Source organism: Chitinophaga filiformis, assembly GCF_023100805.1.
GTDB lineage: Bacteria > Bacteroidota > Bacteroidia > Chitinophagales > Chitinophagaceae > Chitinophaga > Chitinophaga filiformis_B.
Genome location: NZ_CP095855.1, coordinates 230,687 through 288,357 on the forward strand (window position 1 = coordinate 230,687; position 57,671 = coordinate 288,357).

Here is a 57,671-nt window from a genome sequence, read left to right on the forward strand (position 1 = left end):
GTTCCAGTCATATCCCTGATCTGTTTGGAACAGCATATGAAAGTTAAGATTGGAACCTATTGAATTCCATTCATACAATGCCCTGTTCAAAGCAGCATAGTAGGTACTATTAGACCACCACGGCTGCGATGTATAGATCCTGATGTTGTTAAACGACAACAACTGGTCAGTGTAAGCATGGCGATCGTTGGGCTTGAAGACAGGAACAGAGAAGGTGTCAAGGAACTTTTTTGAAATTGCAATATCGCCTTCCACAACAAAGATCGAATCATAGCATTTTACGGAAGACACATCAAGTCCCAGCTTTGCAATCTTGTCGAGATATTTCTGATCAATATGCTCCTGATTACCATTGGCAGATGCCGGATTAGAGATGTCGTTTTTCTTACAGGCAACAAAACAAAACAAAAGCAATAGCGCTACCGTGAGTAGCGAAGATGTGATTCTCATTTGAGGGCTCAATTAAAAGTTAACAAAATAATAAGGGTATATCGATGGATAAGTTAGCGTATCTCTGTTAAAGGGAATATTAAGAAATCGTTAAGGAGGCCCCTATTGAAAAGGGGCCGTATCGGGAAGCAACACATAAAAAAAACAAAAGAGGGACAGACGCAAAGTCTATCCCTCCTGACAAGCAGTTATATACAAAGATTACTCTTTTACGTATACGGTTTCGTTTGGAGACCAGTTGATCCAGGATTGTTTAGTCCATGGGTTAGCAGGATCTACCGCACCAACATAATTAACTTTATCAAAGAAAGCATCGAACTCGGCGCCCCATACTGCAGCTTTTGCAGTTTTCAGCGCAAATTCAGTGTTGCTGGCTTTGTAAGCAGCAGCAGCAGGGACCTTGGCAAATACATCACCAAGCGTTTTCAGTGTGTCATTCTTGCTTGCTACAGTCATCACCAGGTTCAGGATAGCAGCACCGTTCAGGTAGCTGGCATCTTTGGTGTCAGCATCAAAGTATACAGGACCGATAGCAGTAGCACCTGCACCACGGGCGCTGGACACAGGGCTCACACCACCAACCTGGAAGATAGAGTTAACGATTTTAGAGTTGCCAGCAGCCACAGAGTCCTGAGCAACTTTACTCTCAACATCAATAGCAACCGGATCTCCAGAGAATACAGAGTTAGCTACAGTGAAAGTAGCGCCTCTTCTCCATCTTGCACCAGCGTAGAAATAATCGCCATTACCGGTAGCAGCACCAGGACCAACGATGGTCAGGTTAGAAATGATCGGGTGAGTGAAAGGAGTGCTGGCGTTTGCACCGCTCAGGTTATCAACTTCAAGACCGTTTGACAGACTTACTACGTCAGAAGCCGCAGGATCCTGTAAAGCTACGCAGTACTGCAGCTTACCTTTGAAACCGCTGTCCATATCGAAGTTGTCGTCCAGTGTACCGTAAGCAACCAGGTATTTACAGTTTACATTACCGCCAAACCATTCGAAAGCATCGTCGCCGGAGTAGCTAACCTGTACGTGGTCAACTGTAGTACCGGCACCAACAGCGTAGAAAGTAACACCGTTCACTTCACTATCAGGAGTGCTGGACAGTGCAATACCACCAAATTCCACCCTTACATACTGGAGAATACCAGAGTTGTCCATATCATCACCCTGAGCAGCACCGGTAGGATTACCATAAGACAGGCTAACAGTTGCATCAACTTCCTGTAAACCTTCTACGTTTCTTTTGTCAGCAGCCCTGTTTGTGCTTGCCTTCCCTAACAGGATGATACCACCCCAGTCACCTTTCTTACGTGCACCAGGAGCTTTGGAGGAAGTGAATACGATCGGTGCATCTGCAGTGCCCTTAGCGATCAGCTTAGCACCTGCAGTGATGATCAGTGTACCACCGGTAGTAGTGGTAACAGTTCCACCGAGAATTGTTGTACCTGGTTCGATGGTCAGTGTAGCGTTGTTAACAACGTACACATATTCCTTCATGAGGTAGATAGTATCTTTTGAAAGCGTTCTATTTGCAGCAATTTTACCTTTCAGCTCAACGGTTGCTTTTGGTTTATCAGGTGTTGGCGTTACCTTATCATCGTCCTTACAAGCTACAAATGTGGCAGCCAGTGCAGTAGCCATAAGCAAAACCGATGTTTTCATTTTTGTCATAGAATTAGAAATTAATTTTTACCAAAAAAATAGATTAAATGTTATAGGAATATTAGCTGTATGTTATGAAATGATCAACTTATTAATGGAATGTATAAGAGAAGCTCAACGAGAAGTTTGTACCATATTTGTACGTGTAGAACAGGTAATCTGTCCCCTTTGAATAGCTCTTCTTATTGTCTTTGTTCTGGTATAATACGTATGGGTTGTTTAAAATATCAGAGATATTCAGTTTTATCTCTGCATTCTTCTTAAACAGGCGTTTGCTGAGTTGCAGGTCGAGCAGGTTCCTTGAATTTTCAAAGATATCCAGCTTGTTGCTGCTGTCATCTCCAACGATATTGATCCTTGGGCCAATCCTGTTATACAGGACGGTTACGCCCATATCATTATTAGGGTTATTGATCTGCAAGCCCGCATTGATCAGGTACGGCGACTGGCCAGGCATGCGTCTTGTTTCACCATTGATGTTACGCACGGTCTGGTTAGGATTTTTGATAGAAGAATGGATATATGCTCCGTTGGCGAAAACATAGGAGTTCTTTCCCCAGTTACCCATTGCAAACTCCAGGTTCTTACGCACTTCCAGTTCTGCACCGAAAGTATTAGCGTCATCCAGGTTGATATAAGTACGGTCATTATTGTCAAGGCTGTACCAGGACTCAGAAATCGGATTCTTGAATTTCTTGTAGAAAACAGCCACTGCAAAAGTCTCTCCGGCGCCGGGATACAGCTCATAACGAAGGTCGATATTGCTGATACGTGTCTGCTTTAACTTGGGATTACCAAAAACGGCAGCAGTGTTCTGGAAATCGAAGAAGCTGAAAGATGCTATTTCCCGGAATTCCGGTCTTGCAACAGTGTTGGAATATGACAATCGCAGATTGGTTTTATCTGTCAGCGCGTATACGAAGTTAGCAGATGGCAGGAAGCTGCTGTAGGTAGTATCTGTGGTATAAGATCCGGATCCTACGTTGGTTTTCGGCTTCAGTTGTTGTCTGTAAGATTCATAACGAAGGCCCCATATTACTCTCAGCTTTTTCGTAATGAAATTATCAAACATGAAATAACCAGCAGTCAGGTTAGATGAAGCATCATAGATACCGGAAGGTGAGGTATTGTCTAACAGATAGATACCATTGCTACCCAGGTTCTCATTTGAGAACAATTCATAAGGGCTGGCTGTCAGTTTATCGTATGGAAATCCGGGTGCGGATTGATATGATAATGGCCTGTAGCTAGAGAAGCGTTTTCTGTACTGTTCAAATCCACCGATCTTCAGAGAATGGTCTTTGCTGTCTTTTACCAGTGGGAACTGGTAAGAAGCACCACCATTGAAAATATTATCGTTCACTTTGAAGTAGCCACGGGAAGAACCTCCATTTACAGGCTGATTGATGATAGCATGGCTATCTGTATAGTTGGAAATACGGATATCCGGCTCCTGGCGGTTAGTGTTGGAATAGTTTACCATCCATTCTATTCTCCTGTTATTGCCAAGTCCATGTTCACCCTGTAAAGTAGAAGACAGGATATAACGCTGTACCAGGTTAAGCAGGTAAGATTGTGACAAATAATGGAAGGGAGGATTAGGATCAGTAGCCACCTGGCGCAGCACAGTATTATTATCAAGAATACGATTATAGATATTCTTGAAAGATATCTTGTTGTTTTTGTAACTGTAAGCAAAGTTTGCTACAGCACCCAAGGCACTTGAATACTTGTTGCTGGTATCAATATTATGGCGTTTATACACCTTGTTGTCTATATCAAAATCATTACGCTCTGCAAACTCATTACGTTCACTATGGCTGTGTGTGAGTGAGAATACATAACCCAGTTTACGCTCACCGTAATACTTCGTATTACCAGCAGTCAATTGTAAACTTGTACCTGGCGCAACAGTCGTTTTGGATATTTTCCAGTTATTTTTGAAAGACCTGTTCAGATCATCCTGAGCTTTTCCGGATACATTATTAAAATCTTCGGCCGTAGCAGGAACACCTGAAGGCAGCTTCCTTGAACCATTGTCAAATGTCCAGTAATCAGTACTACCACGCATACCTGACTTGGCATCTTTGAAGGTAGACAATGTATTTACAGACATACCCACAGAAGCAGTCACAAATTTCTCATCTGGGAAATCTTTTGTGCTTACCTGGATCAGACCACCTGCGAAGTCGCCCGGTTTATCGGGAGTAGCAGTTTTGTTGATCACCATATTATCGATCAAACCGGAAGGGATGATATCGAAAGAGAATGATTTCCTGTCAGGCTCTGTACTTGGCAACAGCACATTGTTCATAGTGGCGTTGTTGTAACGGTCAGTCAGACCACGCACTACTACGAATTTATTATCCTGTATACTTGCGCCGCTCACACGTTTTAATACTTCACCTGTATTCTTATCAGGGGATGCTTTGATCTGTTCTGCAGAGATGCCGCTGGATACAGCTACGTTATTCTTCTGTGCAGTATATAAAGCATTGATCGTCTCCTGTTTGAAAGAACCCCTGATCACGACCTCCTTCAGGTCCTTGGATTTAGGTTCATCCATGATCACAGGTAACTGTGTAGGAGCGCCGGGTTTCACCACCACTTCGCTTACCGCTTTGGTCTGGTACCCCATGTATTTAAACTCCAGCGTATAGGTACCGGGAGCGAGATTTAAAGTATAGCGGCCTTCAACATCAGTAACCGCACCGGTACTTGTACCTTGTACTATAACAGTAACGCCTATGAGGGCTTCACCTGTTTTCTGGTCAGTTACTTTACCTGTTACTTTCCCATTATCTATTACAGCAAACGCGGAAAGGAAGGAGCTCAAAAGAAGGCATACACATAACAGTGCGGACACAAAAGAATGTTTCACGATATAAGCTGATTCTGTGAGTTGATAGAATTTCTGCCGCAAAAGTATCGTGGGTGTGTTACCGCAGTGTTACAGCAAGGTTACGAGAATGTTAATTGTTAAGGAATGATTAAAAAATAGTTAACACGGTCAGGGATAGTTAAGGCTCACAGGATAGTAATAACAAATAAGTCAGGCGTGGTAATGCTAAGTGCACCGGGTATCAGCAGGCAATTTGCTGCGGTCCCTGATGGTTATTGTTCAACAACCTCTCAAGCGTAATATCAAGCTGCGCATTGTATTCGTTATTATGTTTTTTCCCATCCGATAATGAAGCAATTAACTGGAACAGATGCATGCTTTTATTTGTAAACGGCTTGTTATCCTTATTACAAAGCTCCAGTGTAAAATTGAATTTATCTTCCAGCTCTTCTTCAAACTCTCTCAGGCTTAAAGTTTCATCGATAGGAAATTCGATCAGCATTTCTTCGGGGAAACCGGCTTCTCCTAATGTATCAAATGCATTGGCCGGTGAATTGCGCAGGTAAACTGCTATGTTACACGAAAGCAGTCGCTGAAACTGCATTTGTAACAGGGAAACTGTCATTAGAGGATGTAACTTCAATACTTTCATCTTACTATTTATGTTAGCATTACCAGTCGGATCACTGAATATAATATCACAAACTTAACAGCCCTGTATTAAATGAATATTAAGCAGTTGTTATTATATCATAAATAAATGTTAAATAACAATGGTTTATATATGAGCTATTGTTGCGGGAAGCTGATCACCTTGGAAATATCACCCCAGGGCACGATGGAGGCATCTTCTTCCTCTTCCGGTAATACAACACGGGTTTTGGATACGGGGTATTGGTAAAGGGTCCATTGTCCATTGGTATATTCCAGCGAGGTCAGGCTTTCCACCCAATCTCCGGAATTCAGATAAGTAACGGTTTTACCGTTATGCTGCATTTCTTTGATAATAGGTTGGTGGATGTGCCCACAGCACACCACATCAAATTCTTTATCGATCGCTATTTCGGCTACTACCTGTTCAAAATCGGAAATGAACTTAACCGCCTGTTTCACACCATGTTTCACTTTTTTGGAAAAGCTCATTTTCTCCTTTCCCATCCGCTCTAACATATTATTAACCAGCCTGTTAATAATTATCAGCAGGTCATATCCCTTTCCTCCCAGCTTAGCCAGCCATTTTGAGTTCTTCATGGTAACATCGTACACATCACCATGGAAGAACCAATGTCTTTTCCCATCTACCTCCAGGATCAGTTTATTATCAATGACCAGGTTCCCCAATCCGAACCCGGCAAATTTCCGCAGGGCCTCATCGTGGTTACCTGTCAGGTAATATACCTCTGTTCCCTTTCCGGTCATTTTTAGGATCCTGCGGATCACTTTGGTATGTGCTTTCGGGAAATAACGTTTGCTAAACTGCCAGATATCAATAATATCCCCGTTCAGTACCAATATCTTAGGATCAATGCTATCCAGGTACTGTACCAGTTCCTTGGCATGGCAACCGTAAATTCCGAGATGTACGTCAGATATCACAACAATATCGAGAGGGCGCTTTTCAGACATTTTTAATGAGGATTGAACCGAAAAAACCGGGCAGTTGTTAGGTTTGGTTAAAAATAGTTTAGTCCGTCAAAAACGGCCACAGGTGTAGGGATAACCTCATCACACGCAGCCTTTTTTCACAATACAAAGAAAAAATTGCTATATTACTTTTATATTAATCCAGTGTTAAGGAATCATTAAGGATAATATTTTCTTGGAGGTATTGCCGGCGGAAAGCTATTTTTGCGCCAAATTTTCAAACAAAGAGTATGGGAGGCTTCAATTCTTTTGTAAAGTTATTTATACCAAAAGACAGGGTTTTTTATTCATTATTCGAAGATGTGTCTGCCAACCTGGTAGAAATGGGGAAGGTGCTGGTTGAACTGGTTTCCGCTACAGACATGGCAGTGCGTAAGGACAAAACCCATCTGATTGAGCGGCTCGAGCACAAGAATGATGATTTTACTCATCGCATCTTTGTGGAACTGGGCCAGAACTTCATTACTCCATTTGACCGTGAAGACATCCACCACCTGGCGGCTACCCTGGACGATGTAGCTGACTATATCCACGGTTCCGCAAAAAGACTGGACCTGTATAAAGTACAGGAAATCAATGAAAGTGTTCGTAAACTGGCTGACCTGATCTACCAGGGTACCCTGGAGCTGCACAAAGCGATCCCCGAACTGCGTACCATGTCCAACATGCGTAACATTACGGATGCCTGTGTAAGGATCAATAGCCTGGAGAACCATGCGGATGACATCTATGACATGGCCATTGCAGATCTGTTCGAGAAAGAAGCCAACAATGCAGGGGAACTGCTGAAAATGCGTGAACTGTACCAGGCACTGGAAATCGCTACGGATAAATGCGAAGATTGCGCCAATGTGATAGAGTCCATCATCATAAAATATGCATAATCAAAAGATTATGTATCTCCGGTATGCCTATTTAATGCAAACTACTTTCTAATGACCTTACTTGTCTCCATCATTATACTGGCGTTCATATTCGATTATATCAACGGTTTTCATGATGCGGCTAATTCTATAGCTACCATCGTATCCACCAAGGTGCTGACTCCCTTCCAGGCAGTACTATGGGCTGCCGTATTCAACTTTGCGGCTTTCTTTATTTCCAAGTACGTTTACGGGGAGTTCAAAGTGGGAAACACGATCGCTAAATCGGTTTTTGAACAATTTATTACCCTGAAGGTGATCCTTTGCGGTCTGATAGCTGCCATTACCTGGAACCTGCTGACCTGGTGGTATGGTATACCTTCCAGTTCTTCACATACCCTTATCGGTGGTTTCATAGGCGCTGCCATAGCAGCAGCACATGGCTCTTTTGACGTGATCAACTATGCCAAGGTAATGCCTATTATTTACTTCATCGCCCTGGCGCCTTTCATAGGGATGATCGTAGCTTTTGTGATCACTATTATTATTATGAACGTATGCCGTAAGGCAAATCCTTACAGGGCGGAAAACTGGTTCAAGCGCTTACAGCTGGTATCTTCAGGAGCCCTGAGCCTTGCGCACGGTGGTAACGATGCCCAGAAGGTAATGGGTATCATTGCTGCAGCACTGGTAGCCCATGGCACTATTGACGATGTTACCAAAGTTCCGAACTGGGTGCCATTATCCTGCTTCGTTGCCATAGCCCTCGGTACCATGAGCGGTGGCTGGAAGATCGTTAAAACCATGGGATCCCGTATCACCAAGGTAACACCACTGGAAGGTGTGGCTGCGGAAACTGCGGGTGCCGTTACGCTTTACCTCACAGAAACACTGGGTATTCCTGTGAGTACCACCCACACCATTACCGGTTCTATTATCGGGGTGGGCGCTACAAAACGTCTCTCTGCGGTACGCTGGGGGGTAACCGTAAGCCTGCTCTGGGCATGGATACTGACCATTCCTATCAGTGCATTACTGGCTGCTGCTGTGTACTTTGTAGTCAATCTATTCCTCTGATAAGCAGTATAACTACTTATTATAATAAGCCCTCCGGCATCGCCCATTGCAAATGGAATGACCGGAGGGCTTTCTCTTTTAATACCCCTGCTTTTTGAGTTTTTCCTTTTTTTTATCACAGAGCCCCCTATTTTTGTAGGGCTTTTGAAGAACCTGTTTTCATTATTCATTCTTATAATAAATGCTATGAAAGGTATCATACTGGCCGGAGGTTCCGGGACTCGTTTACACCCCATTACCTATGCCATCAGCAAACAAATCATGCCGGTTTATGATAAACCAATGATTTATTATCCGCTTTCCACTTTGATGCTGGCCGGTATAAAAGAGATCCTGATCATATCTACACCACACGACCTGCCCGCTTTCAAAAGGTTATTCGGCAACGGTGAGCAACTTGGGTTGAAGCTGAACTATGCGGAACAGCCCCTCCCAAATGGTCTCGCACAGGCATTTGTAATAGGCCGTGACTTTATTGGAGATGATAATGTAGCATTGGTACTGGGTGATAATATCTTTTACGGCGCCGGCCTGGGTACACAGCTGGCCAACAACGTAAAACCAGAGGGAGGTATCGTATACGCCTACCAGGTATCTGACCCTGAACGCTATGGGGTAGTAGAGTTTGATGAAAAGATGCAGGCCGTGTCCATAGAGGAAAAACCTCAACAGCCCAAGAGCAGCTATGCTGTGCCAGGATTATATTTCTACGATAATGACGTTATTAAAATAGCCGCAGATCTGAAGCCCAGCCCACGCGGGGAATATGAGATCACCGATGTGAACAGGGAATACCTGCGCCGCGGAAAACTGAAAGTGTCTATCCTGCCCCGTGGTACGGCCTGGCTGGACACCGGCACCTTTGACTCACTCATGCAGGCCTCACAGTTCGTCCAGGTCATCGAACAACGACAGGGCATCAAGATTGCCTGCATAGAGGAAATTGCTTACAGGCAGGGCTTTATTTCCCGTGAACAATTACAGACGCTTGCACAGCCATTACTGAAAAGCGGCTATGGACAATATCTGGAAAAGATCCTTGAACAGAAAATCTGAACATTAAAAATTAAGAATTAAGGATTAGGAAACGTACATTCGTAACTCAATTATTTAAATCAGCATTTGCGGGCATAAATTCCCGTCCTTAATTCCAGGTTCATTTGCACATCTGATTGTAATTAATCCTAAAACATTCAAAAAAAATAAAGACATATGAAGGTTCTTGTTACCGGTGGTTGCGGTTATATCGGTGCGCACACTATCGTAGATCTGATTAACAATGGCTTTGACGTAGTTTCAGTAGACAGCAACATCCGCAGCAGTACACAACTGCTGGACGGCATCGAAAAAATCACAGGCAAAAAGATCCGTAACTACAAGGTAGACCTCTGCAACCTGGAAGATACACACGCCGTGTTCCATGAAAACCGTGATATCGTAGGCGTGATCCACTTTGCAGCGCTTAAAACAGTTCCAGAATCAGTAGCTGATCCATTATTTTACTTCCATAATAATCTCGCTTCCCTGGTGAACGTACTGAAGTGTGTGAAAGAGTTCAATATCCCTAACCTGGTATTCTCTTCCTCCTGCTCCGTATATGGCAATACCACGGAACTGCCTGTAGTAGAGGCCACTCCGCTGGGAGAAGCACAATCTCCTTACGCCCGCACCAAACAAATGGGCGAACAGATGATCCAGGATTATAGTAAGGTCAATGATACCCAGTCCATCCTGCTCCGTTACTTTAATCCCGTTGGCGCCCATCCTTCCGCACTGATCGGAGAACTGCCGCTGGGCCGCCCGGACAACCTGGTACCGGTTATTACGCAGACAGCCATCGGCAAAATTCCAAAGCTGACGGTGTTTGGTCATGACTACGATACCCGCGATGGTTCCTGCATCCGCGATTATATCCATGTAATGGATATAGCCAACGCCCATACAAAGGCCCTGCAATACCTGCTGGATCAGAAGAATACAGACAATTGCGAGATCTTCAACCTCGGTACCGGCAACGGCGTGACCGTACTGGAAGCTATCAAGGCCTTTGAAAAGATCTCCGGCGTAAAACTGAACTATGAACTGGGGCCACGCCGTCCGGGCGATGTGATCGCCATATATGCCAATAATAACAAGGCCAAGCAGTTGCTGGGCTGGGAACCGAATATCGGCATAGAAGATATGATGCGCACGGCCTGGCAGTGGGAAGTGGCTTTAAGAGACAGGGTTCTTAGTAATTAAAAAGTTTATTTCTTACATTTACGACACAATTCTTAATATAAGGCTATGGTAAAAGATATTAAACCGTTAAATGAGAAAGAGACACGCGCAGGCTTTGGAGAAGGTATATTGGAAGCTGGGCGTAAAAATCCTAATGTAGTAGCACTGACTGCTGACCTGTTGGGTTCGATGAAACTGAATGCCTTTATTAAGGAGTTTCCTGACCGCTTTGTACAGGTAGGTATCGCTGAAGCAAATATGATAGGTATAGCTGCCGGTATGACCATCGGTGGTAAGATCCCATATACTACTACATTTGCTAACTTTTCCACAGGCCGTGTATACGACCAGATCCGCCAGTCCGTTGCCTATTCCGGCAAGAACGTAAAGATCTGTGCATCTCATGCCGGTTTAACACTTGGTGAAGATGGTGCTACCCACCAGATCCTGGAAGATATCGGTATGATGAAAATGCTCCCGGGCATGACCGTGATCGTTCCATGCGATTTCAACCAGACAAAAGCAGCTACTATCGCCGTAGCCGACTACGAAGGACCAGTTTATCTCCGTTTCGGCCGTCCGAAATGGCCTAACTTCACTCCGGAAGACCAGAAATTCGAAGTAGGTAAAGCCCAGATACTGCACGAAGGAACAGACATCACCCTGTTCGCCTGCGGTCACATGGTATGGTTATCTGTCGAAGCAGGTAAGATCCTGGAAGAAAGAGGTTACAGTGTTGAGATCATCAATATCCACACTATTAAACCACTGGACGAAGAAGCAGTACTGCGTTCCATCTCTAAGACCGGTTGCGCAGTAACCGCTGAAGAGCATAACGTACTGGGAGGTCTGGGCGACAGCATCGCACAGGTAGCGGCCCGCCACAATCCAATTCCTATCGAATACGTAGGTACCAATGATACTTTCGGTGAAAGTGGTAAACCACTGGATCTGCTGAAGAAATATGGCCTGGATACAGATCATATCGTTGCTGCTGCTGAAAAAGCAATAGCCAGAAAGAAGAAATAATCTGTACCGGATTAAACTTTACATAAAAAAAACCATCTTACAGGTGGTTTTTTTTATGTAAACCATTTAACCTAAGAATGAGCATACATCAGGATGATAAAACACTATTAGCAACGTACAGGGACCCTGCTACCAAGGAGAAAGGATTTACCGCTATCATCCGGAAATACCAGGAAAGACTCTACTGGCACATCAGAAGGCTGGTACTCGACCATGATGATGCCAATGATGTATTGCAGAATGTGTTTGTGAAGGTCTGGAAAAACCTGGAAGGATTCCGTGAAGATGCCCAGTTATACACCTGGCTGTATAAGATAGCCACCAATGAATGCCTCACCTTCCTGGAAAAACAAAAGAAAAACAATTCAATATCACTGTCAGACGTAGAAACAGGCCTTAGCAATACCCTGAAAGCAGATGCGCAATTTGATCCCAACAAACTTGAATGGAAACTGCAAAAGGCTATTCTGGCACTGCCTGAAAAACAAAGAATTGTTTTTAACCTGAGGTACTATGATGAAATGCCCTACGAAGAAATGAGCCGCGTACTGGACACCTCGGAAGGTGCACTCAAAGCCTCCTATCACCATGCAGTGAAAAAGATTGAAGAGTTCATCCGTAATACCTGAAAATGCGACATCTTCGTACTTTTATGAGGTGAATTGCATTTTTTTAGAGACGAAACTACGACCTGTTTAAACTATTGCTATCTTCCACTGTCTAAAGACTGTATGATATCCAGAGACAACGATATTGCGAACGAACTGCGGGAAATCATCCCTGATGCTCAATGGACTACGCTGAAGCCCTCCTGTGGAGAAGTTCCTGCCGGTTATTTTGAGCAACTGCCGGACCGGATCCTGCAGGAAGTACGTACAGCAGAGGTACAGGAAGAACTGGAAACCCTCTCTCCAATGCTGGCAAGCGTACCGAAGTTCCTTCCTTTATCAGTTCCTCCGGACTATTTTGAGCAACTGCCACAACAGGTTCTCCAAAACATTGCTGCAGCACAGCAGGCACAGCCGGAAGAAGAAGTTCCATCCTTCCTGGCAGGTATACCGAAGGTATTCCCTCTGTCTGCACCTGCCGGTTATTTTGACGAGCTGGACGCTGTAATAATGGCCCGCATAGCAGAAACAGAAGGAACGAAGGCGGCCAGGCCTGCTACAGGGGTGCAGGAAGAACTGGAGGCCATATCGCCGTTCCTGGCTGGCATACCTAAAACGATGCCGCTGTCAGTGCCACCCGGTTATTTTGACCAGCTGGACACTAACATACGGGCTGGTATTACAGCTGTGCCTGATCGTGCACCGCTTATCCGGAGGATGAATGCCGGCAGATATTTAAAATGGGCCGTGGCGGCCTGCCTGGTGGCACTGGTAAGCGTGAGTTCCCTGTTCTTTATCAGGGGCAACCATTACCATACCAATGTATTAGAAAATACCCTGGCAAATGTGAGCGACCAGGAGATCATGGAATACCTGCAGACCCATTCAGACGCTTTTGACAAAGAAGAGCTAACCAATTATACACCCTTAGCAGAAGAAGGTAACGCTATTTCGGAAGTAGAGGAATTACCAGCAGAAGCCATACAACACTATTTAGACAACACTGGTTTGTTAAACGAAAGCCTAACAGACAACTGAGATGAAAAAACTTTACACATTAGTTATACTTATCACACTCTCATTGTTTTGCCACCCTCCTGTTAGTCAGGCACAGCAGGGTAGCGACGCTGAGATCAGGGATCGCATCCGCGCAGCGGAAATAGCGTACCTGTCCCAAAAGCTGGACCTCACCCCCGATGAAGCACAAAAATTCTGGCCTTTATATAATCAATATACCAAGGAAGTAGAGATACTTATTGCAGAACGCCGCAAGCGGAATAAGGTACCACAAGCCGACCTTCAGCCTGCCGACGATAAGGAACTGGGATATGAACGCCGTATGCTGGACATTAAAACACATTACAGCCAGGAATTCCAGAAAGTGTTACCGCCCTCAAAAGCAGGGGTTGTATTCCGTTCGGAACGGGAATTCCGTAATCAGCTGATCCGGGCTATGAAAGACAGGCAGGCCAGAAATCTTGGCGGGCCGGGAGCAAGAAGATTCAGACAATAATATTAAAGGATAAATAAAGAAGGAGCACCGACCGGTGCTCCTTCTTTATTTTATAACGGACGCTTGCTCTCACACTTTCCGTTTACTGTTCAACAAGATCATTTCTGCCGCCAGCCCCTCTTAAGCAGTGTAAACATCGGGATGGAATCAACGCCCTCCATCGCATGATCAGGATCATTTCTGCGGGCAGGCTCAGAGTTTCCCGAAGGGTAGTTTCGTATCATGATAATACAGGAAAGTCCATCCCTCACGGGCGCCGCGCAGCTTAAACTGTTCGCGCAATTCCATACTCCGCTTTCCGTCGTAATCATACTTTGCCGCAAAACGGCGTTTCATATAGGAAACCTGGGGTGCTTCATCCCCTCCGAAAAATATTTTGTCGTCGCCTGTATCTATAAGAAAGGCCTGATGATAAGGGCAATGGCCCCCGGTCATTTCATAAGTAATGTAATCATCAATGGTGCCATCCCCCTCTGTGAAGATGACATTATCCCGTTCATTCAGAATGCGGACGTCTTCTGCTAGATAGGATTTCCCGTCATGCGCCAGGGCATAATCCATTTCATGCCTGTTCACATAATAGGTGGCCTGGGGAAAACTCAGGCTACGCTGCCCTGTTACGGGATCTATAATGGAAATACCGCCGGAATGATCTTTATGCAAATGACTCATCAGTACTTTGGTGATATCCATCGGATTAACACCGTTGTCGATCAGGTGCTGATGTATCTGTAAAACGCCATCGGCATTACGATAGCCCAGGCCGGCGTCCAGCAGGATGTAATCCTGGTCCGTGATCACTAAAAATGGTTGGATCTCCACCAGCAGCGAGCCGCCGGAGCGCTGCTGCATTGAATCCGTCTCAGGATTATAAGGAATAAACTTCTTTGTTCCGTCTACTGTAAAAGCCCCTTCTGATAATGGTATAATACGTGCCATTCCCCAAAGATATGCAACTATCGTAATACCATTTGCCTGTCGGCATCCAGGCGGAGCATGATAAAAATTAACATGGTGAATGTCATCAGGGAGGAACCTCCATAACTAACCAATGGCAGCGGGATCCCGATCACCGGCGCCAGACCGATGGTCATGGAAATATTGATGGCCATGTGGAAAAAGATGATACTGGCTACCCCATAGGCATATACACGGCTGAATGTCGATCGTTGTCGCTCTGCCACAAAAATGATCCGTAAGAGCAATGCCACATAAAGACCTATAAACAGGATAGAGCCCAGGAAACCAAAGTCCTCTCCGATAGTACAGAAGATAAAGTCAGTACTCTGCTCGGGCACGAAATCGTAACGGGTCTGGGTGCCTTTCAGATACCCTTTTCCGATGAAACCGCCGGAACCGATCGCGATCATACTCTGGCGGGTATTATAGGTCGCCTTCGGATCGTTCTCTTTACCCAGCATTACCTCAATACGGCGTACCTGGTAGTCTTTCAGCACTTTGGTGAATGCAAAAGGCACTACGAACATCACGAATACGGAACAGAATGCCCAGATACCCAGTATCAGGGCCAACCGGGAACGGTTACGTTTTATTTCCCGGCGACTGAAATAGATCACCAGTACGGTGATGACCGAGAAGATGATAAAGAGGATATTTTTATCTACCAGCAAGGCCGACAATACCAGCACGATCCCCGAGAAGGCGATCACCAGCAGTACGCCCGGCAAACCTTCCCTGTACATCACCAGGAAGAAGGAGAAATACACCAGTGCCAGCCCTGTTTCTGACTGCAGGATGATGATAACACAGGGGATCAGCGCCAGGGCTACGGCTATCAGCCTGGAACGCAGTTTGGTAAAATCAGTTTCTATGGAAGAGAGATACTTGGCCAGGGCCAGGTTGGTACAGAGCTTCGTCAGCTCCGCCGGCTGAAACTGGAAACCACCGATTACCAGCCAGGAGCTCGAACCTTTTACATCCTTACCGATGCCCAGTACCAGCAACAACAACAGTAAACCACCGGCGTACATCAGGTTGGCCGTAGCGGTAAAGAACTTACTGTCGGTGAGCCAGATGATGGTAGCCAACACTGCTGATACACCCAGCCACATGAGCTGGCGGGAATAGTTCTTGTTCAGGTGGAGGATGTCATTCCAGATGTTATCACCCTCCCTGTATTCAGCGGCGAAGATAGATAACAACCCCACAAACACGATCCCCAGGTAGAGGCCCATAATAGGCCAGTCAATACCTTCTGTCAATTTTATTTGCTGCCGACGGTTCATAACTGATTAATCCCGGAAATAAAGTTTAAGTATCTCATCTGATGTCATTTTGGCGCTGGCTCCATTCAGGGAGTCAAGCTTGGATTTTTCCCTTACAACAGGATCCAGCGTGTTGTATTCCAGCAATGTTTTCATCTGTGGCTTACGCTTCACAGAAATGGTATCATGCAGGTATTTCTCCATGATCAGGCTGGCGATAGGCGCCGCATAAGTGGAACCGAAACCAGCGTTCTCCACGACCACCGCAATAGCGATCTTTGGATTATCTCTTGGAGCAAAGGCCACAAATACGGAGTGGTTCTTCAGTTTTGTCAGCTTACCGTTCACGATAGCATTATTTTCAGCCGTACCTGTTTTACCACACACGATCTCCCCTTCTATTTTGGCAGACACACCCGTACCTCTTTCCACCACATCCTCCATACCATATATCACCGGCATATATACAGAATCTGATACGTGCGCCACAGTATGTTTCTCTCTGAATTTTGTCAGCAGTTCGGTGTTATCATTATCAATCTTGTCCACGAAATGCGGCAGGTAGTAATAACCTTTATTGGCAATGATACACATCGCGTTCGCCATCTGCATAGGGGTAGCCACGACCTGTCCCTGTCCCATACCTACATACAGCTCGGAGCAGGAGTTCCACTGACCGCGGTACAGTTTATTCATACCGGCGGTATCAATCGCCTTACCGGGCGATTCACCCGGAATATCCACGCCCAGTCTGTGCCCGAGACCGAAAGAGGAAATATAGTCATGCCATTTCTGGTGTCCTTTTTTCACACCGCCCCATTTGGCGGCATCCACTTCCATGCGGTACAGGTGTACGAAGTAAGCGTTACAGGAGTTGGCAATGGCCAGCCTGAGGTTGGCAGCGTGACCTGCATTGTGGTGCGTACAGGCAATAGGACGACCACAGTAGGTATAAGCGCCAAAGCATGGAAAACCAAAGCTGGGAGTGATCACCCCTTCATCTAACGCGATCAGGGCGGTAAGTGGTTTCATGGATGATCCTGGTGGATATCCTGCCTGTATTGCGCGGTTAAAGAGCGGCTTGGTAGTGTCAGCAAATAACCGGCTGAAATTACGGGCACGGTAGGAGCCCGTCAGCAGGTTCGGGTCGAAGGTAGGCGCACTCACCATAGTGAGGATACCTCCTGTGCGGGGATCGATAGCCACAATACTGCCGATCTTATTACGCATCAGGTGTTCACCCAGTACCTGCAGGTCAACATCAAGTGCCAGACGGAGGTTCTTACCGGCAATAGCGGCCGTATCGAATTCCCCTTTTTCATAAGGGCCCTGCGGGCGGTTCAGGTTATCTTTTACGAGATATTGTATACCACGTTGCCCCATCAGCACACTTTCATATGTTCTTTCCAGCCCGGTCATACCCAGGTAATCGCCCTGGTTATATGCGCTGTAAGCTGGTTTCTGCAACATCTGGGGAGATACTTCACCGATATAACCGAGTATGTTGGCGGCAGCATTGAAGGGGTAGGAGCGGATCTGGCGTTGTACCAGCTCGAAGCCGGGCTGGAACATATACATACTTTCCTGCAGGCGGCCGAACATTTCGGGCGGCAGCAGGGAAGCAAATACGGATACACGACGGCTACCATTTTTAATGATAGCGCTGGTGATGCGTCTTCTGAATTCTTCCTTATCGATCCGGAGGATCTCACACATGTAAGCCGTATCAATGTTCTTCACATTGATCGGTGTTACCACGAGGTCATACATCGCATCATTACTGAGGATACTTCTGCCTTTGCGGTCAAAAATAATTCCTCTGCTGGGATATACCACTTTGCGGAGCACCGCGTTGGCATCCGCCAGCTTGGAATATTTCTTTTCCACTACCTGCAAAAAGAACAACCTGGTAATAATCAATATTACCATTCCAAGCATGATGAACTGTATTACTCTTTTCCTGGGCTGATTATAGACAGACATTTACGCTGAAATAATGTGGCCACTTCACGGCCTCCCCCACCGTCTGGCAGAAAGATGAAGCAAGCGACCTGTTGCTTTATAATATGACTTTCAATTTTTTCTAAAGTTAGATATTACGTTCTGTGGTATCTGTTGTTAATCTTTAATTTAACAAAACATAATCATCTCTTAAAATATGGTCTCTGGACTAATTCTCTGCTTATTTCCTGGAAAAGAACAGTAACTCGTACAACACGATCAGTACGATACTGGCCGCTGTTGATAAAAGGATTTTCAAAAGCAGATAGAAGAAATCAGCAAAGCTGAATACTTCCAGCGGGAAATACACAAGATTGTGCAGGAATACCAGGATCGCGATATAGGTCAGGAATTGGGATACTCCCATGCTGGTCATGGAAGGTGTTTTCTGGGTCGTTTCAAAACCACCCTGTGGAGACAGTATGTTAATGATGAACGGGCGGAGGTATGCAATGAATACACAGGCGGCGGCATGCATGCCCATGGTGTTCATAAACATGTCCAGGCCGAGGCCCATCATCAGCGCCAGCAGCATCAGTGCAGGACGTGGCATATTAAACGGCAGCAACAATACGAACAACATGTACAGGTTAAGACCTACCAGCTGGTGTAACAGGATATGCTGCAGTACAAATACCTGCAGAAGCAGTAAGAGCACGAAACGAATAATATTTCTTAACAGTATACTCATTTAATCAGCCTGTAGGTTGAATCTTCCAAAGATTGTTGTTCTTCTTTCAGCAGGTTGTCTATGACATAGACATACTGAAGGTTATAAAAGTTGGTAGCCAGTTTTATCCTGATGGTATAGGCGGTGCTGGATTTATCTGCCAGGGAATAAGATTCCACGTAGCCAATAGGGATATTTTCCGGAAATAATGCAGAATAACCGCTTGTTACTACGGTGTCTCCTCTGATCAGTCTCACGCTTTTAGGTACATCTTCCATCACCGCATACCCGGCCTCTCCACCGTACCAGCGTACAGTTCCCATTTCCTTACTGTAACTGAGGCGGGCACTGAAACCGAAGTTGCGGCCTTTTGACAGCAGGGAAAGCACTACAGCGTAGTTGTCGTTCACGCTGCGTACCACACCAACCACCCCACTTGGGCCTACAACACCCATATTAGGTTTGATACCGTCTTTCCGGCCCCTTCTGATCGTAATATAGTTAATGGGATTATTGATACTGTTGTTCACCACTTTTGCCTCCTTATATAAGTAACGGCGTACTTCAGTGCCGATCACTTTACGGGTGGTGTCGGTGCTGTAATGGCGGATGGTATCTACTTTAACGATATTGTTGATGGAAACGCTGTCAAAGCTGGTGCGCAACATATTATGGAGGCGGGCATTTTCTTTCACCAGGCTATCATTGGTAGCTTTCAGGTGAAAGTAATACTCCACATTGTTGTAACGTTCGTATAACCTGGCGCTGAGACTATTGGCGGAGTTGAGGTAGGCTGATTTCTGAAGATCGTTGTTCCGGAATACCAGCACAATGCAAATCACTTCCAGCAGCAGAAACAGAAAAAAATTAAAATAGCGCCTAAAGAAAATGATGAGATTACGCACAGGATATAATTTCTTGGTAGAAAGTGTACAAGGCAGTTATGTGCTGCCTTGTACATTTCCTGATATTATTGCATTAGGAACGGATATTTACCTACGTGTTTCAGTGCAATTCCGGTACCTCTTACCACGGCACGTAACGGATCGTCCGCAACATGCACAGGCAATTTGATCTTCTGAGTAAGACGTTTATCCAATCCGCGGAGCAGCGCACCACCACCGGTCAGGTAAAGACCTCTGCGGTAGATATCTGCAGCCAGTTCCGGCGGCGTAGTTTCCAGTGCTTTCAGGATGGCCTCTTCGATCTTGAAGATGGATTTATCCAGGGCTTCTGCTACTTCCTGGTAGGACACCATGATCTGTTTAGGAATACCTGTTACCAGGTCACGGCCGTTCACAGCTACATCATCTGGTGGATTATCCAGTTCTTTCAGTGCGGATCCGATCTGGATCTTAATCTGTTCAGCGGTCCTTTCACCGATCAACAGGCTATGATAACGGCGCAGGGCTTCCATGATGTCGGCGGTGAATTCATCACCGGCGATACGGATACTCTGGTCGCAAACGATACCTGCCAGGGCGATCACGGAGATACCCGTGGTACCGCCCCCTATATCGATGATCATGTTACCTACTGGTTCTTCCACGTCAATGCCGATACCTAAGGCAGCTGCCATAGGCTCATGTATGAGGAACACTTCCTTCGCGCCTGCCTGTTCGGCAGAGTCGCGCACGGCGCGTTTTTCTACTTCTGTGATGCTGGATGGTATACAGATAACCATACGCCAGCTAGGGGAGAATAAGGGCTTTTTGGGATACACCAGTTTGATCATCTCGCGAAGCATACCCTCAGCTGCGTTAAAGTCCGCGATCACACCATCTTTCAGGGGACGGATCGTACGCAGGTACTCGTGTGTCTTCTCGTGCATCATCATGGCCTTCTTTCCTACTGCCACGATTTTACCGCTTGCGCGCTCTATAGCTACAATGGAAGGTTCATCCACCACCACCTGGTCGTTGTGTATGATCAGCGTGTTAGCTGTACCTAAGTCAATCGCTATTTCCTGTGTTAAAAAATTAAAGAACCCCATTGCTTAATATGGTCAAAATATTATTGTGTGCAAAAATGAATAATTCCAACGAATATACAATCTAAAAATTGTTTGTTTTCTCAATAATACAACTAAATATTAAAAAATGTTATTTATCGTATCTGTTGTATCTGATGAGCCGGTTAATAAGTTGCAACATTTAATGGCAAGGCAAACAGCCGGCATAGTAATGACTCTCGAAAACGCTTAAACGAAAAATGGTCTGTCTTAATTGTGTGCTCTGTATGAATGAGTTATGCTCCCTCTGGTCGTCCCTGCGACTCCTCCCGGTACTTGAACGGGACACTGGTCCAGACTACACTTTTCGCGCCGGCAAGGCGTGAAAGGCGCAAATGAACATCTGCTACACGAACTCGAAACCAATATCCCTCCTGTAATATTTGCCTTCAAAATCAATAATTTCAGCAGTCTGCCGGCTGTGAGTCAACGCAATGCCCAGATCAGCTGCCAGGGAAGTTATAGTCAGTACACGACCTCCATTGGTAAGGATGTCCTCTCCAACGGCCTTCGTTCCTGCCTGAAACACCAACTGATCCTGCGTAGGCGCCGGTATGTTGCTGATTACCTTTCCTTTTTCGTATGCTTCGGGGTAGCCTTTTGCCACCAGCATAACGGTAGTTGCCACACGGGCATCCTCATAAATTGTCTGTGCGGAAAGCTGTCCTTCCTGCACGGCCTTGAAAAGCTCCAGCAGATCGTTCTGTAATCTCGGCATCACCACCTCTGTTTCGGGATCTCCCATACGGCAGTTGTACTCAATGACAAACGGATCTCCGTCTACATTGATCAATCCGAAGAAGATAAACCCGTTGTAGGCGATCTGCTCTTTTTCAAGTCCTGCTACAGTAGGCCGGATGATACGCTCTTCCACCAGGTCCATAAATGCTTTACCGGCAAATGGAACCGGGGAAACAGCCCCCATACCGCCTGTATTCAGGCCGGTGTCTCCTTCTCCGATCCGTTTATAATCCTTTGCAGTAGGCAGTATCTTGTAGGAATGCCCGTCTGTCAGCACAAATACTGACAACTCTATCCCTGTCAGGAATTGTTCTACCACCACTTTTCTGCTCGCATCGCCAAACTTCGCTTCTTTGATCATCTGTGAAAACTCTGCCACTGCTTCTTCATGATCGTTCAGGATCACCACTCCCTTACCTGCGGCCAGTCCGTCGGCTTTGAGTACTATCGGCAGGGAATGCGCACGCAGGTAAGCTACGCCTTCTTCATAATTCTCCTCACTGAACTCGCGGTAAGCGGCCGTGGGAATATTATGGCGCAGCATGAACTGCTTTGCAAACGCTTTACTGCCCTCCAACTGGGCGCCCAGGGCAGATGGGCCCATCACCGGGATATGCTGTAAAGCGGCATCCTGCTGAAAGTAATCGTAAATACCTTTTACCAGCGGCTCTTCCGAGCCGGGTACTACCAGGGAGATAGCATTTTCAATACAAAAGGCCTTTATTTTTTCAAAATCCGAAACCGCGATGTCCAGGTTCTGGCCATATTGGGCCGTACCGGCATTTCCCGGGGCAATAAACAACTGTTCACAATAAGTGCTCTGTGCCATTTTCCATGCCAGAGCGTGTTCCCTGCCACCGCTTCCTAATAATAATATCTTCATATGAAAAAATAAATGCGCTGCTTTTTCGCTCCTGAAAATTTACATTCACCTTCCAATCAGCCCGTTCTTCCAAATTTTTTGCAAAGAAAGGCCAAAATTTGACCAAAAACACCATTTTACCCGATAAAAAGCTGAATTTATTTATCTTGCCGGATTCGAAGGACTGACTAACACCATAAACCAACAACAAACTAAACAGATCTATTATGACTCAAACTGCTGTTGAGCAGCCTGTAATCACGCCTTCCCCGAAGGGGAAAGGGCACCACAAGGGATTGTACGTACTCTTTTTTACAGAAATGTGGGAACGTTTCGGCTATTACCTGATGATCGGCATTTTTTTCCTTTACCTGATTGATCCATCTTCCAACGGCGGTAAAGGGTTTGACACCACCAAAGCAGCGGACCTTGTCGGTTCTTACATCGCATTAGTTTACTTATCTCCTTTCATCGGCGGCCTGCTGGCCGACCGCTATCTTGGTTACCGCAGGGCGGTGATACTGGGAGGGATCCTCCTGGCTTCGGGCTATTTCTCCCTTGCGTTCCCCGGTGACCTTGCCATGTATGCAGGCCTTGGCCTGATCATTATCGGTAACGGGTTTTTCAAACCCAATATCGGCACCATCCTGGGTAATATTTATAACCGGGAAGACCTCAAGGCCAAAAAAGACGTGGCCTACAACATCTTTTACATGGGCGTGAACATCGGCGCCTTCATCTGCAACTTCGTAGCGGCCTACCTCCGTAACCACTACGGCTGGGGGCACGCTTTCGCCGCTGCGGGTATAGGTATGCTGGTAGGTCTGGCTATTTTTGCTTCCAACCTGAAGACCATCGCCGAAGGCGATGTACGGAAGCCAGCCTCTTCAGACGAAATGTCTACCGCCAAGATCCTGAGCAGCGCCTTGCTGCCAGCAGTGATTGCCGCCGTGATTGGTTATTTTATTAGCAGCCCCGCCCTGCTCGGTCACACGCTGTTCGGTACCAAATCTAATGATGCCTTCCTGTTTGCCTGCGTACCCATTGTTATCTTCTACATCCGCCTGTTCAGCACTTCAAAGCAGAAAGAGGATAAACGCGGTCTCGGCGCCCTGCTGGCCTTTTTTGCAGTGGCTATCATCTTCTGGGTGATCTATAACCAGAACAGTACCGGCCTCACCATCTGGGCAGACCAGTATACTGACCGCCAGATGTCTCCAGCCATGGAAAACGCTGCTCAACCTTTCGGTATGCTGCAAACAGTAACCACAGAACCTCACAAGGTAACCCAGATAGACGAGCATTTCCGCGCTATCAAGGACGCCAATGGCAATACCATTGAGGTAATGGGCGCTGATCCTTACTTCCAGAACCTTCCAAAGGACCAATGGCCCAAAGAAGGCAATAAGTTAAGGCTACTCTCCACAGAGATCTTCCAGTCCATCAACCCATTCTTTATCGTGGCTTTCAGCCTTATCGTGATAGGCATATTCGGCTGGCTTGCCAAACGTGGTAAAGAGCCTACCACCCCGGTGAAGGTAGCCATCGGCATCTTCCTGGCAGCGGGTTCGTCTTTACTGATGGTGATTGCAGCCTCCATGACCGATGTATATGTAGATAAAAGCTCTATGGCCTGGTTGTTTGGCACCTATGCAGTATTCACGGTGGGTGAGATACTGGTGAGCCCGATCGGCTTGTCAATGGTATCTAAACTGTCTCCTCCCCGTGTAACAGCCCTGATGATGGGTGGCTGGTACCTGGTAAATGCCATTGCCGGTAAAGTGGCCGGTCTGATGGCTACCTTCTGGGACAGTTTCACCAATAAAACTACTTATTTCCTGATCCTTGTGATCTCTGCCGGTATTGCCGGTGTGGTAATGCTGATCCTCAGCAAGTGGATAGCCCGGGTTGTGAAAGAGAAAACGGGTTCGTACTAAACATTATCCTGTTAGTTTATTCAGAAACGGTGCAGTCTCAGGGTTGCACCGTTTTTTATTGCCTGAAAAGCCATGCCAAACAGGGTTCAACACCGGTCAAGATCCGCTTGAGATCCTATATCAATACATCTCCATACCGTCATCTGATCGTCATGTTAAGGGCACTTCAATATCGATTGGATATTGAAGTGCCCTTAACATGACGATCAGATGACGGTATGGAGACCTTATAGCACCGGTATTCGAGCGGATCTTAATACTGACTCAGCTAAACCCGGGGACTAAGTTATCAATGGACGAAAGGGAGATTTTTGCCCTTTTTAACTGGGGAGAATAGCGGAAGGCAAACCGGGTTACCGCCTGTGTAAATATGCCGGGGACTGATTCTAAAAGGGATTTTTCTCTTATATTGCCTCTTAATCAACAAAAATCTATACTTATCAAACCTATTTATGGCAGATAAATTCAAGCCTTTCGTTGCACCGGAGGTGCATATGAAGGAGTTTACACTGAAGTCCATTGTACTGGGCTGTATATTCGGGATTATTTTTGGAGCCGCCACTGTTTACCTGGCATTAAGAGCAGGCCTGACCGTTTCTGCCTCTATCCCTATTGCGGTAATTGCCATTACACTTGGCAGAAAATTCTTCAAAACCACTATTCTCGAAAACAACATTATCCAGACCACCGGATCGGCTGGTGAATCCATTGCCGCCGGAGTTGTATTCACCCTCCCGGGGTTCCTGTTCCTCTCAGATGGCGGTGGTGCGCAGTTCTTTAATTATCTGACCATACTGACCCTGGCTATCTTTGGAGGCATCCTGGGTACCCTGATGATGATCCCGCTGCGCCGGTCGCTGATCGTAAAAGAGCACGATACCCTTCCTTATCCTGAAGGTACCGCCTGTGGCGACGTATTGATAGCTGGTGAGAAAGGGGGCGATTTCGCCAAGACCGCTTTCTACGGACTCGGGTTTGCCGTTGTTTATGCTTTTCTGCAGAAAGTACTGCATGTCATAGCTGAGACCCCGTCTTACATGACACAACAGTATAATAAATATTTCTCCTCTGCCCGTGTAAGTGCAGATATTACACCTGAGTACATGGGTGTGGGCTATATCATTGGCCCCCGTATTGCCGGTGTGTTAGTAGCAGGTGGTGTGCTGTCATGGCTGGTGTTAATACCATTGCTGTCGTTCCTGGTACCGCCGGACGCGATTGCTGCCCAGCTGGTGAAACTCGGTTACCTGGCCAGTATCAGTACGCCCGGGGGTAAGGGAGACTGGAACCCTGCTACACATACTTTTGGTGACTTCTCTGCGGCCGTTTACGTTGCCTACGTACGTCAGATAGGTGCAGGAGCAGTAGCTGCTGGTGGTTTCATCACACTTATTAAAACTATTCCTACTATCATATCTTCCTTTAAGGGTAGCATCGGCTCCCTGAAAAAAGATGATGTGAGCGGAGAAGCGGCAACCGGTAAGGTACCGCGTACTGAAAGGGACCTCAATATCAAGATCGTATTGTTTGGCAGCATTGCCCTGATCGTCCTGATGGCGTTCCTGCCACAGTTACCCGGCGATTCTATCGGTAAGAAATTGCTGGTAGGTTTGCTGGTGGTTATCTTCGGCGCCTTCTTCGTAACGGTATCCAGCCGTATCGTTGGCCTGATCGGATCTTCCAACAACCCAATTTCCGGTATGACCATTGCCACCCTGATGGGCACCTGCCTGGTGTTTATTGCAGTAGGCTGGAGCGGTAAAGTATACGAACCAATGGCCCTGGTAGTAGGTGGTATGATCTGTATTGCAGCAGCGAATGCCGGTGGTACTTCTCAGGACCTGAAATCTGGTTATATCGTGGGTGCTACTCCCATGTATCAGCAGTTATCTCTCTTTATTGGTGCGATCGTCTCTTCTATTGTGATCGGTCTGACCGTGAAATTCCTGGATAAACCTACCGCAGCCATGATCGCCAATGGCGTAACCGACCACGCAATAGGCAGTATCTATTATCCGGCGCCGCAGGGTACCCTGATGGCAACACTGGCAAAAGGCATCCTCTCTTACAATCTTGACTGGCAGTTTGTGCTGGCGGGTGTTTTCCTGGCTATCACCATGGAGCTCTGCGGTATCAAATCCCTCTCTTTTGCTGTGGGTGCTTACCTGCCATTGTCCACCACCCTGCCCATCTTCGTCGGTGGCGCTATCCGCGGGCTGGTAGATCAGAAACGCAAGAAACAGAATGTACACCTGTCTGCTGAGGAAGAAGAGCTTGGTAAAGGCAACCTGTTCGCTACCGGCCTGGTGGCCGGCGGCGCCGTAGCAGGTGTGATCATCGCGATACTGGCTGGTTTCGACAGCACTTCAACTGCATTGGCCGCTGTAAATATGGAAGGAGCACTGGCGGGCATATTCGGCCACGGTGGGTATTTCATTCTTGGTACGGCCATGTTCGCCCTGATGGGATGGGTACTTTATAGAATAGCCAATAAGAATTAATATAACATAAGGGATCAGGATCTTCATGCAGCAACGGCATTGCATTCATTCCTGATCCCTTATTTTTTCCTTACTACTCTTTACAATTAACTGCTTATTATTGCGTTATAACAAAAAACCCCTGTCGTTATGCGCATAGCCTTAACCATACTTTGTGCCATATTGATCTTTGCATCCTGCAAAAAAGATCAGCAAAATGAAGTAGCCCGCAAATTCATTTCCTTTGATCTTGACAGCATGATAGTGGTTGCAGAGAATCCTTCTGCCGTTGTTTCTGTGGCAAATCTTACGGATACAGACCCTAACAACGATGTTGACAAGCTAACTATTACCGCGACAGGCGCCAGCGATGAACAAATCACTATCACCTTACTGGGAAGTACAGAAGGTGTAACAAAAGGCACCTTCTACTCACAGGACGGCAACTCGATCTCTGTCTATTATCCGAATGCCAACGTTTCCCAGATAGCCAATCAGCGTTTCGGCTCTTTCACGCTTTCCATTACCAGTGTGAAGGACAGCCTGATCGAAGGCTCATTCACAGGCACCCTCGTTGACACCTCAGGAATATTGTTTGATAGAAATGCCTCCTTCGGATTTTTACGGGCTGTCGTTACGAGCAATTAGACGAACGACAGGTGATCATACTGCTTTTTAAGGATTGCCGCATCATCGGCGTCCAGCCACTTCTTTAACAGGGTGGCATACACACGCTTGAAATCTATTTTGTGTTGCAGGTCTCCTTCATTCAGCTGTTCCAGGTCGGGCGCTTCATTCAATAAGCCTTGCTGCTTCAGTCCTCCGCTTATCATAAACATATTATTGGCAGTGCCATGATCTGTGCCGCCGCCGGCATTTTGTTCAACCCGGCGACCGAATTCAGAGAAGGTAACAATTACCACATCCTGGAAACGGTTATTATTCTTCAGCTCTTTTGTTAATGCGGTTACAGCTTCATCCAGCCGTTGTAACTGTGTCTGCTGCGTCGCCAGCTGATTGACGTGTGTATCGAAAGCACCATGTGATACATAATATACCTTGGTGGTGATATCGGACATAATAAGCCTTGCAATGGTCTGCATATTCTTTCCCAGTTCTGTTGAAGGAAAGATCTCCTTTGTCTTGTATGCCTTGAACTGTTCCCTGATATAAGACGCAGATGAAACCGTTGCACTCATCGTTTTATACAGGTAGTCCACAGGCTGATGATCATCTTCCATTGCCTTTGCTTCCTGTTGCAGCAATTCCCGAAACATCCTGTCATTAGCGGCAGCCTGCAGTTTATCGGGGTCCTTAACCGCGAGTCCCTTTTGCAGGTTTCCTTTCATGGCCAGGCTAAGGGTATCGTCAATTTCCAGCGCCTGTACCGGCTTGTCACAGCCCTTGCACTGTGCATCGAGGAATCGTCCTATCCAACCATCTGTCCAGTTCTCAGAAGAAGTGCTGGCAGACTGCCAGATATCCATAGAACGGAAATGCGACCTGTCGGGATTGGGATATCCTACACTATTCAATATTGCCAGCGAGCCTTCATCGTACAGTCCTTTCAGGCCTTTCAATGCAGGATGTAATCCCATTTCATCCGTGAGGGATAATGCATTTTCACGCTGAATACCTAGCGTAGGGCGCATGCGGTAGTAAATATCATTCCGGTAGGGGATCACCGTGTTCAGGCCGTCGTTACCGCCTGAGAGCTGCACAACAACCAATACTTTATTACCGGCAGGTACGAGATGATCTCTTTCCAATGCCTTCAAAAATTTCGGCATCATCAGTGAAGCTGAAGCTAATGATCCTACCTGTAAGAAACGTCGCCTGTTTAAGATCAGCATAAACTTAATTTTTTAAGTGGACACATTAGCACAACTGGTACTCGGGTGTGCTCATTACTGCTATCGCAACTGTTTTGATATAGTTTTCGCGGGAAGAGGCGTCTGCATAATTTTCCAGCAGTTGCCTGTTCACATTCCTGTTGGCCAGCAAAAGCGAACCGGCAATAGTATCTGCCAGTTTTTCTCTGGGTACCTTCTCATAATCTTTCAGGAAAATGTCCCAGTTGATCACTCCTTTGATCTTCCTGGCGTATTGCCTTTTCACAGATTCATTCAAGTCCATGGTTGCCTTATAGCTGCCCATGCCCATTTCAGGAGTGATCTCCTTAGGGGTAATATTGAATTCTCTTTCATACAGTATCATCTTCGGTAACTGCATACGGTACATCAGGCTGGAACTATCAATCCAGTTGCGTCCTCCGGGCCATCCGGCTACATTAGGCGGATAAAACAGCACTTGTCCCAATACCTGCTGGAATGACAACATTACCTCTTCCCTTTCAAAGTTAACAGGAACGGTTCTACGTAAACCAACCAGCAGTTCTACCGGCGATTTTATACGTTGGCCAATGAAGCGTTGGTCATAGAACCAGTCTGCATTGAAGATATGCTGCATGAGTGCCCCGATATCATATCCGGAAGCATAGAACTTTTCTGCGAGGGCGTTGATCCTTGCATCATCAGGTGTTTCATTTACAAAAAAACGGTACACTTTTGCGGTGATGAATGTTGCCGTTTCTTTTCGCTCCAATAATATTTTCAGGATATCATCGCCGGTGAAATTACCGCTCTTGCCCAACACTGTTTTTTCTCCGCCATCATGTCTTTTTTCCCTGAATACAAAATTGCCTTCGTTGTCATATCCCCAGCCAGTAAAGGCTCTCGCGGCTTCTTTAATGTCTGTTTCAGTATAATGTCCACGTCCCATCGTAAACAGTTCCATCACTTCCCGGGCGAAGTTCTCATTGGGATGGGCTTTATAATTCTGCTGATTGTTCAGGAATTGTAACATGGCCGGTGTCCGGGAAACGGCTGTCAGCAGTGTACCGAAATTACCCAGTGCGTTCTCACGTATTACCTGCAACAACTGCTGGCTGAACAATACATTTTGTGTACGGCAGGCAAAATGCCCGTGCCAGAACAGGGCCATCTTTTCACGCAATGGATGTTGGGTCTGCACCATTTCGTATATCCATGAAAGGTTAAGATCTTTTATACCCTGCCTGTTCATTTTGGCCAGTTCTTTCTTTTCCTCCGGCGACATTTCTTTGGTCCGTTCAGGCAGGTCGCTTTCATCCATTACTTTCAGGGGCGTTTGTGTATCCTTATCAGGGCCAGCCAGGATCTTGCTGATCACCTGCCGACGTTTTCTGTGGGTCCAGTCTTCGATAACGGGAAGTGAAGCGCCGAAGCCGGCCCTCCATGCAAGATGTTGCATTTGTAGCGTTTCAGGAACAGCTGACATATAGGAAGCAATTTTGGGTTTGACGTCTGCGAATGGATAAAGTTTAATGACGGACGCGAGATTTAATATGACCAAATTGTTAAGGTCTGAAAAAAGGGTTACAACAGCCGGCCCTGGCGAAGCCGGCCGGAATGCAGCCAGCGCAGGTATTAGCGCTTATGCCAGATGCATTCACCTGAATTTCCACACAGGGTAGCTGCTACCTTTTGCGAATACGCTCTTTTCCGGAGGCAGCTCCAGGAAACCATCCGCCTGCAGCAATGCAGCCAGATCGCCGGAACCATGGTAAGGCGGCGGTAGGGCTTCCAATTGCCCGTTAGCCACGGGATGCAGGCGAACAGGCAGGAAATAGGTGAGCGGTGGTGCAAAATTAATGTCTGTGCCCAGTACTGCATAGGGAACAGGCGGGGCTGCATATTGCAGGCAGGCACGCAGCCAGGGCAATACATAGCGGTAGCAACACATGAAACCAGATACGGGATTACCAGGCAGCGCAAACACTACCGGGCCGTTCTCAAACTGTCCAAACAGGAAGGGCTTACCCGGCCGCTGTTGTATTTTATGGAAGATCTGCTGCATGCCCATTTGCTCCAGCACATGTGGCAGATGATCAAATTTTCCGGCAGATACGGCCCCTGTACAGATCCAGACATCTGCATCCTTCAGCGATTCAAATAAATGCCGGATAGCAGTTTCGTTGTCATGTACGTGATAACACTCCGCATTAATACCCAGCTGCGTTAACGCGGCTGCGAGACTGTAAGAATTAGATATCCTCACCTGGTGTACATCCGGTGTTTCCGTAACAGGCACCAGCTCGTCGCCGGTGGCAATGATCGCTATCCTTGGCAGGCGGCTTACATTTACCAGGGCTTTGCCCACAGAGGCCAATACACCCACTTCAGCCGCGGTTAACAAGGTACCTGCCGGGATCACTAACTGGCCGGCCGCAGCATCCGAGCCCTGCCGGTGGATATGTTGGCCTTTGGTTACACCTGCATTGATGGTAAAACGTTTAAAACCTTCATGCTCTGTGACCGTCAGGTGTTCGTACTGTATCACGGTATCTGTCAATTCGGGCATTATGGCGCCTGTCATTACTTCGATGCAATTAGCCGTGTTAGACAACTGTTTACGGGGCATGCCTGCTGCCTGCATATCTTCCACACCAAAGACCGTCTGCCCCTTTGCATAGCTTTCATAATCTATGGCAATACCGTCCATCATTACCCGGTCATATGGAGGAAAATCCCTATCAGACAATACCGGTTCCCGCAGAATACGGCCGGTAACGGCGGTGAAGGGCAGTTGCTCTATTCCAAAATCGCGAATGGTATCCATTACAGCGGCATATGCGGTGGTTACATCTATCAGCATTCTTTTGGTTGTTTGGTGGCTTTAGTTGTAAATTTATTCCATTATGAGCAATGATTCAAGTAAACAGGGATTTTCACACCTCAATGCAGCTGATCAACCGGTAATGGTGGACGTGAGCGGGAAAGCAGAAACTACACGTGTGGCAGTAGCAGAAAGCAGGGTATTTCTACCGGAGATCGTAAGACAGCAATTCAGCGGTAAAGATATTCATACCGCAAAAGGCGCCGTATTTCAAACGGCGATACTGGCTGGCATCATGGCCGCAAAGAAGACGCCGGACCTGATACCGCTTTGTCATACCTTACTCCTCGATGGATGCCAGGTGGAAATAGAACTGGAAGGTGAAGAAGCAGTGGTGCGTTGCACTATAAAAACAACTGGTAAAACAGGAGTTGAAATGGAAGCACTCACTGGCGCAAGCGTAGCTGCATTGACCATATACGATATGTGTAAAGCATTTACACATGAGATGGTGATCAGGCAAACACGCCTGCTGAGTAAAACAGGTGGTAAACGGGATTTTTAAAAAAGGTACAATGACAGCGCCATTAAAAGGACTCATACTCTGCGGCGGCCGCAGCACACGCATGCAACAGGATAAAAGCCTGATAGCCTATCATGGCATGCCGCAGTGGCAATATCTTTATCAGTTAGTACATAACATTACACCCGATGTATATCTTTCGTGCAGGGAGGAACAAAAGCCTGCACTGAGTGATGAGGTTCCCATGATCTTTGATAGTATTGAGGGGAATGGACCATCTGTAGGGCTGCTCAGCGCACATGCCGCATTTCCGGATACCGCCTGGCTGGTACTGGCAGTAGATCTTCCCCTCATCAGTCAGCAGAGCCTTCACTATCTCGTATCGCAAAGACAGGTGTTGAAGGATGCCACATCACTGATCAGCCCTGTCAATCATTTACCGGAACCATTGATTGCAATATGGGAACCTTCAGGACTGAAAAAGCTGCTGCATAACTTTAATGAAGGAAAGAATTGTCCGCGTAAGACATTGCTGCAATCAGATATTCTGCAGATAGAAAATCCATTCTCTGCAGAACAGTTTAACGCTAATACACCGGAAGAAATGAAAGAAGCGGAAGAACAGATCAGGCATTAATGAAGATCACGAATCAGGAAATGAGCTACGGAACTTTTGTAGCATTCATGATTCGTGATCAGATATTTTTACGGGTGTGCCGCCACCCAGACTTCACCATCTTCAAAGTATTCCTTTTTCCAGATCGGCACTGTTTCCTTTAAAGTGTCAATGGCATATTCACATGCATCAAATGCAGCTGCGCGATGTGGCGCTGCAACAGCAATAACAACCACGACTTCTCCCGGTTGTTTTTCACCAACGATGTGTAAGATCGCTATCCTTTTTACACCCATTTTTTCAATGGTATGATCTGCGATCTTCTCCATCTCAAGTAATGCCATCGGCTCATAACATTCAAAAAAAAGCTTAGTCACTTTTTTATCTTTAGTAACGTTCCTTACATTTCCGGAGAACACCACTACACCGCCACAGTCAGGCCCTTCAACGAAGTCGAGCGCTTGCTGTACGGTTACATTCCTGTCTATTTTTATTAGTTTGTTCATCGTAATATCAATAAGCGAATTTAATTACTTTGAAGGAAAATATTTTTTATAGATCAGTAGAAATGATCTAATATTAGTGCCTCAAAAAACTTTGTTTGTGATGAGTCCCGTAGTAGAAAAAATCATACTACTTGCTGCTATTGCAAGTATGCTATCACCAATCATTCCGCTTTTAAAGTTTATTATCAGATCTTACAAGGAGAAGAAGCGGTGGGAGGCCTGGGTTGATCTGGTGATTAAAGACTTTCTAGCTAATCCGAAACATTATAAGAGCTGGAAGGACAAAAAGCTATAAATGCTTTCCCAAAGGACAATCGTGCGCTTTTTCTCTATCCTATCAACATTAAAGCTATCATCCATTGAGTCAGTTAACAGATCAAAATACCAGATCACAGCATGGTACTCAGACTTATGCAAATATCGTTGGTGCAGGAAGCAGCACACTAATGCTGGTAATTGCCAGGGAAATACCCGATACTTACTGGTTAAAGCCTTACCCGATAATGACAGCACCTTCTCTTTCTGTTTATCTATCTAATGTTGCAGATGAAATAAGAACATACTTTTTAGTGCGGTACAGCAGTGTTAAAAATATGAGAGACGAGAGGAAAATTATCAGAAAAATTGAAGCGTTAAAAAAATATCCGCTTGCAACTACCAAGGATATCAATCTGTTAAACAAACAGCTCATGGAGGCCAGGATGCAACGAATAAAGAAAATGATCAATTCATTAAACAACTGATCTCACCCGCCACTCACTGGCGGGATCACCGCAATTTCATCTCCGGGTTGTAACACATCCTCATCATTGGCATACACCTTATTTACCGCTATCATCAGGGAACGTAAGTGTTCCAGTTGCGGGTATTTTGTATACAACCAGGTCCTGAGTGCTGCTACCGATGTAACTCCTTCCGCCGTAATAACAGGTGCTCCTGCTATATCTTTCGCTATACCAAATAGTAAAATACGCATATCCCGTGTATGAAATTTGGATAAAGCTACGATAATGTAGTAATTTTAAAGAGAAGACATATCAAATAAACGTAAGATGAAAATCAGGATCAGGGGTAACAGCATCCGCTACAGGCTGGATAAAAAAGACATAGAAGTACTGAAAGCTGAAGGAAAAGTGGAAGAAAGCACGACCATCGGCGCGGGTAACCTTCATTTCTGCATCAAAGCTAAAGCTGGCAGCAATGCGCCTTTCATTAAACTAGAATCATCCGCTATACACCTTTCCTTCCCTAAAGAACAGGTGCAGCAATGGACAGATACAGACCAGGTGGGTTTTTCCGCCGAAATTCCCAATGCGGACGGTTCTGTGTTAAGCATTCTCATTGAGAAAGATTTCAAATGCCTGACTGAAAGAGATGAGGATGACAGTAACGCATTTGACAATCCTGCAAGTAACTGTTAATCAAATATTTAATTCATAAATAGACCTCATACAGCCTTATTTAGCTTGAAAAGTTTGGGGTAGACACTATCATTTTAGATAGATTATAAAATATGACATATTCCTGACACGCAATGCATTGCTGGCTGCTTTTTCCGCTTTCGGTAAATCTTTTTCCCGATTCGATTAAGTAAGCGGACAATACTGATCGTTCTTTGTGGAAAAATCAGTCAGTCAATGTTCGGCTATTTACAGAAGCTACAAATCAGCATTTTCCTATACCTGTTCCTGTGCATATCTGCCAACGCACAAACCAAAGTGAACATAGAAGGCACAGTAAGAGATATCAACAACGTTCCATTACCGAAAGTGAGTGTACTGCTCAATAAGGCCCAGACTGCTTTCACAGACGAAAACGGACATTATATCTTTTCAAACCTGCCTGAAGGCGTAGAATATACCATCCGCTTTACGCATACCGGTTTTGAACCTTTACAGCAGAAAGTAAAGGGCAACAGGCTGGATGTTACCTTGGTACCAGCTTCTTCCCAGCTGCAAACCGTAGAAATAACCGGACGAACTGAAAAAGGATATAAGAACACCGCTTCCTTTATCGGCACCAAAACAGCTACTCCGCTGAAAGACGTGCCTCAGTCTATCTCTTATGTTACCAAGGAACTGATGCAGGACCAGGCATCAGTAAGAATGGGAGACGTTGTTAAGAACTTCAGTGGTGTGAACCAGTTTACTTTTTATGATGATATCACTATCCGCGGTTTTCGTATCAACGGGGGTAGCACTACACAGCTGCTGAATGGTCTGCGCACCTTCACCGGTTTCTGGAAACAACCAATGGTCAATTACCTGGAAAGAGTGGAAGTGATCAAAGGCCCGGCCTCTGCATTGTTTGGCAATGCGTCTCCGGGCGGTACCATCAACCGTGTAACTAAAAAACCACTGGAAGAGGCTCGTAAATCACTCAGCTTCACCATGGGTAGCTTCAATAACAACCGCGTTCTGGCCGACTTTACCGGTCCGCTGAACGATGAGAAGACCATCCTCTACCGTCTGAACATCGGGTATGAAAATTCAGAGTCTTTCCGCGACCTTCAGTTTGACAAAAACCTGGTGATCGCACCCTCTGTATCTTTCCTGCCAACGGAGAAAACACGTATCAACTTTGATGCGGTATATAATAAATCCAACAGTCGCCTTGACCGCGGACAGTCGGTACTATACAATGGCGACCTGCATTCAACACCGATCTCCCGTTCACTCAATGCAACCAACGACTATCTGAATGAGGAAACATATACCATCACTGCGTCTCTGAATCACCAGTTCTCCAGCCGTCTGGCCTTTAACCTGGCTTACCTGCGTACCGGTTATACAGAAGATCTGCTGGAACACCGTAGTGCCAATGCGTATGCAGTGGATTCTTCCGGCGCTCCTATTCCGAACCTTGTAGCCCGTCAGTCATTCATACGCAAAAAGAACCCTTCCAGTGACAATGCGTCTGCTTACCTGACCTATAGCGTTGAAACCGGTAAGGTATCGCACAAACTTGTGGGCGGTTATGATTACGCAACTTCTAAACTGCCTCCAGGCGCCTCCCAGTTAACAGCGAGCAATTACCAGCTGAAAGCTGGCGGTGCAGCCGCATACAATCCTGCTAAAGCGGCCAACTACGTATTTTACAACTACACTACTCCTGACGGAAAGGTGATCAGCATACCTAAACCAAACGTATCTTCTTTTGATATCACCAAAAATGATAACAAACTGGAGGATCCTTCCAAATACACTTATGTTGTACAAAACAGTGCTGTTTTGCCATCTTTCAACAGCATCAGCGGTATTTATCTGCAGGACCAGATCAGCATTGGAAATCTGAAGTTGTTACTTGGCGGCCGTTATGAAACATACACTGACAAGCCTAATTACAGGACCGATAGCGTGAAAAAAGTGACGCAGCATACTTTCCTTCCGAGACTGGGTGTTGTATACAGCATTAATCGCAATATCAATGTGTACGGTATGTATACCAAAGGTTACAATCCTCAGGATGCTGCTGTTCAGACCAATCCTCTCTCCGGCGGACCATTCGATCCTATTAACAGTCAGTTATGGGAAGGCGGCCTGAAAACGGAATGGTTTAATGGCAATATAACCGCCAATGCCGCCGCATACCATATTGTACAAACCAATACGCTGTATAACGCAAATGAACCGGGTAATCCTGACAAGATGATACAGATTGGTGAAGAGACCTCCAAAGGCGTGGAACTGGATGTAACCGGGCGTATTACAACTAACTGGGACCTGACAATTGCATATGCTTTCAATGACGCTACCATCAGTAAGTCAGGCAAATCTGATTCAGCATTGGTTGGCAAACAGAAACCAAACGCACCTAAGCACCAGGGTAATGTCTGGACTAAATACACCATTCCTTCCGGTCCTGTAAAAGGACTAGGGGTAGGAGCAGGCGCTAACTTCGTAACAGAAAGGAATGTGTCGCTCAACACGAAGCAGACCCTGCCGGGCTATGTACTGGTGAACGCGGCTGTTTACTACCAGGTGAATAAAGTGCGCCTGCAGGTGAATTTCAATAACGTTACAAATAAAACCTACTGGGTCGGCGGATATGACTATATTCGCCTCTTCCCCGGCGCGCCGAGGAGCTGGCAGGCAACAATCTCATATACATTCTGATCATGAAAAAAATTTTTGGCTGGTTACATCTCTGGCTGGGAATAGCTTCCGGCATTGTGGTTCTCGTAGTGGCGGGAACAGGCAGCCTGCTCGTATTTGAAGAAGAACTGGAACATGCGTTCCGGTCTTCTTTTTTTTATGTAGAGGTGCCGGCAAACACTTCCAGGCAACCGCTGGACAACCTGACGGCTTATGTACAAAGGGAAAATCCCAAATACAAAGTCGGCACTATCCTGGTAGAGCCGGAAGCGGATCGTAGCGTAGTGTACCTGTTACGGAAAGGAAAAGGAAACAAGGTACTTAAGAACCAGCTTTATGTGGCTGTCAATCCTTATACGGGTAAGATCATTGAATCTGTTCCCGGCAATAAACGTTTCTTTTCTGTTGTACTGCAACTGCACCGTTACCTGTGCATGGGCGAAACCGGTAAGTTCATTACCGGCATTTCATGTTCCATCTTTACCATCCTGATCCTGACAGGGCTGATATTATGGTGGCCCAAAAGGAATAACCGTAAACAGCGTTTAAGTGTAAAATGGAATGCATCTTTCAAGAGACTTAACTGGGACCTGCATGCCGTGTTGGGTTTCTATGTACACATCGTATTGCTTGTCATCGCGCTTACAGGACTTGTATGGAGCTATAAATGGATGAACAACCTGCTTTACATCGCTTTCGACGGGAACACCAAACAACAGAAAATAGTGGCTCCTGAAAGTCCTGCTGTAAAGAATACAGGGATTGCTTACCTGGAAAAGATGGTAAATACCATCAATGAAAGGTTACCATACGAAGGGACGATCACTATCCGCTTTGCAGAAAATGACAGTACATCTATTGCAACGTCAAAAGAAAACCGGGCCAGGCATAGTAATGTGAGTGATTTCCTTTATTTCCAGGCCGGTACCGGCGAGTTAGTGAAGGAACGCCTGTATGACAACGAAAGTAATGGCACCATCGCGAGAAGATGGGTATACCCGCTACACAGGGGCACCCTATATGGATGGCCTACCCAGATACTGGCGCTGATAGCAGCCCTGGTGGCTACAACATTGCCCATATCCGGGTTCCTGATATGGATGGGCAGAAAGAAGAAAAAGAAAAAACCGGAGGAAAAGATACAAGCGGTAAAAAAGCAGGCATTACCCCTGGATAAGCATCCGGACACCAGCGTACAGTATCAGTAAGGCAGTAGCGCCTTCCACGATCCGTGGTTTCAGCACTGCAGCACTCAAACGGGCGCCTATCTGTCCGCCGACGATAACAGACAACAAAAGCGGGCCGGCAAAGTGAAGATCAAATACAATTTCTCCTTTGCTGGCCTGTCCTAATAAGCCTCCGATAGAATTGATCAGAATAAACACACTACAGATCCCCGCTATTTTCTTTGCTGTATCATAACGCCCCAGACGTAATACCGGCGACAAATAGATACCGCCGCCAATGCCGGTCATACCTGACAACAACCCGATACCCGCACCAACAATACCGTATTTATAGGTCTTCTGTGCATCAGGGTCCGGAACATATTGCTTCTCCAGGAACAACTTGTAACACATCAGCAAAGCAGCTATTGTCAAAGCAACTCCCAGCAACAGGAAAAAAGTATGTTGTTTCAGGGGCAGGTAACTGCCCAGAAAAGCGAATGGCACACTGATCACACTTAACTGTAGGGCCCTCTTCAGCGGCAACTGGCCTGCACGGTAAAAATGATATACCCCGCCTGTAACCACTACTACGTTACAAAGCAGCGCTGTAGATTTCATCAGTTGGAAATCAACGCTCCACAACGCCATCAGTGCCAGGTAGCTTGAGCCGCCACCAAAGCCGGCAGAGGCATATAACAGGGCCACTGTGAAAAACAGTATGCAAAGTTCAATTGACATACGCCAGTTTAATAAGTGTTCATTTCCACATCAATTTCGGCGGCCCAGGCGTGGATGCCTCCTTCTATATTGTAGACTGCAGGAAAACCTGCTGCGTCCAGCTGTTGCGCCACCATCAGGCTACGCATTCCATGATGGCACAGCAAAGCGATCGGCTGATCTTTTCTTAATTTCGGAATAATACTTCCTACCATCCGCATGGGTACATGCATGGCTTGTGGGATATGGCATATTTCCCACTCATCAGGCTCTCTTACATCTATCAGTTGTAATGGCTTCTCTGTTTCCAGCCAATCCTGCAACTGATGTACTGACAAGCTTTTCACGCCACCCGTATCGCAGGGCTGCTCATAGCTTTCCTGCAGCGTGGTAATGTCATGATTACCGGGAACAGGTTTGATCTGGAAAGTATGATGGATGTTGTAAAGCGTGTCAATTGTCAGTAACTGATTGCTGAGGGGCTCTCCGATGCCGGTAATGATCTTCACGGTTTCGTTGGCCTGATAAGAACCGATGATACCCGGCAGGATACCCAATACGCCGATATCGCTACAGTTCAGCATAGTACCTGGCTCCGGCTGCTCGGGGAACAGGCAACGGTAAGTTGCGCTCCCTTTATAATTGAATACGCTTACCTGTCCTTCATATTTATGGATAGCACCATATACAAAGGGTTTGTTGAGTATTACACAGGCATCATTGACCAGGTAGCGGGTGCCGAAATTATCTGTACAGTCCACCACTACATCATAAGGTCTGATAATGTCAAGTGCATTGTCAGGAATGATCCAGGTGTCATACATATCAAATTTTACTTCCGGATTAAGTTGCTGCAGGCGTTGAACGGCCGTTTTCAACTTCGGGTTGCCTACTTCATTGGTGTTGTAAAGCACCTGTCTTTGCAGGTTGGTGAGAGATATATCATCGTGTTCCACGATACCGATCTTTCCGATTCCCATTGCAGTGAGATATTGCAATACGGGCACCCCTAATCCTCCTGCACCTATTACGAGTACTGCTGCATTGTTGAGCAGTTGTTGTTTTGCGGGACCGAAGCCTTCCAGTTTCAGGTGTCTGTCATATCGTTGCATCATCCGTTCTTTATCCTTTTAGACATTAATATTGAATCGCCATATGTACCATCCGTTTGCTTAAATCCCTGGAGCAAACGTCCATATTCCAGGAAACCAAAGTTACGATACAACTGGATAGCTCTTTCATTATTTGCAAATACGTTGAGGTGAATGATTTCCAGTTCCTTATGCTGCTCCGCCCAACGCATGGCGGCGGTCATCAGGCGACGGCCGATGCCCATATTCCAGTATTCATGCAGGATGGCGATTCCCAGCTGGCCAAGGTGTGCTTCTTTCTTCAGTTCTGATTGTTTGATGGTAATAGAACCTGTGAGGCGGTTCTCCACGATCGCCAGCAGATGCAGGTGTTTAGATTCATTACTGAGAGCGCTGATAAACGCCCGCTCGTCCACGACAGTCAGTTCCGCGGCTTCCTGTCTCGTCATGAGCAGAAAATCAGTTTCCATAGTCAGCTGCCGGAACAGGGCCAGTAGTGCCGGAGCGTCTTCCAGGAGGGCCGGGCGCACCAATAATACCTGGCCATTGGGTAGAAAGTGCTGCATACTACAAATGTAACTACAAAAAAAAGCGCTGCAACATATGCAACGCTTTTCTATTATTTAAATAATTTCTTATTTATAGTGTGATCTTATCTCCGCCAAAATAAGGCTGCAGCACTTTGGGTATATTGATACCATCTGCTGTCTGGTTATTTTCCAGTATACAGGCCAGAATACGTGGCAAAGCCAGTGAGCTGCCGTTCAGGGTGTGCACCAGCTGCGGTTTACCACCACCGTCTTTAAAGCGGATCTTGGCGCGGTTTGCCTGGAAAGCTTCAAAATTGGATACAGAGCTCACTTCCAGCCATCTTTGCTGGGCAGTGCTGTACACTTCAAAATCGTAGGTCAGAGCAGAACCGAAACCCATATCACCACCGCAAAGGCGCAGAATGCGGTACGGCAGTTCCAGGGCTTTCACCAGTTCCTCCACATGTGCTACCATTTCGTCGAGCACCTCGTAAGACTTTTCCGGATGCACTACCTGTACAATCTCTACCTTATCGAACTGGTGGAGACGGTTCAGGCCGCGTACGTCCTTACCATAGGAACCGGCTTCACGACGGAAACAAGGCGTATAACCGGTCAGTTTTACAGGCAGTTCGCTGTCTTTCAGGATCTCGTCCCTGAATAAGTTAGTCAGTGGCACTTCGGCGGTAGGGATGAGGTACAACTCATCTTCACCTACAAAATACATCTGGCCTTCTTTATCGGGCAACTGTCCGGTGCCATAACCGGAGGCTTCATTTACCAGGTGAGGTACCTGAAATTCCGTATACCCTTTGCTGGTGTTATAGTTCAGGAAATACTGGATCATAGCGCGCTGCAAACGTGCTCCACGGTTTTTATATACCGGGAAGCCAGCGCCGGAGATCTTATTTCCCAGCTCAAAATCGATCAGGTCATATTTCTTTGCCAGATCCCAATGAGGCACCGCACCTTCATATAATGCAGGGATCTCGCCGCCTTTGCGCACTTCCACATTATCTTCAGGGGTCTTACCCGGAGGCACCAGCGGAGATGGCAGGTTAGGCAGTTTTACAAGTGTATCGTGTAAAAGCTTCTCGGTAGCTGCCAGCTCCTCATTGATGGGATGCAGCTTTTCGTTCAGAGATGTTACTTCCGATTTACGTGATTCCGCTTCATCTTTCTGTCCCTGGGCCATCAGCTTACCTATCTCTTTTGACAGCGAATTTGCTTTGGCCTTTGTCTCATCATACTCAAGGGTTAATTTCTTGCGCTTGTCGTCCAGCTCCAGCACCTGATCAACCAGTTCCAGCTCCCTGAAATTTTTCAAAGTGAGCCGTTCCAGCACCAGGTCTTTGTTTTGACGAATGAACGGAACTTGTAACATTTTAAGATTTATTAAATTTCAGCAAATATAACAGTCAATCAGGAAATGTGAATTAAGAATTAGGGAACGAGGCCATCCCCATCCCTATTCCTGATACACAAGTCCTGGTCGGTAAATGTTATTATGAAAGGTATTTTCCTACGATCGGCACTCTTCTTCCTACGCCGAAAGCTTTGGATGAGACGCGTATGATAGGGCAAAACTGGTTCCGCTTGTACTCATTAGTGTTTACCATTTTGAGTGTGCGGGCTACCAGTGCCGCATCAAATCCCTGGGCAATGATCGCTTTGGGGCTCTGCCTGCGTTCAATGTACTGGTACAGTATCCTGTCCAATGTGGCATAGTCGGGCAGGCTGTCGCTGTCTTTCTGGTTAGGGCGCAGCTCAGCAGAAGGTGCTTTGTCGATGATATTCTGCGGGATAATTTCCTTATTACGGTTGATGTACCGGGCCAGTGCATAGACCTGCATTTTATATACATCTCCCAGTACTGCGAGCCCTCCGGCCATATCACCATAGAGTGTACCGTAACCGGTAGACAATTCGCTTTTGTTGGAAGTGTTCAGCAGTATATAACCGAATTTGTTGGCTAATCCCATCAGCAGGTTTCCCCTGATGCGGGATTGGGTATTTTCTTCCGCCACGTTAAAAGGCCTGCCCTCAAAATAGGGATTGAGGGTTTCCAGGAAGCTCTCATAAATATCATTGATGCGAATGATATCGCAGGGATTCTCCAGGTTCTTTGACAGGGCAACCGCATCGTCTACAGAATGTTCAGTAGAATAGGGAGATGGCATCAGGATGGCCCTTACATTTTCCTTTCCCAGTGCTTCTACCGCCAAGGCCAGGGTCACTGCGCTGTCTATACCTCCGGAAGACCCCAGGATGGCTTGTTTGAAGCCCATTTTCTGGAAATAGTCCTTTATACCGATAATAATTGCCTGGTAAATGCGGTCAATATTATATTCAGGCAGCAGTTCCATTACCGGGGTATAGGTCGTATCGGCCAGCGGCTGTTTGGATTGGAGCAGGACATCCAGGTCATAACCGTCTATTGCCTCTTCGAAATAAGGCAGTTCTTTTGCGATATTACCCTGTGCATCAAAGATGATTGATCCCCCGTCAAAGACGATCTCCGTCTGGGAACCGACGGCATTGCAATAGTACATGGGAATACCGTACTTCCGCACATTAGCGCGGATTATTTCCTTTCGGTTCTGTGCATGATCATAGTCGAACGGAGAAGCTGACAAGTTGATCATGACATCCGGCTGCTGTTCTATCATCTGGTCCATTGGGCAAACCCTGTACAGGGGATTATCTCCCAGGTTCCAGATATCTTCACAGATGGTCACCGCCAGCTTTTTTCCTTTGAAAGGCACTACATTCCAGGCATAGCTGGGTTCAAAGTAGCGGTATTCGTCAAATACATCGTAGGTAGGCAGCAATGTTTTATGGATGATCTGTTTCACCTCTCCTTCATGCAGGAACCAGGCCGCATTAAAGAGGTCCTTCCCCTCCGGCTGTGTATTCCGGCAGGGACCACCTACCAGCACTGCGATATTGGCAGTATGAGCTTTGATCGTATCGATGGCAGCGTATGATTGCTGGATAAAATCTTCAAACTCCAGGAAGTCCCTGGGTGGATAACCACACACACACAGCTCAGAGAATACTACCAGGTCAGCGCCCTGCGCCTCAGCGGCTTTAATTCCTTCCAGGATCTTCTGTGTATTTAATTCGAAATTGCCGATATGATAGTTCTGTTGAGCGAGTATAATTTTCATCTACAAACGTCTTTTAAAAGAATAATCCCAGATTTAATGCAAAGCTATTCATATTTACCTTGCCATCCTCCCATTTTCCATTCCGGGTCACATCAATGAACCCGTTCCGGTAGCTGAGGCCCGCCATAGCGGTCAGCCTGTCGCCCAGCGGATATTCAACACCGGCGCCGATCAGCATACCCATATTGATGGGTGTAATGGTCCTTAATATGTTCACTTTGTCGTCGTTTGCCTGCAGGCTGATAATATCCGCCCTGCCTCGTACAGGGAAGCTCAGATAGGTTCCGAACTGTCCCCAGAGCCCCAGTCCATTGTCTGTGTCTGTTTTTAGTTTCAGTGCGAAGGGCACCTCTACATACGTGAGTTTCAGCTTATATTCTGCCGGGATCTGTTTATAATCTTCCAGTCCCTTATTGGCTTCATATTTCAATGTACTCCCTGTGGTCGACACCTGTAAACCGGAGGCGATGGCATAACGCCCGCTTTCGTCCAGCAGAAAGTCTGCCATAATGCCAAAGCTGACGCCGGCGCGGGAAGCATTGCGGTCCACACCTGATTCCTGGGGTTGCAGCCAGACAACTGTAGGGTCCAGTTTAAAACCCAGCCGCACCCTGTTTTCCTGCATAAAGTTGCGCTGAGCTTTCAATGCGGCTGCATTTAGTAACAAAAACATGATGAATATTCCTTTCCTCATATAATTTTATCTTTTTTTTAATACAAGCTATATAATATTTTTACCTATTCGTAGTTAGATATTAAGTATGCAAAATTACATTAATAAATTAGCTGGTAACACTCAGTGGCTATTGTCCGCACTCATCTTTATATGTTGTGTCTCTGCCTGTAAGCACAAAAACGTGCCAGATGTGAGCCATATTGCTGTGAATGTGCAAATTGACCGTTTTGACCAGGCACTGTTTAAGCTGGATACCAACAATATCCAGCCTGGGCTCCAACAACTGGCAAAGGCATATCCTAACTTTCTGCCTGCCTACATTGAGCATATTATGAATTTCGGGCCTTATGCCGACACCAGCAAAATGGTACTGTTGCAGACCCGCATGCTGGTTGGCAACAGCGATTACCGGATGTTACAGGATTCCATTAATGCACATTTCCCTAAGCTGGACGCCCTGGAAAAGGAGCTGGCCCAGAGCTTCCGCTACATCAGATACTACATACCTAAGTTCCCGCTTCCACAGAAAATAGTCGCTTTCAGTTCGGTGATCAGTAATTACGGCGCTGTGACTGTTGATTCGGTGCTGGGTATCGGGCTGGATATGTACCTCGGCAAGGACTTCCCGATATATTCCATGCTGCCTGACTATCCGATGTATATGATCCGTAAATTCTCTCCTGAATATATTACCACCAACTGTATCCAGGTACTGGCGCAACAAGCCTACCCGGGGGCTGAGGCAGGCGAACAGCTGATCAATCAGCTGGTGAGCGCCGGCAAGCAACAGTACTTTCTCGAGCAGGTGTTACCTGAAACCGAAGATAGCATCCGCCTGGGATATACGAAAGCGCAGATGGAATGGTGTAACGACAGTGAACTCATGATATGGCAATATTTCGTACAACAGAACCTGTTGTATAAATCAGACTGGCAGAGCAATATGCATTTCATGAATGATGGGCCTTCTACACAGGGTATGCCGGAAGGATCGCCAGGCAGGATCGGAGCATTTGTGGGTTGGAAGATCGTAAAAGAGTATATGAAACATCATCCTGAGGTAACACTGCAACAGTTGATGGAGAACAAGAATGCAATGCAGATTTTTTCGCAGTCGAAGTACAGGCCGAATTAGATGTTATAGTAACTGCATTTTCTCCAGGACGTAAATACGCAGCCAATTAGGAATATCCTGATCATGTATCAACATTTTATCCCTTTCAAATTCTGCAATTAAGCGATAGCTTAAACGGGAATTATCTATCAGAAAAGTACGATAAGTGTAAGGAATGACGCTTGACAGTAAATCGAGAGATCTTGAATATCTTTCAATGATCTTGTCTTCATCTACATTATGCCCTCCTTTCCTTACCCTTTCTTTTACCCTGTCAATATTTATCTGAACAGAATCTGTCGCAATAAAATACAGGTAGTTTCTATATCCTGCGTCCAGGGCTTGTTTAAGAATCTCTAATTTGGAAACATGAGACATCACCGTTTCGAACGAGAACGAATGTCCCGCAGAAATCAACTGTTGTCTCAAAAACTCAGCGATCAATGCGGCTTCATATGCATGTGTACTCTTCCCGGTGGTAATTACATTATTCTGAAGTTTGAGATCAACCTGATATCCATCTTTTTCAGATTTTTCTCTCAAAGAGGATGTGGATAGATACTCTTCGAAAGCAGTGGTACGGATATTTAACTGGTAGTCGCCCAGATTTATAAATCCTTTCTCGCTACATGCTTTCTGAATGTCATCTGCATTCAGGTAGAATCCAGAATAGAAGTTCTTTTTGATATCGTAGATAATAGTGCTTTTGCCAGATCCATTCGGTCCTGCAAAAATACGCATGCGCTTAGTGGAACTTGACATGTAAAACGGCGCCTTTCTTAAACCCTGAAGAGATATCAGCAGTAATGATCTGCTCTATTTTTTCGATGTGCCCGTCGGCGTATTCTCTGACAACCCATCCATCTTTCTCATAAGTGATGGGTAACTGTAATGCTCTGTTCTCATTAATGGCATTTATAGCAGCTCTTTCGCCGATTTTCTCAAGCAGACTTGTGTCGACACCATCTTCAATAGCACTTAAGTCAGAAAAACTTCCGTGCTCAATCGCTGACCAATAGTCAGTACCGCTTTCATCATTTTCTTTAAATGGGATTTCAGACATATTAAGCTATTATACTTTAAAATTAAGCAATTAACACCATACTACGCATTCACTGGTTTTCCTCCCAGCACATCCACCACTGTTTCTCCCGGCAATATCCTGAACACAGGAATATTCAATGCATACCTGTTACACAACTGCCTGATCGCACTATCGATCTGTTCTGCAGCATATCGTGAGGAAAAATGTCCCAATATCAGTTGTTCAATATTACTTCCGCTCACCATTTCTATCACTTCATCCAGTCTGCTGTGCTTATTCTTGTGTGCATATACTTTGATCTCTTCTTCCCTTTCGAGGAAAGTCGCCTCATGAATAAGGATCTTAGTATCATTCCATTGTGTAAGATCTTCCACCGGCGTATCACCGGAATAGCTGAGTATATTCGTCCGCACCTCCATAGTGGTAGCTTCTTTTCCTTGTTCCAGTCCTATTCTGCGGATCTCCTCTCCCGACAGTCCGGCTAACTCAGGTCTGAGTTTACGCTTTGTCTGCATCACCTTAAAGCCGAGGCTCCTGATAATTTCCGGTGGTACCGGTACATGGCCGTTACGCACTGGTATCACTAAGATATCATCCTTTACACGGATCTCATCTCCCGGCGATACGGGCTCCCATAATGTTCCTACTGCATAAGGATCAAACTGCTGAAAGAAGGCCTGCATATAAGGAAAAGACCGGGAATCTTTCGGATAGTGAATAACGGGGTATCCTTCCCGGGCATTCAGCTGGTTGAATTGCAGCAATCCGGTAAGATGATCTCTGTCCGCATGTGAGATAAAGGCATGATTGATCTTCCTGCTTTTCTGCAGTAAAGAGGACATCACACCATCTCCTGCATCCAGCAAGAGTCCCAGCTCTTCAACGAAATACCAGGTAGAAAATAAAGCGGTAGAATAACCTGTGATCGTTAGTTCCATTGGACATTCTTCAAAATCAATAATAAGGCTGCTGAGAAATGTTCGCCAACCGTCTGTCGCAGACCAGCGGCCATCACAACAGGCATACAAGCGTAGCTGGTCCATTTTACAAAACAGCCCATGGCTCCGTTGGAGGCACCTTACTTCAACAAATAAAGGGTAAAAAAGTAAATCAATTTAGCTTAAAAGGGACAATCATCTGAAATTCGGGGATCTTGACCTCGAACAGCTTTTTGTTGAGCTGATTTTCCATCTGGTAAGTACCGTACATTTTACCGATCTCTGTACGCAGATTGGAACCCGAGACATATTGATAGCTTTCAGATGGGGCGAGCAGCGGCTGTACACCTACTACGCCTTCTCCTTCCACTTCACGATGCGTACCGTTTGAGTCTATAATGTACCAGTGACGGCGGAGGAGCTTGATTGGGAAAGTATTGTTATTCTCGATGGTGATACGGTAGGCGAACATAAACTCACTACCAATCGGATTTGAATAGTCCGGCTGATAAAATGTCTCCACGCTAATGGTAATTCCGTCTGTTACTTTTTTTACCATAAAACACCTCCGTTTAACGTAAAAATAAGCAAAATATATCCAGTAGTACTAAAAATTATATGATGGTGCAGACTTTAACTTTTCGTTTAGAAGTAATACTGATGGGCATCCCGGCAATACTAATCCGCTGATTAAAAGCCATTTAAACTATCCTGACACGTTCCATAATGGCCGCGTCCCGTTCTGCTGCCCTGGCTGCTACCTCGAACCGGTTGGCATAATAGCCTACCCTGACGCATTCCCAGAAGTATTTCCAGAGAAAAGGCACCAGCCCCAGTTCGCGGTATTGCATTACGTGACATATTTCATGCCGGACCCACCACGGGTGGCGTAAAAAATTCTCCCTGCTGGTGCCATGCAGGTGGATTGTCCTTCCTATGACCATGGCTATTTGATTTCCACCCATATAACGTGCCGCCAGACGGGCCAGAAAGGATCTTTCTTTTATGTAACAGGTTACAGGTTCCATGACGTATGTAAAAATACAATTTAGGAATTAGTATTAAGAATTAAGCAGTTAGGTGCTAATAATTTCTTTTCTCAATACTAATTCCTAACTTATCACAGAGAGAATCTCCTGGAAATATTGAATCCCCAACGGAACTGTCCCTGTAACCAGGAAGTAGTAGTTTCAGGGATGAACTGGTTTTCCAGGATAGCTGTTGAATTGGTAAAGTTCACATGGAATACGTGACCGCCGGTTTCAATTTCCAGCCCTACAGCCAATGGATTATACAGTTTCCGGCCCTGTTCTTTAAAATAGTCATTGCTTTCCTGGCTGCGGAAGGGATAGAAATACTCTACCAGCAGGCCGATACGTTTCGAAAACTTGAGCCGTCCACCTGCTCCTAATGCGAAAATGTCATTTTCATCCAGGTAGCCTACCCGGTTGCGGTGTACCAGGGTCGGTAACAGGGTCAGGGAAAGATTACGGTTGAATTTCCGGGCAATGATGACCTGACCGGTATAAGAAAGGCGATCAGTGAATTTACCGAAGTAGCTTGCATCTGAAACCGTTTCGCTGGAAGTCATGGCGCTCACAACAGCATTACCAAACAGGGCGATGGTCACAGGCATATGATCGTCAGTAGTTTGTTGCAGCAGCTTATATTTCGCTAATCCTTCATACAACTGGGTAAGGCTGCCGGAGCCTTTAGTACGCCCGATACCTGCCATCAGACGGTCTGTAATGCCATACTCGAACGCAATACGGACATCGGCTGAGTTGTCCATTCCAAAGAAGGTTTTGGTACCGCCAAATTCACCACCAAGATCGCCGAAATGGTGCGCCACCCTGAAGTCAAGTTCGCGCTTTTTCAGTGTTTCAGGAGAATGTCCCTGGATAATACGGGTGGACTTATAAGTGGCTATCACCGGCTCATGCGTTTTCACTTCGTCTTTTGCCACCAGGGCTTCCAGATTTTCCTGGGCAAAGGTGTTCAGTCCCAGGCAACAGCCCAGGAACAGCAGAGAGATATGTTTCATAGGTTCTGACAGATTAAAAGTATTTTTATCAGGATGCAATAGTATAGGCAGCTTTCACAGTTACTTCCACTACTTCCGCGATATTTTTGATAACCAATGTAGGTATTTTGATATGATGGTCGGCCAGCTTCACATTGAACCTGGCGTTAGCCGCCGGTTTCCCGTCTTTGACTATAATAGTCGCCTTTTCACGGTAAGTCTTATCTACACCATGGAGGGACAGCGTACCATCTACCAGTACTTCGTAAGTACCGTCTTTATGCAGATCGGGAGGAGATACCAGCTTGCCTTTAAAAACGGCATGAGGATATTTATCGCTCTCCAGGTAATTCTCATTGAAATGCTCTTCCATGAGCTGTTTCTTAAACTTGAATGTGTTAACAGCCACCTTAAAATATACTTCGCCCGTTTTCAGGTTGATAGCGGAAACGCCCTTATCTGAAGTAGCGTCAATGTCCTCTACGGGGGTGGCTGAAAAAAAAGATAATGCAGTGTTCCGGCAGGTGAACACATCCTGTGCAAAGCCTGCGTGGGCAAGGAACAACCCTGCAAACATTGTAATGATCTGTTTCATTGTAAACTGTTTTAGGTTAATGGGTCATCAATCTGGCATACCATGAGAGAGCCAGCAATTAATAGAGTCACGTGTTCCCTCGCTTAGCTTCCCACGGGGAGGCATATCGGCATTGGCGCTGGTAACCCGCTCACGGAATATGGCTTCATTCGCGTTGAGATAGGTCTTCAGCTTCTCCAGCGTGGAGAAATCCGACACTACAAAATTTCCTGTTCCCTTATGACAGGCGCCATTAGTACACCTGCTGGAAATAGTTGTCATGATGTAGGCAGATGTGATCACTGCGGTGTCGCAGGCAGTGGGTTCAATACCTGGCTTTGGTGCAGGGGCCTGTTCGGCGGTACAACTGTACACAAGCAGCATAAGCACCAGAGGAAACAGTGCTGTTTTCATAGGTTTTTTCATTTCACTTGAGTTTGGCGGGCATGCCCGGGTCTTTTATGGTTATCGTTCGCTATAACGCGCAAGATAAAAATATATTATATAATTGTGAGGCTATATTTGCCGGATAAACCTGTACTGATTTTTGCATGTTCTGTATCACTGTATATCATCATTTATAGTGATGCTTATGGACTATCAACTGAATTTTAATACATTTGTTTTTATGAACATTGAGCAGCTTTACGACATTTATAAGCAATACCCATCTATACAGACAGACACCAGACAGCTTAAGGCAGGTGATATATTCTTTGCATTGAAAGGGCCTAATTTCAATGGGAATACCTATGCAGCAGCCGCACTTGAAAAGGGCGCCGCATTTGCAGTAATAGATGAGGAGGCCTATTATACCCAGCCGGAAAAAATGATGCTGACCTCAGATGTGCTGGAGACCCTGCAACAACTGGCGCTACATCACAGGCAAAACCTGGACATTCCTTTCCTGGCCATCACAGGCACTAACGGGAAAACGACTACGAAAGAGCTTGTCAGCACAGTACTGGCATCCGCATTTAAGACCACCGCGACTGCCGGTAATCTCAATAATCACATAGGCGTTCCGCTGACCATACTCCGCATTCCGTCTGATGCAGCCATTGCCGTTATCGAAATGGGAGCCAATCATGAACATGAGATCGAGAGTTATTGTAAAATAGCCAGGCCAACGCATGGTATTATCACCAATATAGGGAAGGCACATCTGGAAGGCTTTGGCAGCGAAGAGGGTGTACGCAGGGCGAAAGGCGAGCTGTATGATTTCCTGCGGCAGAATAAGGGGACAGTGTTTGTGTGCAATGAATATCCTTATCTGCTGGATATGAGCAAAGGCATTGCTACTGTTATTACTTATGGACAACAGTCAGCAGATTATACCGGCCAGCCACTGGCAGACAGTGCGTTACTGAGCGTAAAGGTTACCAGCCACGAAGACATCGGGCAGATCGACAGCCAGCTGGTAGGTGCGTACAATTTCCCGAATGTGATGGCCGCTGTGGCAGTTGGACTGCACTTCGGGGTACCTGCTGAAAAGATCAGGAGCTCTATTGCAGCATATGCACCTTCCAACAACCGTTCACAGGTGATAAAGCAGGGCAGCAACACGGTGATCATGGATGCTTACAATGCGAACCCTTCAAGTATGAAAGCAGCTATAGAGAACTTTGCCGGTATTACTGCTGCAAAGAAAGTATTGTTGCTGGGCGCGATGATGGAGCTGGGCGCTGATAGTGTAAAAGAACATCAGGCACTGGTTGACCTGTTGCAGCGCACACACTGGCATGCAGTAGTACTGGTGGGAGGCGATTTTATTAAAACCAATCATCCTTATATATTTCTTGAAAATGCAAGCGCGGCGGCTTCCTGGCTGCAGCAACAGCAATTTACAGATACGTATTTGCTGATCAAAGGTTCCAGAAGTATGGGCATGGAAAAGGTAATTCTATAAAAAAAGAGACCTGCAAGCTGGAAAGCCCGCAGGTGTTCATAACCTATGCCAACTTTAGAGTATTATTAAAAAGCGTTTGAAATAATATTTATATATGGGAATATGTAATGCTGGAATTAATTAAAGTGATGAATTAGTTTTTATAAGGCATATGAGACCATTAGCTACAATTGTTTCTTATGAGGCATAACTACTATGAGGTTACGGGTATTGTTCAGGGTCAAAGTGCCGAGTTAATAGATTAATTGGTAGATTAGATCATATTCGCTGCTATTTACACTTATGAACACTTCCGCGCTCCCAAGAACAACAATTTGTGCGTCTGATTGTTTAAATCCCTTAAAAATTTCTGATTGAATGTTTTTCGCTTAACGTGTCTGCTACATGTGTCTGAATACATTTACGAACGTTTTAATTTCCTGGATTTCATTATTTAAAAAAAATCTCAGATTTCCTGGCAAAGTTCGATCAGTACGCCGTTTGTATCTTTCGGGTGCAGAAAACATACCAGCTTATTATCGGCTCCCTGCTTCGGCTCAGCCTGCAATAAAGTAAACCCTTCCCCTTTCAGCCGTTCCATCTCTGCATAAATATCTGCTACTTCAAAAGCGATATGATGTATACCCTCCCCCTTTTTGTCCACAAATTTTGCGATGGTACTGCCGGGACTGGTGGCTTCCAAAAGTTCTATTTTTGTTTCTCCCTGGCGGAAAAAAGCCGTTTGTACAAATTCGCTTTCCACCGTTTCCTTTTTATAGCAATCAGTGTTCAGCAGCCGCTGAAACAGGGGGATGGAAGTCTCTAATGACCTGACAGCTATTCCTATATGTTCAACTTTCAGCATGCGGCAATTTACATTTTAATGTAGAAATAAGCGTTCTCTATGTCCTTATCATATCTTACAATGATCGTGGGAGGCAAGAGACGCAATTAAGCATTAAATTTGTATTAGAGGAATCAACAAATACAATTAAAGACCGACAGATATGCTTAAGTTGCCAATTTACCTGGATAACAATGCTACCACCCCCTGCGACCCGCGGGTAGTTGAAGCAATGCTTCCCTATTTTTCCGAAGCATTTGGTAATGCATCCAGCCGTAATCACTCTTTCGGGTGGGCAGCAGAAGCAGCGGTTGACCTGGCCCGCGAACAGGTAGCAGCCCTGATAGGCGCAGATCCCAAAGAGATCATCTTCACTTCCGGCGCTACCGAGGCAGACAACCTGGCCCTGAAAGGGGTATTTGAAATGTATGCCGACAAGGGGAACCACATCATTACTACCGAAATAGAACATAAAGCAGTACTGGATACCTGTAAACACCTGGAGAAGCTGGGTGCAGAGGTCACCTATCTGAAGGTGAACAATGAAGGCCTTCCCGACCTGAAAGAACTGGAAGCTGCCATTACATCCAGGACCATCCTGGTATCTGTTATGTATGCCAACAATGAGATAGGCGTGATCAACCCTATCAAAGAGATCAGCGCCATCGCTAAAAAGCATGGCGTGCTGATGATGAGTGATATTACCCAGGCAGCCGGTAAGGTACCTGTGGATGTGAATCGCGATGGTATTGACCTGGCAGCATTCAGCGCTCACAAACTTTATGGTCCCAAAGGAGTGGGAGCATTGTACGTACGCCGCAAGTCGCCGAGGGTGAAAGTAACAGCCCAGATGGATGGCGGCGGACATGAAAGGGGGATGCGTTCAGGCACACTGAACGTTCCGGGTATCGTGGCCTTTGGTAAGGCCTGTGAACTATGCCAGCAGGAAATGGAAGCAGAAGGTAAAAGGCTGGCAGCATTGCGTGATAAACTGGAAAACGCATTGCTGCAACTGGAGCAAACCTTCGTTAACGGATCAAAAACCAACCGTTTACCGCATGCCACTAACATTTCCTTCCGCTATGTGGAAGGCGAAGCCCTGATGATGGGCTTTAACAAGAATCTTGCGCTATCGTCCGGTTCCGCCTGTACCTCAGCCTCACCGGAACCCAGTTACGTACTGAAGGGCCTTGGCCTTGGGGATGACCTGGCCCATTCCTCTATCCGATTTGGACTGGGACGCTTCACTACGGAAGAAGAAATTGACTATGCCATCCAAACCGTTACAGAAACGGTGAATAAATTAAGAGAAATAAGTCCGCTGTGGGAGATGTTTAAAGAAGGTGCGGACATGAACACTATAGAGTGGTCCCGTCTTTGAGGACAGTGAACATGGGGGACAATTACTGACAGCTTTATACTTATGCTTATGGCTTACGCTGAAAGAGTTCTTGATTATTACGACAACCCCAGGAATGTGGGAACGCTGGATAAAACCAGCGAGAGAGTAGGAACAGGGTTGATACATGTGCCGGAGTATATCGAAGTAGTGAAAATACAGATTGAAGTGAGCCCGGCCAGACACATTATCATGGATGCCCGCTTTAAAACCTTCGGTTGCGGCGCTGCTATTGCAGCTACCTCTATCACTACCGAATGGCTAAAGGGTAAAAGCATTGAAGAAGCCGCCCGCCTCGATCATATGGACATCGTGGAAGCGCTGAACCTTCCTCCCGCCAAGATCCATTGCACCATTCTTATCGAAGATGCTGTAAAAGCGGCCATTAACGATTACCGCCACAAGAATGGAATGGAATTGCTGAAGGAGGAGGAAGAAGAGGAAGAAGAGGCTGAGCGCGACTACGAACTGGAGGAAGAACATAATTAAATATAATTAAATGATCAATTAAGCGTTAAGAATTGACTGACTGCATAGTATTCAATTCCTGATTCCTAATTGATCATTTTTAATTATATATATTTGTGCTTTCAGTATCACTATGCTAGCAATCTTTAAAAAGGAAATACACCAGTTTTTCAGCAGCATTACCGGATATGTAGCCATTATCCTGTTCTTACTGGCCAATGGCCTGTTGCTGTTCGTTTTTCCCGATACCAGCCTGCTGGACTACGGATATGCCAATCTTGATCCGCTTTTTGAATTGGCTCCCCTGATCTATCTGCTGCTTATTCCGGCCATTACCATGCGTAGCTTCGCAGATGAGTTCAAAACCGGCACGATGGAACTATTGAGCACCAAACCTTTGGGCTGGTGGCAGATAGTTACCGGAAAATTCCTCGCCGGTCTGCTGGTAGTATTGATCTCTCTTATTCCAACCCTCGTTTACTATATTGCTATCAGGCAATTAAGTGCCGATCCCGCCAATCTTGACAACGGCGGCATGGCCGGTTCATATACGGGTTTGTTCCTGCTGGGGGCAGTATTCACCGCTATCGGGGTCTGGTCTTCTTCTCTGACCACCAACTCCGTCGTGGCCTTCCTTATCGCCATTTTTACCTGTTACATATTTTACAATGGCTTTGACGCGCTAAGCAAAGTGCCTGCCTTTACCGGTGGCGCCGATTATTATCTGCAGATGGCTGGTATCAAGTTCCACTATACCTCTATCAGCCGTGGCGTGATAGACAGCAGGGACATTGTATACTTCCTGAGCGTCATCGGTCTGATGCTCTACTTAACAAGATTATCATTACAACGCAGGATCTGGGATTAATTTAAAACACTCGTTTCGTGGCTATCAACAGAAGGAAAAAATACTTGCAGAGGGCTATTGTAGTAGTGGGTGTACTTGTGGGAATCAATGTGCTGGCAGCTTATTTTCACACCCGCTGGGACCTTACGGCAGAAAAAAGATATACACTTACTCCTGGTACCAAGCACCTGCTCCGCGGGCTGGATAGTACTGTTACCATAGAGATATTTTTGAAAGGCGATTATCCCGCCAGTTTCCGCCAGCTGGCGCAGTCCAGCCAGGAATTGCTGGAAGAATTCAGGGAATATGCCGGCCAGCGTATACAATTCTCTTTTCAGAGCCCCGGCCAGGGCCTGCCCGATTCCGCCCGTCTGGCCTTCCAGCAGTCGCTCGTTGAAAAAGGCATCATGCCTTTCAATATGCAGGTACAGGAAGACGCTAACCAGGGGTATTCTGAAAAGCTGATCTTTCCCGGCGCCCTGCTGCATTATGGTTCCAAAACCGTCGGCATCAACCTGCTGAAGAACCAGGGAGGGCTCAATCCTGAAGCCAGCATGAACAGCTCAGAATCCCTGCTGGAATACCAGTTTGCCAATGCCATTTACCAGCTGCAGCAGAAACAGCCACCATTGGTGGGCTATATGCTCGGCAACGGAGAACTGCTGGGCGCTGAAGTATATGATGCGCTCACCACCATGCAGAGTAGTTACCTGCTGGATACCCTTACGCTGCAATACATTTCCCACATCCCGCGGGAATTTAATGCGGTTGTGTTTGCAAAACCACAGACCAGGTTTACGGACGAAGATAAACTGAAGATAGACCAGTATGTAATGAATGGCGGTAAGGTGATCTGGTTCATTGACGAGCTGAATGCATCTATAGATAGTTTGAAACAGCAGGAAAGCTTTGTTGCATTTGATAAGGGACTAAACCTGGAAGACATGCTGTTCCGCTATGGTGTACGTATCAACCAGGACCTGGTGCAGGACATGCAGTGTGATTTTGTTCCACAGGTAGTAGACCGCACCGGCCAGATGCAGCCATTGGGATTCCCTTATTTCCCTTTACTGACACCTACCGGCGCTCATCCTATTGTAAAAAACCTGGACCTGGTACTGAGCCATTTTGCCAGTTCAATAGATACCGTCAAAGGTGGTAACATTAAAAAGACCGTATTGCTGACCACTTCTGCCAACAGCCGTAGTGTAAATGCACCGGTAGAAATCAGCTGGAATAGCCTACGTGTGAAGCCGAACCGCCGGGAATTTACGAAACAGCACCTGCCCGTAGCCGTCCTGCTGGAGGGCCAATTCACCTCCCTGTTCCGCAACCGCCTTGATGAAAATACGCACCAGGCCATACAGCGGGCTTCCGGACAGCCTTTTAAGAACAATAGCGATACTGTTAACAAAATGATCGTGGCAAGTGATGCAGATCTTATCACCAATGCGTTCTCTCAAAAAAGCGGCCCCCTGCAGATGGGCGTAAACCTCTACGATCAATCTATGGTATATGCCAACCGTGAATTCCTGCTTAATTCCCTGGGTTACCTGACCCACAATACCGGTATCATGGATGCCCGTAACAAGGAATTGACATTGCGCCTGCTCAACCCTGAAAAGGTTAAACAGGAGAAAAGCAAATGGCAGGCTATTTGTTTCATCGTCCCCATCGGGCTGGTTCTGTTGTTTGCCGCCATTTTCCAATTTATCAGACAAAGAAAATTTGAAGTATAACTGACTTCACAGCTGATAGTTTTTTATCTCAGGCCTGCATGGCAAGTACATGCAGCCCACCTTTACCTGTTTGTAAATAATTGATTTACAAACAATACAACGGTTATTCCGGACGTTGAAGAAGGATGATAACATATTGTAACAATCACAGCTGTAGACTATCAGCGATAGTCAGCACATACTCTTTTAACGGACACAACTAT

At 46.1% G+C, this 57,671-nt stretch carries 55 protein-coding genes (1 of these 55 cut by a window edge); 23 read left to right on the plus strand and 32 right to left on the minus strand.

Annotated elements, in window-relative coordinates:
* The 5 genes from MYF79_RS00965 to MYF79_RS00985 form a co-directional block, all read right to left on the minus strand.
* On the minus strand, window positions 1–450 hold the 5' end (the start) of the coding sequence (locus tag MYF79_RS00965) for a M57 family metalloprotease (RefSeq protein WP_247812124.1). The gene continues 648 nt to the left of window position 1, outside the view; the window shows 450 of its 1,098 coding nt (coding positions 1–450); it begins with the start codon at window positions 448–450; its stop codon lies off the left edge, out of view.
* Window positions 451–651: 201 nt separating this feature from the next.
* Window positions 652–2,118 (minus strand): hypothetical protein, encoded by a 1,467-nt coding sequence (locus MYF79_RS00970; RefSeq protein ID WP_247812125.1) that lies wholly within the window; start codon window positions 2,116–2,118, stop codon window positions 652–654.
* Window positions 2,119–2,209: 91 nt separating this feature from the next.
* Window positions 2,210–4,984, minus strand: a complete 2,775-nt coding sequence (locus MYF79_RS00975; protein ID WP_247812126.1) for a TonB-dependent receptor — start codon at window positions 4,982–4,984, stop codon at window positions 2,210–2,212.
* 217 nt (window positions 4,985–5,201) lie between these two features.
* On the minus strand, window positions 5,202–5,612 hold the full coding sequence (locus MYF79_RS00980; protein WP_247812127.1) for a hypothetical protein: 411 nt from the start codon (window positions 5,610–5,612) through the stop codon (window positions 5,202–5,204).
* Between the two features lie 137 nt (window positions 5,613–5,749).
* Window positions 5,750–6,586 carry a UDP-2,3-diacylglucosamine diphosphatase gene (locus MYF79_RS00985; RefSeq protein ID WP_199653768.1) on the minus strand — a complete coding sequence of 279 codons (837 nt, stop codon included), beginning with the start codon at window positions 6,584–6,586 and terminating at the stop codon, window positions 5,750–5,752.
* 248 nt (window positions 6,587–6,834) lie between these two features.
* Between MYF79_RS00985 and MYF79_RS00990 the strand changes: the two genes are divergently transcribed.
* The 8 genes from MYF79_RS00990 (at window position 6,835) to MYF79_RS01025 (ending at window position 13,914) form a co-directional block, all read left to right on the plus strand.
* Window positions 6,835–7,488 (plus strand): DUF47 domain-containing protein, encoded by a 654-nt coding sequence (locus MYF79_RS00990; RefSeq protein WP_247812128.1) that lies wholly within the window; start codon window positions 6,835–6,837, stop codon window positions 7,486–7,488.
* 51 nt (window positions 7,489–7,539) lie between these two features.
* Complete coding sequence (locus tag MYF79_RS00995) at window positions 7,540–8,544, plus strand: inorganic phosphate transporter (protein WP_199653770.1); 1,005 nt, start codon at window positions 7,540–7,542, stop codon at window positions 8,542–8,544.
* A 186-nt stretch (window positions 8,545–8,730) separates the two neighbouring features.
* Window positions 8,731–9,600: a glucose-1-phosphate thymidylyltransferase RfbA gene (gene rfbA / locus MYF79_RS01000; protein WP_247812129.1), complete on the plus strand. Its 870-nt coding sequence runs from the start codon at window positions 8,731–8,733 to the stop codon at window positions 9,598–9,600.
* A gap of 156 nt (window positions 9,601–9,756) precedes the next feature.
* Window positions 9,757–10,785 carry a UDP-glucose 4-epimerase GalE gene (gene galE / locus MYF79_RS01005; protein ID WP_247812130.1) on the plus strand — a complete coding sequence of 343 codons (1,029 nt, stop codon included), beginning with the start codon at window positions 9,757–9,759 and terminating at the stop codon, window positions 10,783–10,785.
* A 45-nt stretch (window positions 10,786–10,830) separates the two neighbouring features.
* On the plus strand, window positions 10,831–11,793 hold the full coding sequence (locus tag MYF79_RS01010) for a transketolase family protein (RefSeq protein WP_199653773.1): 963 nt from the start codon (window positions 10,831–10,833) through the stop codon (window positions 11,791–11,793).
* A 77-nt stretch (window positions 11,794–11,870) separates the two neighbouring features.
* On the plus strand, window positions 11,871–12,422 hold the full coding sequence (locus tag MYF79_RS01015) for an RNA polymerase sigma factor (protein ID WP_199653774.1): 552 nt from the start codon (window positions 11,871–11,873) through the stop codon (window positions 12,420–12,422).
* A 102-nt stretch (window positions 12,423–12,524) separates the two neighbouring features.
* Window positions 12,525–13,439 carry a hypothetical protein gene (locus MYF79_RS01020; RefSeq protein WP_247812131.1) on the plus strand — a complete coding sequence of 305 codons (915 nt, stop codon included), beginning with the start codon at window positions 12,525–12,527 and terminating at the stop codon, window positions 13,437–13,439.
* 1 nt (window position 13,440) lies between these two features.
* Window positions 13,441–13,914, plus strand: coding sequence for a hypothetical protein (locus MYF79_RS01025; RefSeq protein WP_247812132.1), 474 nt, complete (start codon window positions 13,441–13,443; stop codon window positions 13,912–13,914).
* 192 nt (window positions 13,915–14,106) lie between these two features.
* Here the strand turns inward: MYF79_RS01025 and MYF79_RS01030 are convergent, their stop codons facing one another.
* The 7 genes from MYF79_RS01030 to purD all read right to left on the minus strand — a co-directional run bounded on the left by MYF79_RS01030 (window position 14,107) and on the right by purD (window position 22,445).
* On the minus strand, window positions 14,107–14,853 hold the full coding sequence (locus MYF79_RS01030; RefSeq protein WP_247812133.1) for an MBL fold metallo-hydrolase: 747 nt from the start codon (window positions 14,851–14,853) through the stop codon (window positions 14,107–14,109).
* 17 nt (window positions 14,854–14,870) lie between these two features.
* On the minus strand, window positions 14,871–16,160 hold the full coding sequence (rodA, locus tag MYF79_RS01035; RefSeq protein WP_247812134.1) for a rod shape-determining protein RodA: 1,290 nt from the start codon (window positions 16,158–16,160) through the stop codon (window positions 14,871–14,873).
* A gap of 6 nt (window positions 16,161–16,166) precedes the next feature.
* Window positions 16,167–18,122: a penicillin-binding protein 2 gene (gene mrdA, locus MYF79_RS01040; RefSeq protein WP_247812135.1), complete on the minus strand. Its 1,956-nt coding sequence runs from the start codon at window positions 18,120–18,122 to the stop codon at window positions 16,167–16,169.
* A gap of 199 nt (window positions 18,123–18,321) precedes the next feature.
* The gene (locus MYF79_RS01045) at window positions 18,322–18,831 is read right to left on the minus strand and encodes a rod shape-determining protein MreD (protein WP_199653779.1); all 510 of its coding nucleotides are present in this window, start codon (window positions 18,829–18,831) and stop codon (window positions 18,322–18,324) included.
* Window positions 18,828–19,715 (minus strand): rod shape-determining protein MreC, encoded by an 888-nt coding sequence (mreC, locus tag MYF79_RS01050; protein ID WP_247812136.1) that lies wholly within the window; start codon window positions 19,713–19,715, stop codon window positions 18,828–18,830. Before mreC ends, MYF79_RS01045 begins: the two co-directional genes overlap by 4 nt.
* A 65-nt stretch (window positions 19,716–19,780) precedes the next feature.
* A complete protein-coding gene (locus tag MYF79_RS01055) occupies window positions 19,781–20,803 on the minus strand; it encodes a rod shape-determining protein (protein WP_012787871.1) in 1,023 nt (340 codons plus the stop codon).
* Between the two features lie 364 nt (window positions 20,804–21,167).
* Window positions 21,168–22,445, minus strand: coding sequence for a phosphoribosylamine--glycine ligase (purD, locus tag MYF79_RS01060; protein WP_199653781.1), 1,278 nt, complete (start codon window positions 22,443–22,445; stop codon window positions 21,168–21,170).
* A 206-nt stretch (window positions 22,446–22,651) separates the two neighbouring features.
* On the opposite strand from purD, the gene MYF79_RS01065 reads away from it, so the two are divergent.
* From MYF79_RS01065 to MYF79_RS01075, 3 genes are all read left to right on the plus strand, one after another.
* Window positions 22,652–24,361: a peptide MFS transporter gene (locus tag MYF79_RS01065; protein WP_247812137.1), complete on the plus strand. Its 1,710-nt coding sequence runs from the start codon at window positions 22,652–22,654 to the stop codon at window positions 24,359–24,361.
* Between the two features lie 452 nt (window positions 24,362–24,813).
* On the plus strand, window positions 24,814–26,862 hold the full coding sequence (locus MYF79_RS01070) for an OPT family oligopeptide transporter (protein WP_247812138.1): 2,049 nt from the start codon (window positions 24,814–24,816) through the stop codon (window positions 26,860–26,862).
* 129 nt (window positions 26,863–26,991) lie between these two features.
* Complete coding sequence (locus MYF79_RS01075) at window positions 26,992–27,489, plus strand: hypothetical protein (protein ID WP_247812139.1); 498 nt, start codon at window positions 26,992–26,994, stop codon at window positions 27,487–27,489.
* On the opposite strand, the gene MYF79_RS01080 is transcribed toward MYF79_RS01075, so the two are convergent.
* The 3 genes from MYF79_RS01080 to MYF79_RS01090 form a co-directional block, all read right to left on the minus strand.
* Window positions 27,486–28,694: a DUF1501 domain-containing protein gene (locus MYF79_RS01080; protein WP_247812140.1), complete on the minus strand. Its 1,209-nt coding sequence runs from the start codon at window positions 28,692–28,694 to the stop codon at window positions 27,486–27,488. The genes MYF79_RS01075 and MYF79_RS01080 overlap by 4 nt on opposite strands.
* A gap of 25 nt (window positions 28,695–28,719) precedes the next feature.
* Window positions 28,720–30,159, minus strand: a complete 1,440-nt coding sequence (locus tag MYF79_RS01085; protein WP_247812141.1) for a DUF1800 family protein — start codon at window positions 30,157–30,159, stop codon at window positions 28,720–28,722.
* A 171-nt stretch (window positions 30,160–30,330) separates the two neighbouring features.
* Complete coding sequence (locus tag MYF79_RS01090) at window positions 30,331–31,536, minus strand: molybdopterin molybdotransferase MoeA (RefSeq protein WP_247812142.1); 1,206 nt, start codon at window positions 31,534–31,536, stop codon at window positions 30,331–30,333.
* Between the two features lie 43 nt (window positions 31,537–31,579).
* Here MYF79_RS01090 and moaC point away from each other — a divergent pair, with 43 nt between their 5' ends.
* Window positions 31,580–32,062, plus strand: coding sequence for a cyclic pyranopterin monophosphate synthase MoaC (gene moaC / locus MYF79_RS01095; protein WP_247812143.1), 483 nt, complete (start codon window positions 31,580–31,582; stop codon window positions 32,060–32,062).
* 10 nt (window positions 32,063–32,072) lie between these two features.
* Window positions 32,073–32,657 carry a molybdenum cofactor guanylyltransferase gene (locus MYF79_RS01100; protein WP_247812144.1) on the plus strand — a complete coding sequence of 195 codons (585 nt, stop codon included), beginning with the start codon at window positions 32,073–32,075 and terminating at the stop codon, window positions 32,655–32,657.
* 68 nt (window positions 32,658–32,725) lie between these two features.
* Here MYF79_RS01100 and MYF79_RS01105 read toward each other — a convergent pair whose 3' ends face one another.
* Window positions 32,726–33,142 carry a molybdopterin synthase catalytic subunit gene (locus MYF79_RS01105; RefSeq protein ID WP_247812145.1) on the minus strand — a complete coding sequence of 139 codons (417 nt, stop codon included), beginning with the start codon at window positions 33,140–33,142 and terminating at the stop codon, window positions 32,726–32,728.
* A 359-nt stretch (window positions 33,143–33,501) separates the two neighbouring features.
* Here MYF79_RS01105 and MYF79_RS01110 point away from each other — a divergent pair, with 359 nt between their 5' ends.
* Complete coding sequence (locus MYF79_RS01110; protein ID WP_247812146.1) at window positions 33,502–33,885, plus strand: hypothetical protein; 384 nt, start codon at window positions 33,502–33,504, stop codon at window positions 33,883–33,885.
* 2 nt (window positions 33,886–33,887) lie between these two features.
* On the opposite strand, the gene MYF79_RS01115 is transcribed toward MYF79_RS01110, so the two are convergent.
* Window positions 33,888–34,118 (minus strand): MoaD/ThiS family protein, encoded by a 231-nt coding sequence (locus MYF79_RS01115; protein WP_247812147.1) that lies wholly within the window; start codon window positions 34,116–34,118, stop codon window positions 33,888–33,890.
* 76 nt (window positions 34,119–34,194) lie between these two features.
* On the opposite strand from MYF79_RS01115, the gene MYF79_RS01120 reads away from it, so the two are divergent.
* The 3 genes from MYF79_RS01120 (at window position 34,195) to MYF79_RS01130 (ending at window position 38,444) form a co-directional block, all read left to right on the plus strand.
* A complete protein-coding gene (locus MYF79_RS01120) occupies window positions 34,195–34,563 on the plus strand; it encodes a DUF7009 family protein (RefSeq protein ID WP_247812148.1) in 369 nt (122 codons plus the stop codon).
* Window positions 34,564–34,779: 216 nt separating this feature from the next.
* Complete coding sequence (locus MYF79_RS01125) at window positions 34,780–37,257, plus strand: TonB-dependent siderophore receptor (protein WP_247812149.1); 2,478 nt, start codon at window positions 34,780–34,782, stop codon at window positions 37,255–37,257.
* Between the two features lie 2 nt (window positions 37,258–37,259).
* Complete coding sequence (locus tag MYF79_RS01130) at window positions 37,260–38,444, plus strand: PepSY-associated TM helix domain-containing protein (RefSeq protein WP_247812150.1); 1,185 nt, start codon at window positions 37,260–37,262, stop codon at window positions 38,442–38,444.
* On the opposite strand, the gene MYF79_RS01135 is transcribed toward MYF79_RS01130, so the two are convergent.
* The 6 genes from MYF79_RS01135 to MYF79_RS01160 form a co-directional block, all read right to left on the minus strand.
* Window positions 38,400–39,143 (minus strand): sulfite exporter TauE/SafE family protein, encoded by a 744-nt coding sequence (locus MYF79_RS01135; RefSeq protein WP_247812151.1) that lies wholly within the window; start codon window positions 39,141–39,143, stop codon window positions 38,400–38,402. The two genes, MYF79_RS01130 and MYF79_RS01135, sit on opposite strands and share 45 nt — an antisense overlap.
* A gap of 8 nt (window positions 39,144–39,151) precedes the next feature.
* Complete coding sequence (locus tag MYF79_RS01140) at window positions 39,152–40,237, minus strand: ThiF family adenylyltransferase (RefSeq protein ID WP_247812152.1); 1,086 nt, start codon at window positions 40,235–40,237, stop codon at window positions 39,152–39,154.
* On the minus strand, window positions 40,234–40,779 hold the full coding sequence (locus tag MYF79_RS01145; RefSeq protein WP_247812153.1) for a GNAT family N-acetyltransferase: 546 nt from the start codon (window positions 40,777–40,779) through the stop codon (window positions 40,234–40,236). The genes MYF79_RS01140 and MYF79_RS01145 overlap by 4 nt, the downstream gene beginning before the upstream one ends.
* Window positions 40,780–40,852: 73 nt before the next feature.
* Complete coding sequence (gene serS, locus MYF79_RS01150) at window positions 40,853–42,127, minus strand: serine--tRNA ligase (RefSeq protein WP_247812154.1); 1,275 nt, start codon at window positions 42,125–42,127, stop codon at window positions 40,853–40,855.
* A gap of 121 nt (window positions 42,128–42,248) precedes the next feature.
* A complete protein-coding gene (locus MYF79_RS01155) occupies window positions 42,249–43,913 on the minus strand; it encodes an NAD+ synthase (protein ID WP_247812155.1) in 1,665 nt (554 codons plus the stop codon).
* A 13-nt stretch (window positions 43,914–43,926) separates the two neighbouring features.
* Window positions 43,927–44,607, minus strand: a complete 681-nt coding sequence (locus MYF79_RS01160; protein ID WP_247812156.1) for a porin family protein — start codon at window positions 44,605–44,607, stop codon at window positions 43,927–43,929.
* A gap of 172 nt (window positions 44,608–44,779) precedes the next feature.
* On the opposite strand from MYF79_RS01160, the gene MYF79_RS01165 reads away from it, so the two are divergent.
* The gene (locus MYF79_RS01165; protein ID WP_247812157.1) at window positions 44,780–45,724 is read left to right on the plus strand and encodes a hypothetical protein; all 945 of its coding nucleotides are present in this window, start codon (window positions 44,780–44,782) and stop codon (window positions 45,722–45,724) included.
* A 3-nt stretch (window positions 45,725–45,727) separates the two neighbouring features.
* Here MYF79_RS01165 and MYF79_RS01170 read toward each other — a convergent pair whose 3' ends face one another.
* From MYF79_RS01170 to MYF79_RS01205, 8 genes are all read right to left on the minus strand, one after another.
* Entirely contained in the window at window positions 45,728–46,465 is a 738-nt protein-coding gene (locus tag MYF79_RS01170; RefSeq protein WP_247812158.1) for a zeta toxin family protein, read from the minus strand.
* Window positions 46,449–46,766 carry a hypothetical protein gene (locus MYF79_RS01175; protein WP_247812160.1) on the minus strand — a complete coding sequence of 106 codons (318 nt, stop codon included), beginning with the start codon at window positions 46,764–46,766 and terminating at the stop codon, window positions 46,449–46,451. The genes MYF79_RS01170 and MYF79_RS01175 overlap by 17 nt, the downstream gene beginning before the upstream one ends.
* A 41-nt stretch (window positions 46,767–46,807) precedes the next feature.
* Window positions 46,808–47,686 (minus strand): MBL fold metallo-hydrolase, encoded by an 879-nt coding sequence (locus MYF79_RS01180; protein WP_247812161.1) that lies wholly within the window; start codon window positions 47,684–47,686, stop codon window positions 46,808–46,810.
* A 172-nt stretch (window positions 47,687–47,858) separates the two neighbouring features.
* Window positions 47,859–48,245, minus strand: a complete 387-nt coding sequence (gene apaG / locus MYF79_RS01185; RefSeq protein WP_089828842.1) for a Co2+/Mg2+ efflux protein ApaG — start codon at window positions 48,243–48,245, stop codon at window positions 47,859–47,861.
* 142 nt (window positions 48,246–48,387) lie between these two features.
* Complete coding sequence (locus MYF79_RS01190; RefSeq protein ID WP_247812162.1) at window positions 48,388–48,714, minus strand: DUF4157 domain-containing protein; 327 nt, start codon at window positions 48,712–48,714, stop codon at window positions 48,388–48,390.
* A gap of 92 nt (window positions 48,715–48,806) precedes the next feature.
* Window positions 48,807–49,730 (minus strand): DUF5777 family beta-barrel protein, encoded by a 924-nt coding sequence (locus MYF79_RS01195; protein WP_247812163.1) that lies wholly within the window; start codon window positions 49,728–49,730, stop codon window positions 48,807–48,809.
* Window positions 49,731–49,758: 28 nt separating this feature from the next.
* Entirely contained in the window at window positions 49,759–50,304 is a 546-nt protein-coding gene (locus MYF79_RS01200) for a YceI family protein (RefSeq protein ID WP_247812164.1), read from the minus strand.
* A gap of 27 nt (window positions 50,305–50,331) precedes the next feature.
* Window positions 50,332–50,697: a hypothetical protein gene (locus MYF79_RS01205; protein ID WP_247812165.1), complete on the minus strand. Its 366-nt coding sequence runs from the start codon at window positions 50,695–50,697 to the stop codon at window positions 50,332–50,334.
* A gap of 214 nt (window positions 50,698–50,911) precedes the next feature.
* Between MYF79_RS01205 and MYF79_RS01210 the strand changes: the two genes are divergently transcribed.
* Entirely contained in the window at window positions 50,912–52,192 is a 1,281-nt protein-coding gene (locus MYF79_RS01210; RefSeq protein WP_247812166.1) for a UDP-N-acetylmuramoyl-tripeptide--D-alanyl-D-alanine ligase, read from the plus strand.
* A gap of 445 nt (window positions 52,193–52,637) precedes the next feature.
* On the opposite strand, the gene mce is transcribed toward MYF79_RS01210, so the two are convergent.
* The gene (gene mce, locus MYF79_RS01215; protein ID WP_247812167.1) at window positions 52,638–53,036 is read right to left on the minus strand and encodes a methylmalonyl-CoA epimerase; all 399 of its coding nucleotides are present in this window, start codon (window positions 53,034–53,036) and stop codon (window positions 52,638–52,640) included.
* A gap of 142 nt (window positions 53,037–53,178) precedes the next feature.
* On the opposite strand from mce, the gene MYF79_RS01220 reads away from it, so the two are divergent.
* The 4 genes from MYF79_RS01220 (at window position 53,179) to gldG (ending at window position 57,468) form a co-directional block, all read left to right on the plus strand.
* A complete protein-coding gene (locus MYF79_RS01220) occupies window positions 53,179–54,396 on the plus strand; it encodes an IscS subfamily cysteine desulfurase (protein WP_247812168.1) in 1,218 nt (405 codons plus the stop codon).
* Window positions 54,397–54,444: 48 nt separating this feature from the next.
* On the plus strand, window positions 54,445–54,903 hold the full coding sequence (locus tag MYF79_RS01225; RefSeq protein ID WP_247812169.1) for an iron-sulfur cluster assembly scaffold protein: 459 nt from the start codon (window positions 54,445–54,447) through the stop codon (window positions 54,901–54,903).
* Window positions 54,904–55,015: 112 nt separating this feature from the next.
* Window positions 55,016–55,750 (plus strand): gliding motility-associated ABC transporter permease subunit GldF, encoded by a 735-nt coding sequence (gene gldF, locus MYF79_RS01230; RefSeq protein ID WP_247812170.1) that lies wholly within the window; start codon window positions 55,016–55,018, stop codon window positions 55,748–55,750.
* Between the two features lie 17 nt (window positions 55,751–55,767).
* Window positions 55,768–57,468 carry a gliding motility-associated ABC transporter substrate-binding protein GldG gene (gldG, locus tag MYF79_RS01235; RefSeq protein ID WP_247812171.1) on the plus strand — a complete coding sequence of 567 codons (1,701 nt, stop codon included), beginning with the start codon at window positions 55,768–55,770 and terminating at the stop codon, window positions 57,466–57,468.
* Window positions 57,469–57,671 lie beyond the last annotated feature (203 nt).

Bases quoted from the DNA above. Each gene is read 5' to 3' on its own strand.
- MYF79_RS00990 (WP_247812128.1), top strand. From the start codon at position 6,835: ATGGGAGGCTTCAATTCTTTTGTAAAGTTATTTATACCAAAAGACAGG.
- MYF79_RS01205 (WP_247812165.1), bottom strand. From the start codon at position 50,697: ATGAAAACAGCACTGTTTCCTCTGGTGCTTATGCTGCTTGTGTACAGT.
- MYF79_RS01140 (WP_247812152.1), bottom strand. From the start codon at position 40,237: ATGATGCAACGATATGACAGACACCTGAAACTGGAAGGCTTCGGTCCC.
- MYF79_RS01100 (WP_247812144.1), top strand. From the start codon at position 32,073: ATGACAGCGCCATTAAAAGGACTCATACTCTGCGGCGGCCGCAGCACA.
- apaG (WP_089828842.1), bottom strand. From the start codon at position 48,245: ATGGTAAAAAAAGTAACAGACGGAATTACCATTAGCGTGGAGACATTT.
- serS (WP_247812154.1), bottom strand. From the start codon at position 42,127: ATGTTACAAGTTCCGTTCATTCGTCAAAACAAAGACCTGGTGCTGGAA.
- MYF79_RS01065 (WP_247812137.1), top strand. From the start codon at position 22,652: ATGACTCAAACTGCTGTTGAGCAGCCTGTAATCACGCCTTCCCCGAAG.
- MYF79_RS01025 (WP_247812132.1), top strand. From the start codon at position 13,441: ATGAAAAAACTTTACACATTAGTTATACTTATCACACTCTCATTGTTT.
- MYF79_RS01200 (WP_247812164.1), bottom strand. From the start codon at position 50,304: ATGAAACAGATCATTACAATGTTTGCAGGGTTGTTCCTTGCCCACGCA.
- MYF79_RS01030 (WP_247812133.1), bottom strand. From the start codon at position 14,853: ATGGCACGTATTATACCATTATCAGAAGGGGCTTTTACAGTAGACGGA.
- MYF79_RS01160 (WP_247812156.1), bottom strand. From the start codon at position 44,607: ATGAGGAAAGGAATATTCATCATGTTTTTGTTACTAAATGCAGCCGCA.
- MYF79_RS00985 (WP_199653768.1), bottom strand. From the start codon at position 6,586: ATGTCTGAAAAGCGCCCTCTCGATATTGTTGTGATATCTGACGTACAT.
- MYF79_RS01125 (WP_247812149.1), top strand. From the start codon at position 34,780: ATGTTCGGCTATTTACAGAAGCTACAAATCAGCATTTTCCTATACCTG.
- MYF79_RS01115 (WP_247812147.1), bottom strand. From the start codon at position 34,118: ATGCGTATTTTACTATTTGGTATAGCGAAAGATATAGCAGGAGCACCT.
- MYF79_RS01080 (WP_247812140.1), bottom strand. From the start codon at position 28,694: ATGCTGATCTTAAACAGGCGACGTTTCTTACAGGTAGGATCATTAGCT.
- MYF79_RS00980 (WP_247812127.1), bottom strand. From the start codon at position 5,612: ATGAAAGTATTGAAGTTACATCCTCTAATGACAGTTTCCCTGTTACAA.
- MYF79_RS01075 (WP_247812139.1), top strand. From the start codon at position 26,992: ATGCGCATAGCCTTAACCATACTTTGTGCCATATTGATCTTTGCATCC.
- MYF79_RS01045 (WP_199653779.1), bottom strand. From the start codon at position 18,831: ATGAGTATACTGTTAAGAAATATTATTCGTTTCGTGCTCTTACTGCTT.
- mce (WP_247812167.1), bottom strand. From the start codon at position 53,036: ATGCTGAAAGTTGAACATATAGGAATAGCTGTCAGGTCATTAGAGACT.
- MYF79_RS01105 (WP_247812145.1), bottom strand. From the start codon at position 33,142: ATGAACAAACTAATAAAAATAGACAGGAATGTAACCGTACAGCAAGCG.
- MYF79_RS01145 (WP_247812153.1), bottom strand. From the start codon at position 40,779: ATGCAGCACTTTCTACCCAATGGCCAGGTATTATTGGTGCGCCCGGCC.
- rodA (WP_247812134.1), bottom strand. From the start codon at position 16,160: ATGAACCGTCGGCAGCAAATAAAATTGACAGAAGGTATTGACTGGCCT.
- MYF79_RS01220 (WP_247812168.1), top strand. From the start codon at position 53,179: ATGCTTAAGTTGCCAATTTACCTGGATAACAATGCTACCACCCCCTGC.
- rfbA (WP_247812129.1), top strand. From the start codon at position 8,731: ATGAAAGGTATCATACTGGCCGGAGGTTCCGGGACTCGTTTACACCCC.
- MYF79_RS01130 (WP_247812150.1), top strand. From the start codon at position 37,260: ATGAAAAAAATTTTTGGCTGGTTACATCTCTGGCTGGGAATAGCTTCC.
- MYF79_RS01090 (WP_247812142.1), bottom strand. From the start codon at position 31,536: ATGCTGATAGATGTAACCACCGCATATGCCGCTGTAATGGATACCATT.
- MYF79_RS01055 (WP_012787871.1), bottom strand. From the start codon at position 20,803: ATGGGGTTCTTTAATTTTTTAACACAGGAAATAGCGATTGACTTAGGT.
- MYF79_RS00970 (WP_247812125.1), bottom strand. From the start codon at position 2,118: ATGAAAACATCGGTTTTGCTTATGGCTACTGCACTGGCTGCCACATTT.
- MYF79_RS01175 (WP_247812160.1), bottom strand. From the start codon at position 46,766: ATGTCTGAAATCCCATTTAAAGAAAATGATGAAAGCGGTACTGACTAT.
- MYF79_RS01070 (WP_247812138.1), top strand. From the start codon at position 24,814: ATGGCAGATAAATTCAAGCCTTTCGTTGCACCGGAGGTGCATATGAAG.
- MYF79_RS01120 (WP_247812148.1), top strand. From the start codon at position 34,195: ATGAAAATCAGGATCAGGGGTAACAGCATCCGCTACAGGCTGGATAAA.
- MYF79_RS01155 (WP_247812155.1), bottom strand. From the start codon at position 43,913: ATGAAAATTATACTCGCTCAACAGAACTATCATATCGGCAATTTCGAA.
- MYF79_RS01190 (WP_247812162.1), bottom strand. From the start codon at position 48,714: ATGGAACCTGTAACCTGTTACATAAAAGAAAGATCCTTTCTGGCCCGT.
- galE (WP_247812130.1), top strand. From the start codon at position 9,757: ATGAAGGTTCTTGTTACCGGTGGTTGCGGTTATATCGGTGCGCACACT.
- MYF79_RS01085 (WP_247812141.1), bottom strand. From the start codon at position 30,159: ATGTCAGCTGTTCCTGAAACGCTACAAATGCAACATCTTGCATGGAGG.
- MYF79_RS01195 (WP_247812163.1), bottom strand. From the start codon at position 49,730: ATGAAACATATCTCTCTGCTGTTCCTGGGCTGTTGCCTGGGACTGAAC.
- MYF79_RS01170 (WP_247812158.1), bottom strand. From the start codon at position 46,465: ATGTCAAGTTCCACTAAGCGCATGCGTATTTTTGCAGGACCGAATGGA.
- moaC (WP_247812143.1), top strand. From the start codon at position 31,580: ATGAGCAATGATTCAAGTAAACAGGGATTTTCACACCTCAATGCAGCT.
- MYF79_RS00995 (WP_199653770.1), top strand. From the start codon at position 7,540: ATGACCTTACTTGTCTCCATCATTATACTGGCGTTCATATTCGATTAT.
- mrdA (WP_247812135.1), bottom strand. From the start codon at position 18,122: ATGTCTGTCTATAATCAGCCCAGGAAAAGAGTAATACAGTTCATCATG.
- MYF79_RS01225 (WP_247812169.1), top strand. From the start codon at position 54,445: ATGGCTTACGCTGAAAGAGTTCTTGATTATTACGACAACCCCAGGAAT.
- MYF79_RS01010 (WP_199653773.1), top strand. From the start codon at position 10,831: ATGGTAAAAGATATTAAACCGTTAAATGAGAAAGAGACACGCGCAGGC.
- MYF79_RS01015 (WP_199653774.1), top strand. From the start codon at position 11,871: ATGAGCATACATCAGGATGATAAAACACTATTAGCAACGTACAGGGAC.
- MYF79_RS01180 (WP_247812161.1), bottom strand. From the start codon at position 47,686: ATGGAACTAACGATCACAGGTTATTCTACCGCTTTATTTTCTACCTGG.
- MYF79_RS01020 (WP_247812131.1), top strand. From the start codon at position 12,525: ATGATATCCAGAGACAACGATATTGCGAACGAACTGCGGGAAATCATC.
- gldF (WP_247812170.1), top strand. From the start codon at position 55,016: ATGCTAGCAATCTTTAAAAAGGAAATACACCAGTTTTTCAGCAGCATT.
- MYF79_RS01210 (WP_247812166.1), top strand. From the start codon at position 50,912: ATGAACATTGAGCAGCTTTACGACATTTATAAGCAATACCCATCTATA.
- purD (WP_199653781.1), bottom strand. From the start codon at position 22,445: ATGAAGATATTATTATTAGGAAGCGGTGGCAGGGAACACGCTCTGGCA.
- MYF79_RS01135 (WP_247812151.1), bottom strand. From the start codon at position 39,143: ATGTCAATTGAACTTTGCATACTGTTTTTCACAGTGGCCCTGTTATAT.